This window comes from Pseudoflavitalea rhizosphaerae (assembly GCF_003991355.1).
GTDB lineage: Bacteria > Bacteroidota > Bacteroidia > Chitinophagales > Chitinophagaceae > Pseudobacter > Pseudobacter rhizosphaerae.
The window spans coordinates 173,015-230,685 of record NZ_RCSU01000004.1 but is presented as its reverse complement, the minus strand read 5'-3'; the positions used below and the strand labels follow the sequence as shown (position 1 = coordinate 230,685).

57 protein-coding genes and 1 tRNA gene (2 of these 58 running past the window's edge) are annotated in these 57,671 nt (G+C 46.6%); 21 read left to right on the top strand and 37 right to left on the bottom strand.

Going from position 1 to position 57,671, the window contains the following annotated elements:
- The 4 genes in view from D9Y29_RS08975 to D9Y29_RS08960 are tightly spaced (at most 38 nt apart) and all read right to left on the bottom strand, a layout consistent with a single transcriptional unit that may run on beyond the window.
- A protein-coding gene (locus D9Y29_RS08975) for an AAA family ATPase (RefSeq protein WP_127127196.1) crosses the window boundary here: on the bottom strand, positions 1-787 show its 5' portion. Its footprint begins 194 nt before the window's first position; only the first 787 of its 981 coding nucleotides appear in the window; it begins with the start codon at positions 785-787; the stop codon falls past the left edge of the window.
- Positions 788-825: 38 nt separating this feature from the next.
- Positions 826-2,001 (bottom strand): DUF4350 domain-containing protein, encoded by a 1,176-nt coding sequence (locus D9Y29_RS08970; protein ID WP_127127194.1) that lies wholly within the window; start codon positions 1,999-2,001, stop codon positions 826-828.
- A complete protein-coding gene (locus tag D9Y29_RS08965; RefSeq protein ID WP_127127192.1) occupies positions 1,998-2,831 on the bottom strand; it encodes a DUF4129 domain-containing protein in 834 nt (277 codons plus the stop codon). The genes D9Y29_RS08970 and D9Y29_RS08965 overlap by 4 nt, the downstream gene beginning before the upstream one ends.
- A 6-nt stretch (positions 2,832-2,837) precedes the next feature.
- Entirely contained in the window at positions 2,838-3,797 is a 960-nt protein-coding gene (locus D9Y29_RS08960) for a stage II sporulation protein M (RefSeq protein WP_127127190.1), read from the bottom strand.
- 99 nt (positions 3,798-3,896) lie between these two features.
- Between D9Y29_RS08960 and D9Y29_RS08955 the strand changes: the two genes are divergently transcribed.
- On the top strand, positions 3,897-4,643 hold the full coding sequence (locus tag D9Y29_RS08955; RefSeq protein WP_127127188.1) for an RDD family protein: 747 nt from the start codon (positions 3,897-3,899) through the stop codon (positions 4,641-4,643).
- Position 4,644: 1 nt separating this feature from the next.
- Here D9Y29_RS08955 and D9Y29_RS08950 read toward each other — a convergent pair whose 3' ends face one another.
- From D9Y29_RS08950 to proS, 4 genes are all read right to left on the bottom strand, one after another.
- On the bottom strand, positions 4,645-5,118 hold the full coding sequence (locus tag D9Y29_RS08950) for a hypothetical protein (protein ID WP_127127186.1): 474 nt from the start codon (positions 5,116-5,118) through the stop codon (positions 4,645-4,647).
- A 9-nt stretch (positions 5,119-5,127) separates the two neighbouring features.
- Positions 5,128-5,400, bottom strand: a complete 273-nt coding sequence (locus D9Y29_RS08945; protein ID WP_164735324.1) for a DUF2752 domain-containing protein — start codon at positions 5,398-5,400, stop codon at positions 5,128-5,130.
- Between the two features lie 115 nt (positions 5,401-5,515).
- A complete protein-coding gene (locus tag D9Y29_RS08940) occupies positions 5,516-5,848 on the bottom strand; it encodes a CCC motif membrane protein (protein WP_127127181.1) in 333 nt (110 codons plus the stop codon).
- Positions 5,849-5,962: 114 nt separating this feature from the next.
- The gene (gene proS / locus D9Y29_RS08935) at positions 5,963-7,441 is read right to left on the bottom strand and encodes a proline--tRNA ligase (RefSeq protein WP_127127179.1); all 1,479 of its coding nucleotides are present in this window, start codon (positions 7,439-7,441) and stop codon (positions 5,963-5,965) included.
- 129 nt (positions 7,442-7,570) lie between these two features.
- Here proS and D9Y29_RS08930 point away from each other — a divergent pair, with 129 nt between their 5' ends.
- Positions 7,571-8,455, top strand: a complete 885-nt coding sequence (locus D9Y29_RS08930; protein ID WP_127127177.1) for a hypothetical protein — start codon at positions 7,571-7,573, stop codon at positions 8,453-8,455.
- A 128-nt stretch (positions 8,456-8,583) separates the two neighbouring features.
- Positions 8,584-10,176: an OmpP1/FadL family transporter gene (locus D9Y29_RS08925; protein WP_127127175.1), complete on the top strand. Its 1,593-nt coding sequence runs from the start codon at positions 8,584-8,586 to the stop codon at positions 10,174-10,176.
- A gap of 321 nt (positions 10,177-10,497) precedes the next feature.
- Here the strand turns inward: D9Y29_RS08925 and miaA are convergent, their stop codons facing one another.
- From miaA to D9Y29_RS08900, 5 genes are read right to left on the bottom strand one after another with little or no spacing between them, the layout of a single operon-like run.
- Positions 10,498-11,409 carry a tRNA (adenosine(37)-N6)-dimethylallyltransferase MiaA gene (miaA, locus tag D9Y29_RS08920; RefSeq protein WP_127127173.1) on the bottom strand — a complete coding sequence of 304 codons (912 nt, stop codon included), beginning with the start codon at positions 11,407-11,409 and terminating at the stop codon, positions 10,498-10,500.
- Positions 11,410-11,411: 2 nt separating this feature from the next.
- Positions 11,412-11,978 (bottom strand): IS1096 element passenger TnpR family protein, encoded by a 567-nt coding sequence (locus D9Y29_RS08915; protein WP_127127171.1) that lies wholly within the window; start codon positions 11,976-11,978, stop codon positions 11,412-11,414.
- A gap of 45 nt (positions 11,979-12,023) precedes the next feature.
- Positions 12,024-13,439: a CCA tRNA nucleotidyltransferase gene (locus D9Y29_RS08910; protein ID WP_127127169.1), complete on the bottom strand. Its 1,416-nt coding sequence runs from the start codon at positions 13,437-13,439 to the stop codon at positions 12,024-12,026.
- A gap of 49 nt (positions 13,440-13,488) precedes the next feature.
- Positions 13,489-14,496 (bottom strand): glycosyltransferase family 9 protein, encoded by a 1,008-nt coding sequence (locus D9Y29_RS08905; RefSeq protein WP_127127167.1) that lies wholly within the window; start codon positions 14,494-14,496, stop codon positions 13,489-13,491.
- Positions 14,497-14,512: 16 nt separating this feature from the next.
- Positions 14,513-15,079: an L-threonylcarbamoyladenylate synthase gene (locus D9Y29_RS08900; RefSeq protein WP_127127165.1), complete on the bottom strand. Its 567-nt coding sequence runs from the start codon at positions 15,077-15,079 to the stop codon at positions 14,513-14,515.
- Positions 15,080-15,189: 110 nt separating this feature from the next.
- Here D9Y29_RS08900 and D9Y29_RS08895 point away from each other — a divergent pair, with 110 nt between their 5' ends.
- From D9Y29_RS08895 to D9Y29_RS08880, 4 genes are all read left to right on the top strand, one after another.
- Positions 15,190-16,002 (top strand): 2,3,4,5-tetrahydropyridine-2,6-dicarboxylate N-succinyltransferase, encoded by an 813-nt coding sequence (locus D9Y29_RS08895; protein ID WP_127127163.1) that lies wholly within the window; start codon positions 15,190-15,192, stop codon positions 16,000-16,002.
- A 31-nt stretch (positions 16,003-16,033) separates the two neighbouring features.
- A complete protein-coding gene (locus D9Y29_RS08890; protein WP_127127161.1) occupies positions 16,034-16,966 on the top strand; it encodes a DMT family transporter in 933 nt (310 codons plus the stop codon).
- A gap of 96 nt (positions 16,967-17,062) precedes the next feature.
- A tRNA-Leu gene (locus D9Y29_RS08885) sits at positions 17,063-17,146 on the top strand.
- Between the two features lie 175 nt (positions 17,147-17,321).
- Entirely contained in the window at positions 17,322-18,161 is an 840-nt protein-coding gene (locus D9Y29_RS08880) for a tyrosine-type recombinase/integrase (RefSeq protein WP_164735323.1), read from the top strand.
- A 292-nt stretch (positions 18,162-18,453) separates the two neighbouring features.
- On the opposite strand, the gene D9Y29_RS08875 is transcribed toward D9Y29_RS08880, so the two are convergent.
- The gene (locus tag D9Y29_RS08875; protein ID WP_127127157.1) at positions 18,454-18,819 is read right to left on the bottom strand and encodes a hypothetical protein; all 366 of its coding nucleotides are present in this window, start codon (positions 18,817-18,819) and stop codon (positions 18,454-18,456) included.
- 39 nt (positions 18,820-18,858) lie between these two features.
- Here D9Y29_RS08875 and D9Y29_RS26855 point away from each other — a divergent pair, with 39 nt between their 5' ends.
- The 3 genes from D9Y29_RS26855 (at position 18,859) to D9Y29_RS08865 (ending at position 21,369) form a co-directional block, all read left to right on the top strand.
- The gene (locus D9Y29_RS26855) at positions 18,859-18,981 is read left to right on the top strand and encodes a hypothetical protein (RefSeq protein ID WP_277601116.1); all 123 of its coding nucleotides are present in this window, start codon (positions 18,859-18,861) and stop codon (positions 18,979-18,981) included.
- A gap of 774 nt (positions 18,982-19,755) precedes the next feature.
- Positions 19,756-20,778, top strand: a complete 1,023-nt coding sequence (locus D9Y29_RS08870) for an LLM class flavin-dependent oxidoreductase (RefSeq protein ID WP_127127155.1) — start codon at positions 19,756-19,758, stop codon at positions 20,776-20,778.
- A gap of 72 nt (positions 20,779-20,850) precedes the next feature.
- Positions 20,851-21,369, top strand: coding sequence for an OmpA family protein (locus tag D9Y29_RS08865; protein WP_127127153.1), 519 nt, complete (start codon positions 20,851-20,853; stop codon positions 21,367-21,369).
- Positions 21,370-21,389: 20 nt separating this feature from the next.
- Here the strand turns inward: D9Y29_RS08865 and D9Y29_RS08860 are convergent, their stop codons facing one another.
- The 3 genes from D9Y29_RS08860 to D9Y29_RS08850 are packed head-to-tail and all read right to left on the bottom strand — an operon-like array spanning position 21,390 to position 22,641.
- Entirely contained in the window at positions 21,390-21,809 is a 420-nt protein-coding gene (locus tag D9Y29_RS08860; RefSeq protein ID WP_127127151.1) for a DoxX family protein, read from the bottom strand.
- Between the two features lie 15 nt (positions 21,810-21,824).
- Complete coding sequence (locus D9Y29_RS08855) at positions 21,825-22,223, bottom strand: VOC family protein (protein WP_127127149.1); 399 nt, start codon at positions 22,221-22,223, stop codon at positions 21,825-21,827.
- A gap of 13 nt (positions 22,224-22,236) precedes the next feature.
- The gene (locus D9Y29_RS08850; protein ID WP_127127147.1) at positions 22,237-22,641 is read right to left on the bottom strand and encodes a VOC family protein; all 405 of its coding nucleotides are present in this window, start codon (positions 22,639-22,641) and stop codon (positions 22,237-22,239) included.
- Positions 22,642-22,777: 136 nt separating this feature from the next.
- Here D9Y29_RS08850 and D9Y29_RS08845 point away from each other — a divergent pair, with 136 nt between their 5' ends.
- On the top strand, positions 22,778-23,755 hold the full coding sequence (locus tag D9Y29_RS08845; RefSeq protein ID WP_127127145.1) for a GlxA family transcriptional regulator: 978 nt from the start codon (positions 22,778-22,780) through the stop codon (positions 23,753-23,755).
- Positions 23,756-24,001: 246 nt separating this feature from the next.
- Here D9Y29_RS08845 and D9Y29_RS08840 read toward each other — a convergent pair whose 3' ends face one another.
- The 4 genes from D9Y29_RS08840 to D9Y29_RS08825 all read right to left on the bottom strand — a co-directional run bounded on the left by D9Y29_RS08840 (position 24,002) and on the right by D9Y29_RS08825 (position 28,169).
- Positions 24,002-24,715 carry a DUF4625 domain-containing protein gene (locus D9Y29_RS08840; protein ID WP_164735322.1) on the bottom strand — a complete coding sequence of 238 codons (714 nt, stop codon included), beginning with the start codon at positions 24,713-24,715 and terminating at the stop codon, positions 24,002-24,004.
- A gap of 50 nt (positions 24,716-24,765) precedes the next feature.
- Positions 24,766-25,242, bottom strand: a complete 477-nt coding sequence (locus D9Y29_RS08835; RefSeq protein ID WP_127127141.1) for a DUF4625 domain-containing protein — start codon at positions 25,240-25,242, stop codon at positions 24,766-24,768.
- Between the two features lie 15 nt (positions 25,243-25,257).
- Entirely contained in the window at positions 25,258-27,660 is a 2,403-nt protein-coding gene (locus D9Y29_RS08830) for a TonB-dependent receptor (protein ID WP_127127139.1), read from the bottom strand.
- Between the two features lie 206 nt (positions 27,661-27,866).
- Positions 27,867-28,169: a hypothetical protein gene (locus D9Y29_RS08825; protein WP_127127137.1), complete on the bottom strand. Its 303-nt coding sequence runs from the start codon at positions 28,167-28,169 to the stop codon at positions 27,867-27,869.
- 179 nt (positions 28,170-28,348) lie between these two features.
- On the opposite strand from D9Y29_RS08825, the gene D9Y29_RS08820 reads away from it, so the two are divergent.
- From D9Y29_RS08820 to D9Y29_RS08795, 6 genes are all read left to right on the top strand, one after another.
- Entirely contained in the window at positions 28,349-28,678 is a 330-nt protein-coding gene (locus tag D9Y29_RS08820; RefSeq protein WP_127127135.1) for a hypothetical protein, read from the top strand.
- A gap of 176 nt (positions 28,679-28,854) precedes the next feature.
- Positions 28,855-30,057: a GTP-binding protein gene (locus D9Y29_RS08815; protein WP_127127134.1), complete on the top strand. Its 1,203-nt coding sequence runs from the start codon at positions 28,855-28,857 to the stop codon at positions 30,055-30,057.
- 21 nt (positions 30,058-30,078) lie between these two features.
- Complete coding sequence (locus D9Y29_RS08810) at positions 30,079-31,482, top strand: alkaline phosphatase (protein ID WP_127127132.1); 1,404 nt, start codon at positions 30,079-30,081, stop codon at positions 31,480-31,482.
- A gap of 4 nt (positions 31,483-31,486) precedes the next feature.
- Entirely contained in the window at positions 31,487-32,113 is a 627-nt protein-coding gene (locus D9Y29_RS08805) for an ABC transporter ATP-binding protein (protein WP_127127130.1), read from the top strand.
- Complete coding sequence (locus D9Y29_RS08800) at positions 32,114-33,388, top strand: ABC transporter permease (protein WP_127127128.1); 1,275 nt, start codon at positions 32,114-32,116, stop codon at positions 33,386-33,388.
- Positions 33,381-33,938, top strand: coding sequence for a DUF3299 domain-containing protein (locus D9Y29_RS08795; protein WP_127127126.1), 558 nt, complete (start codon positions 33,381-33,383; stop codon positions 33,936-33,938). Before D9Y29_RS08800 ends, D9Y29_RS08795 begins: the two co-directional genes overlap by 8 nt.
- On the opposite strand, the gene D9Y29_RS08790 is transcribed toward D9Y29_RS08795, so the two are convergent.
- From D9Y29_RS08790 to D9Y29_RS08755, 8 genes are all read right to left on the bottom strand, one after another.
- On the bottom strand, positions 33,931-34,311 hold the full coding sequence (locus D9Y29_RS08790) for a MerC domain-containing protein (RefSeq protein WP_127127124.1): 381 nt from the start codon (positions 34,309-34,311) through the stop codon (positions 33,931-33,933). The genes D9Y29_RS08795 and D9Y29_RS08790 overlap by 8 nt on opposite strands.
- Before the next feature lie 76 nt (positions 34,312-34,387).
- On the bottom strand, positions 34,388-34,672 hold the full coding sequence (locus D9Y29_RS08785) for a hypothetical protein (protein ID WP_127127122.1): 285 nt from the start codon (positions 34,670-34,672) through the stop codon (positions 34,388-34,390).
- Positions 34,673-34,740: 68 nt separating this feature from the next.
- Complete coding sequence (locus D9Y29_RS08780) at positions 34,741-35,376, bottom strand: SCO family protein (RefSeq protein ID WP_127127120.1); 636 nt, start codon at positions 35,374-35,376, stop codon at positions 34,741-34,743.
- On the bottom strand, positions 35,373-36,293 hold the full coding sequence (locus tag D9Y29_RS08775; protein WP_127127118.1) for a transporter: 921 nt from the start codon (positions 36,291-36,293) through the stop codon (positions 35,373-35,375). Before D9Y29_RS08775 ends, D9Y29_RS08780 begins: the two co-directional genes overlap by 4 nt.
- Before the next feature lie 2 nt (positions 36,294-36,295).
- Positions 36,296-36,928 (bottom strand): DUF2911 domain-containing protein, encoded by a 633-nt coding sequence (locus tag D9Y29_RS08770; RefSeq protein WP_127127116.1) that lies wholly within the window; start codon positions 36,926-36,928, stop codon positions 36,296-36,298.
- Positions 36,929-36,940: 12 nt separating this feature from the next.
- Complete coding sequence (locus tag D9Y29_RS08765) at positions 36,941-37,966, bottom strand: cytochrome-c peroxidase (RefSeq protein ID WP_127127114.1); 1,026 nt, start codon at positions 37,964-37,966, stop codon at positions 36,941-36,943.
- A gap of 7 nt (positions 37,967-37,973) precedes the next feature.
- Positions 37,974-38,789 (bottom strand): MbnP family protein, encoded by an 816-nt coding sequence (locus D9Y29_RS08760; RefSeq protein WP_127127112.1) that lies wholly within the window; start codon positions 38,787-38,789, stop codon positions 37,974-37,976.
- A 304-nt stretch (positions 38,790-39,093) separates the two neighbouring features.
- Complete coding sequence (locus D9Y29_RS08755; RefSeq protein WP_127127110.1) at positions 39,094-39,528, bottom strand: hypothetical protein; 435 nt, start codon at positions 39,526-39,528, stop codon at positions 39,094-39,096.
- A gap of 191 nt (positions 39,529-39,719) precedes the next feature.
- Between D9Y29_RS08755 and D9Y29_RS08750 the strand changes: the two genes are divergently transcribed.
- Positions 39,720-44,468, top strand: a complete 4,749-nt coding sequence (locus D9Y29_RS08750; protein WP_127127108.1) for a PKD domain-containing protein — start codon at positions 39,720-39,722, stop codon at positions 44,466-44,468.
- 54 nt (positions 44,469-44,522) lie between these two features.
- Positions 44,523-45,173 (top strand): hypothetical protein, encoded by a 651-nt coding sequence (locus D9Y29_RS08745; RefSeq protein ID WP_127127106.1) that lies wholly within the window; start codon positions 44,523-44,525, stop codon positions 45,171-45,173.
- Positions 45,174-45,228: 55 nt separating this feature from the next.
- Here the strand turns inward: D9Y29_RS08745 and D9Y29_RS08740 are convergent, their stop codons facing one another.
- Positions 45,229-46,146, bottom strand: coding sequence for an NAD-dependent epimerase/dehydratase family protein (locus tag D9Y29_RS08740; RefSeq protein ID WP_127127104.1), 918 nt, complete (start codon positions 46,144-46,146; stop codon positions 45,229-45,231).
- Between the two features lie 98 nt (positions 46,147-46,244).
- Between D9Y29_RS08740 and D9Y29_RS08735 the strand changes: the two genes are divergently transcribed.
- Both D9Y29_RS08735 and D9Y29_RS08730 read left to right on the top strand, forming a co-directional pair.
- Complete coding sequence (locus tag D9Y29_RS08735) at positions 46,245-46,901, top strand: alpha/beta hydrolase family protein (RefSeq protein ID WP_127127102.1); 657 nt, start codon at positions 46,245-46,247, stop codon at positions 46,899-46,901.
- Positions 46,902-47,053: 152 nt separating this feature from the next.
- Entirely contained in the window at positions 47,054-47,458 is a 405-nt protein-coding gene (locus D9Y29_RS08730) for an iron chaperone (RefSeq protein ID WP_127127100.1), read from the top strand.
- 18 nt (positions 47,459-47,476) lie between these two features.
- On the opposite strand, the gene D9Y29_RS08725 is transcribed toward D9Y29_RS08730, so the two are convergent.
- The 7 genes from D9Y29_RS08725 to D9Y29_RS08695 all read right to left on the bottom strand — a co-directional run.
- Positions 47,477-48,226 (bottom strand): DUF481 domain-containing protein, encoded by a 750-nt coding sequence (locus D9Y29_RS08725; protein WP_127127098.1) that lies wholly within the window; start codon positions 48,224-48,226, stop codon positions 47,477-47,479.
- Between the two features lie 127 nt (positions 48,227-48,353).
- Positions 48,354-49,607, bottom strand: a complete 1,254-nt coding sequence (locus tag D9Y29_RS08720; protein WP_127127096.1) for a thioredoxin family protein — start codon at positions 49,605-49,607, stop codon at positions 48,354-48,356.
- 31 nt (positions 49,608-49,638) lie between these two features.
- Positions 49,639-50,952 carry a MutS-related protein gene (locus tag D9Y29_RS08715; protein WP_127127094.1) on the bottom strand — a complete coding sequence of 438 codons (1,314 nt, stop codon included), beginning with the start codon at positions 50,950-50,952 and terminating at the stop codon, positions 49,639-49,641.
- Positions 50,953-51,059: 107 nt separating this feature from the next.
- On the bottom strand, positions 51,060-52,388 hold the full coding sequence (locus D9Y29_RS08710) for a MutS-related protein (RefSeq protein WP_127127092.1): 1,329 nt from the start codon (positions 52,386-52,388) through the stop codon (positions 51,060-51,062).
- A 3-nt stretch (positions 52,389-52,391) separates the two neighbouring features.
- Positions 52,392-54,749: a Gldg family protein gene (locus D9Y29_RS08705; protein ID WP_164735321.1), complete on the bottom strand. Its 2,358-nt coding sequence runs from the start codon at positions 54,747-54,749 to the stop codon at positions 52,392-52,394.
- Between the two features lie 39 nt (positions 54,750-54,788).
- A complete protein-coding gene (locus D9Y29_RS08700; RefSeq protein ID WP_127127088.1) occupies positions 54,789-57,146 on the bottom strand; it encodes an ABC transporter permease subunit in 2,358 nt (785 codons plus the stop codon).
- A gap of 58 nt (positions 57,147-57,204) precedes the next feature.
- Positions 57,205-57,671, bottom strand: partial view of an ABC transporter ATP-binding protein gene (locus D9Y29_RS08695; protein WP_206513746.1) — the 3' portion only. Its footprint extends 460 nt past the window's final position; the window shows 467 of its 927 coding nt (coding positions 461-927); its start codon lies off the right edge, out of view; it ends in the stop codon at positions 57,205-57,207.

Sequence of the window (57,671 nt, the reverse complement as noted above, 5' to 3'; positions counted from 1 at the left end):
TACTTGCGCGGGGCGATGCACCCAGGTAGATGGCTTTGTGATTGCGTGTGCTGGCTACGATGGCCGTGATGAAGCCGATCAGTTTGGGCTCAACATGCAGGGTGCGCACCTGCTGACGCAGGCTCTCGATCTGCGCGCCGGTCAACACTTCATTCACCTGGCCCACCATATCCTTCAGGTTACTCTGGTGATGTTGCATCACTACCTGGTATTCCTGCTCCTGCGTTGGATAGGAAACGATGATCTTGAACAGGAAACGGTCCAGCTGCGCTTCTGGCAGGTGATAGGTCCCCTCCTGCTCTATCGGGTTCTGCGTGGCCACCACCATAAAGGGGGATTCCAGCGCATAACTGTGACCATCAACCGTAACCTGCTTCTCTTCCATCACCTCAAAGAGGGCCGACTGTGTTTTTGCCGGCGCACGGTTGATCTCATCGATCAGTACGATATTACTGAAGATGGGGCCACGCTTGAACTGGAAATTGCTTTCCTTCGGATTGAAAACGGAAGTACCGATCACATCGCTGGGCATCATATCCGGCGTGAACTGGATCCTGGAAAAATCAACAGAGATACATTTGCTCAGCAGCTTTGCCGTAAGGGTTTTGGCAACACCTGGAACACCTTCAATGAGCACATGACCGTCTGCAAGAATGGCGGCCAGCAACAGCTCCACCATTTCTTCCTGGCCTACGATCACTTTCCCGATCTCCTGCTTCAGGGTGTGTACGCTCTGGTGCAGGATGCCTAAATCAGTGCGGCTCTGAAAAATTTCGTTCGTTTCCATGTATAAGTATGCGTTTGTATTAGTGATTGTTTGGTTGATCAGGTATGCTGATAGAAATGGTCAAGCTTCTGCTGTAATTCCAGTAATTCCATATCGCTCACGCCTTTGTGGGCCTGCGCGTATTTCAACTGGTACAGCAGATTGGCGAGCGCTTCTTTATCATATCCTGATTTATGTGATAATTTTTCTACGAATTCATCATCCATGGTGGTTCGCACATTGAACTTCCGCCGCACATGGTCCATAAAGATAGCAGCCATTTTGTAAGCAAGGTTGTTATTGTCCTTTCGCTGCAGGTAAAGGCGGCCCACTGTTCTGGCAAACTCCACGGTGGCATTCTTCAATGGCGGACGCGCAGGCACCACGCGCTGTTTGCGTTTGGACTCGAACAGGTACACCAGCAAAGCCAGCAGGAGCAACAGCCACATGGCGGCCGCGAGAGAAGGCTGGTCCCTGAGCCAGCCAAGGGCAGAGAATTTCTCATCATCGTTCTTACGGTGTGTGCGGAAATATTCGTTCCATTGAAGATCTGTGATGGTGGATGGTAAATGACTCATCACAGCATCATAATATTTTTTGTTGTCTTTATGTAACAGGAAGAAATTGCTCAGGGCTTGTGGCGCACAATGAAGGTATAGAACGCCGCCATTATTGTAGGTGAATTTCAAAAAGTTCGGTCTGCCATCTGCGTTATGTCCCAGTACTGTGGTGATGCTGGAATCAATTTTTGAGAAATAGTCTTCAAAGGGCATTCCGGGATAAGAGAAAGTATCGGTCTTTCCGGTTACAGGGTCATCGATTGTTACGGCCCGTTCCTGTGAAAAGAAATCCGACGACATTTCAAGATGCAATGAATCCAGGATATGCTTATTGAAGCGCCAGGCAGAGAGGAAGATATGTCCGCCTTCGGCGATAAAATTTCCCAGCGTGACCGATTCTTCTTCCGTGGGCAGCACATTCCTGTAAATGATAATGTATGCAGCGTTCTTGTCTCCCTTATGCATCAACCCGCTTTTGTCCACATCCACTGTAGCGTCCGGAAAAATATGCTGCAGGTTTTCATAAGCAAACCAGGCGCCATAAGGGATCTTGTCTGTGCGCAGCAGCGTTACACGCTTATCCAGCACTTTCTTTTTCTTCGGCCCACAGGATGCGATGAGAACAGTGGACAGCAGCGCCAGCAGCAACCATTGATATGTCAGTAGTTTTTTCAATGGCTGTAAGTATTTAAGAAATTCTGGAAATCTTTGTACACGAGAGCGAACTGCTCTTTGTTCAGTTCAAATTCGCCATACCATACATAATCATAGACATTGGTGAGATAAGCGAATGTGCCCTGCGGGTCGTGGTCTTTCATCTGTTGCACATAGTCGTGGTTGGTGGATCTGGCATCGAGATGTATCCATCCTTTTTCGTCCATCCTGCGAAGCGTAAAGAGATAGCTGTAACGAATGGCCATCCTGAATTTTTGCTGATCGATGGATTCACGGATCTTTTGCTGCAGTTCATCCACATTCAGTTCCTCTTCCGGCGTAGCCTGTTGATCTTCTTTCAGTCTGGCCGGTTGCTGCCAGGGCCAGCGGTCGCCCATCAGTTTGTATACCAGGAAGGCAAGCAGGGCAATCAACAGGGCAATGAATATTACTTTCACAACGCCAAACACACCGGAGAAATCCAGCATGGAAAAATCGCGCTCCTCTCTTTCCCTTTTGGATTTGCTATTATCGTTTTTTTTCTTTTGCTCCGGTTTCTCCCAATATTCAGGATCATTCGCGTAAGCAAAATCGGGATCTGCTTTGTACCGCTTCACTATGGAATCAGGCACTTTGCGCAGCTCAGGTTCCGCAGGTGCGGCGATGGCGCCGGTTCCTTCAGTTTCTTCTACGTCCTCCACTTCTTCATCTTCCACGGAATACTTAGCCTGTGGCGGCGCCGTATCCACGATAACCTCCTGTGCATTGGCCAGCGAGCAATAAAAGACCGCTATCACTACCATCAGTAAACGCCATTTTGCAAAGGAGCGATATGAGTTCTGTAAAACCATGAGTGATTATGACAATTCGGGGGATTGCGATCTTCTGTTCACAATCATAGGATAGATCACAAAATACCAGATGATAAATATAAAGGAGATGGCCAGGATGGATATGCTCAGGGCTTTGGGCATATGCGTAAGCCTGGTAACGAAACCTTCCAGGAAAGCGGCTGCAATGAAGATCGGCACCAGCCCGATGATGAGCATGGCGCCATGTTTGGCGCCCACTTTCAGCGAATCGAGCCGTTTCCTCGTTCCGGGGAACAGGATACTGTTACCCAGTATGAAGCCCGCAGCACCGGAGATCACGATGGCGGATATTTCCAGTGAACCGTGTATCCAGATCACCAGCACGGAATCCCAGCCCAGTCCTTTTGCAAAGAACATATACTGGAATGCCCCTACCATCACGCCGTTGATGAATAACAGCCATACGGAACCGAGCGATAAAAAAATTCCTCCTACAAATACCAGGAACGACACCTGTATATTATTGAGCGCAATACGAAGGAACATTTCCATCCGGTTCTCATCTTTATACACTCCAAACGGGTCGCCCTGGGCGATATTGTCTTCCGTCATTTCCACATACCCGTTACCGAGGATGCCCCTTACGAAGCTGTCGTCATGCGCCGCAGAGAATGCGGCCATAATGGCCATAGTAGTGAAAATGATGAATGCCCAGAAAAGTTCGCGGCGATGTTTGTAATTGACGAGCGGGAGATCGGTTTTCCAGAACCGCAGGATCCGGGAACCTGGCTCTCTTTTGTTGCGGTAGATATCGAGATAGATGCGGGAAGCCATCCCGTTCAGGTAACGGGTGACCCTGCTTTCTGGATAAAAAGTTTTTGCGTATCCCAGATCATCCACCAGTTCAGTGAAACGTTTGGCAGTTTCATCGGGGTCTGCCTGCTGGTTGAATTGGTATTGCTTCCACTTCTCAACATTCTTTTTTAAGAAAAGGCCTTCTCTCACGGATCAGAAGTTTATAAATTTATGCCGGAATAAATATAATAGTTAAATCTTAGAACGTTACTATCGGGGTATTCATTTTATCTTTTTATTTGTTTATCAATGGCATTGCTCAAATTAGATACAGGTTTCAATCTTGAAGTGGAAATTCCGGTGGCCTCTTTTGGCAAACGTCTTTTGGCCTGGTTGATCGACGGGGCCGTGTGTATCGTATACCTGATCATCGTGAATGTGGCGCTGATAACGGCAGATGCCTCCTGGCTGGGATATATTTTCGTTCTTCCATATCTTCTATACCACCTGCTGAGCGAGATCATGCTGAATGGCACCAGTCTCGGCAAATACGCCATGGGACTGCGTGTGATTGCTGAAGATGGCGGCACGCCCACCATCAACCAGTACCTGATCCGCTGGCTTTTCAGGCTGATCGACTCCCCTTTCGGGTTCATGGCCCTGGTAACTTCACAAGCCCTCCCCCGGTGGAGCTTTCCGCTGATCTTCACGGGCATTGCCGTAACGCTGTTCACGCCCAAAAGTCAGCGCGTAGGCGATATCCTCGCAGGCACCATCCTGATCGACTTCCGCACCAATCCCAATATTTACGATACTATTTTCACGGAAGTGGAATCCACCTACCAGCCACGTTACCCGGAAGTAATGAGGTTGAGCGATAAGGACATCAATACACTTAAAGGCATCCTCCAAAGCATCACCAGCCGTGGGGATATGGGCATGGCCATGCGCATAGCAGATCGCATCAAAGCCAAGCTGAACCTGCAAAGCGATGAAGATTCCTTCCAGTTCCTGCACACACTGATGAAGGATTACAACTATTACACTACACGATAGATCAACGGCCCATCATCAGCGCTCCACCAATGAGCGAGAAAACAAAAATAAGCGCATAGAATGCAATGATGATGATGGTGAGAATCCCCCAGTATTTGGAGTACTTGCGGAAATTGTTCAGGCTCAGGTTGAGCTGCACCTGGTCATTGCTCCTGACGGCAGCGATGGCCTGAACGGAGAATTTGTATCTCCAGAAATTAGGAATGAGATAGATGGCAGTGATCAGTAAATAAAATAGCGTGATCATGATGCCGCCGCCGGTTCCGAGCATACTCATAGTGTCACTCATACCCGGCATGGAGCCATACATGGTAGCGATGATGCTCCCGGCAAACAGGGAGAAGACCGCCATCAATCCACAGAGTACAAACCAAACGATGGAAATGAATTTGTTCCATTTGGCTGCTTCCAGCAAATAGTTGGCACAGGGCTGGTCTATCGAAAGGTCCAGCAGGCTTGTTGAATTTTGTTCCATGTCTAATTTTTAAGTGGTGATCGAATGTGGATGAATAATCAGTTTCACGATATAACTGATCATCACCAGGGCCAGCACAATCCAGGCATAAGTAACCAGGAACTTTTTGCTGACAATTCGTTTACTACAGAGCCAGAGCAGGGATAGCACAATCAGAACGAGAACCGGAACAAGTGGAGGGTAGAGGGAAAAGCTTTCGGCAAAATCACCTTTGAGGGCAGCGGCCAGGGAGCGCTGCGCTCCGCAAATCGGACAGTCAATGCCGAACAACTGCTTATACATGCAGGGCAACATATGATTTTCCAGCCAGGAGAACATCGGAATATTTCTTGAAAATGAAAAGGGTGATTGAAAAATGAAAGCTTCTATTTTTCAATCACCCTTTTCATTGTATGACTTAAAGATGGTTCATATTCCAGAAACCGGCTGTTGCTGCTCCAAGGATCGCTACCCAGATAATCCAGTAAATGGTATAGAGTGCGCCAAGGGCCAATCCGATGATAGACATGATCCAGCCTGCGTTCAGCTGGCCGTAACCATCCCATATAGCGGGGTTCTCTTTGTACAGTTTCCTGCTTTTGTTACCTAATACCAGGCCAATGATGCCAAGTACCAGACCTACAAAAAAGCATGAACAAACAATTGAAAGGATTCCCAGTACCAGAACTGCCGTTGCATTGGGCAGCATGGCCTTGGGTTGATTGCTTTGGGGTTGACTTAAATTTTCCATGAAATAGGCGGTTTTTTGAATATTGGGATACAAGAAAAAGAAAAAAAATGAATTCTTAAAATTAATTAATTCACAAGACCTTAATAATCATTCTCATGAAATCATTAATGCGTATCAGTATGCCTGTGCAAACAATACCCTTTGTTTGCTGGGGTTGCCCGTAAGCACACATTTGCCTTCTTCCTGTTCATTGTCAAGGGGAATACAGCGGATAGTGGCCTTAGTCATCTCTTTGATCTTCTCTTCAGTTTCAGGCGTACCATCCCAGTGGGCGGAAATAAACCCGGCTTTGCTGTTCAGGGTTTCCACAAACTGGTCCCAGGTATCCACTTTGGTGATATGGCTGTTGCGGTACGCGAGGGCTTTGTTGTAAATGCCTTGCTGGATCTCAGTCAACAGATTGATTACTCTTTCGGTTAGACCATCCAGTGATACGGTTGTCTTTTCTTTGGTATCCCTTCTGGCCAGTTCCACTACATTGTTCTCCAGGTCACGGGCGCCGATGGCGATACGAACAGGAACGCCTTTCATTTCATATTCGGCGAATTTCCAGCCGGGCCTTGAATTATCATTATCATCAAATTTCACACGGATGCCTGCAGCTTTGAAACTGTTGACCAATTCATGGCCTTTCGCGTTGATCTGCGCACGGCTATCTTCCCCCTTGTAAATAGGAACGATCACCACCTGCATCGGCGCGATCCTCGGAGGAAGGATCAGGCCATCATCATCGCTATGTGCCATTACCAGCGCACCAATCAGTCGGGTACTCACACCCCAGCTGGTAGCCCAGACATAATCGAGCTTGTTTTCCTTATCAGAGAACTTCACATCGAATGCTTTGGCAAAGTTCTGCCCGAGGAAATGCGAAGTACCGGCCTGGAGCGCTTTACCATCCTGCATCAGCGCTTCGATGCAATAGGTATCAACGGCGCCGGCAAATCTTTCACTTTCGCTCTTCACTCCTTTTATAACGGGAACGGCCATCCAGTTTTCCACGAAGTCCGCATACACGTTCAGCATTTTCACAGTTTCTTCCACGGCTTCCTGAGCAGAAGAGTGGGCAGTATGACCTTCCTGCCAGAGGAATTCGGCAGTACGAAGGAACAAACGGGTACGCATCTCCCAGCGAACCACATTGGCCCATTGGTTGATGAGAATGGGGAGGTCGCGGTAACTCTGGATCCAGTTCTTGTAAGTATTCCAGATGATGGCTTCACTGGTAGGGCGGACCACCAGTTCTTCTTCCAGCTTCGCTTCCGGGTCAACCATCAGCGTGCCTTTTTTATCGGGATTTGATTTGAGACGATAGTGAGTAACCACTGCGCACTCTTTGGCGAAACCTTCTGCATTCTTTTCTTCGGCTTCGAAGAGGCTTTTGGGAACGAACAGCGGGAAATAAGCATTCACGTGACCAGTGTCTTTAAACATCTTGTCCAGCGCATCGCGCATGTTCTCCCAGAGCGCGAACCCATATGGTTTAATTACCATACAACCGCGTACCGCGGAATAATCTGCCAGGCTTCCTTTTATTACCAGGTCATTGTACCATTGCGAGTAATCCTCGCTTCTGCTGGTGATCTCTTTGCTCATAGTTTCTTGATAATTTTTAACACTCCCCCCGCAACATTTTAATCGCTGTCACGGTCAATTTATTGTAATTTTAAATTGTGAAGTAAGCAAAAGTAGTACTTCGCATTGTAAATCGTTAAAATCGCAACCATGAAGTCCCGGTTAATCCTCATAGCAGTACTTATAGCCACTGGTTTTACCAGTTGTTCAGTATACAAGTCTGGGCAAACTCCGGATGACGTTTATTATTCCCCTGAACGGACCGTTGTAGCCGGTGGCGGCGGAGATGAATATGTGAATGTAAGAGACAGACAGAGCTCCCGCTACCAGTCATCTTCCAGATACAATAATTACAACGATGATTATTATTACGATGATGATGCATATCTCCGCATGAGGGTACGCAATCCATACGCATACTCACGCTGGAACATGTTCGATAATTACTGGAACGACTGGGGAATGTACGGTGGCTATGGCCCCGGAATGAGCCTTGGTCTCGGATTCGGTAATTACTATTCTCCCTGGTACAGCGGCTTCTACAATCCTATGTACGGCTATGGCGGCTGGAACCACGGTTGGAACAGCTATTACTACTGGAACAGTTTTTATAATCCCTATTGTGGCGGCGGCATAGTGGTGAATCCAAAGGACAATCCCGCGATGTACACCAAGGTGCGCAACTTCAATATGAGCAGCTATAACGGTACCTACAACAACCGTAATACTTCTCTGAACAGCAGGAGCAGCCGCAGTTCTTACAGACTGCCATCCGGCATCGGGGTTTATAACAATACCAACCGTACCACAACCAACTCTTACCGCTCCGGTAACAGAAGCGGTAACGGCCGTTACTACAACACCCGTGGAAACAGCGACCGTCCGAACAGGACTTACACGCCGCCTTCCAACAATAATACCCGCACCTATGAACGAAGCAGCGGCGGTAATTATGGTGGCGGCCGCTCCAGTGGCGGCAGCAGCGGCGGAAGCAGTGGTGGTGGTGGTGGCGTAAGCAGGCCAGGCCGCAACTAATTTTTACTGGTTGAGTACATTATCAACAAATTATACCGGAGGAACCAGGATTTGAGATCCCTTGAATTTTGATTCCTCCTTTTTATTGTATTACCTCAAGGATTGCAACACAGGCAATAGCTACGATTATGAAAAAACAAGTTTATACCGCCCTTTTTCTGGCTTGCAGTATCCCCGCCCTGTCCCAGGTTCCGGAAGACGCTCTGAGAATGGGTTATACCGTACCCGGAGGAACAGCCCGTTCACAAGCTATCGGGGGCGCCAATGGCGCGCTGGGCGGAGATATCAGCACACTCTTCACCAACCCGGCGGGGCTCGGCTTTTACAAGACCAGTGAGATCGTGCTCAGCCCCATGTTCGGTTTTTATAATGGTAAAGGCAGTTTCCGCGGCACCGATGCACAGGGCAATGCCTTCAACCGATTCAGCATGGGAACCTCCGGATTTGTTACCGGCTGGTCTGACCGCTATAGTAAATGGGGAAGCAAAGCTTTTGCCATTGGCATCAACCAGACCGCCAATTTCAATGGCATGACGCATTATAAAGGCGTGAATGATTATAGTTCCTACAGCACAAATATGGCCGATGAGTTCATTGGCTATTATTCAGAGCAGCGCGACAGATACCCTGATTATACCGATGCACAGATCATCGATAATGCACTGGACGATAATTCGCTCTCCCTGCTCACCAAGATGGGATTGTACACTTATCTCATCGATGCAGCAAGAGACGATAATGGCGTAGGCACTGTGTTCTCCCGCGCGGAAGAGTCAGGTATCCTTAACCAGGAAAAGACCATCAAAACTACCGGGGGCATCACAGAGATCTCACTGGGTATGGGAGCGAGCATGAATGATAAGTTCTATCTCGGCGGCAGCATCGGCATCCCCATCGTAAACTATAACAAAACCTCCATATACAGGGAATCCGATGTGAATGGAACAGGGAACGATGAATTCGATTTCAGTGAATACAAAGAAGAATACAGTTCCAAAGGCGTTGGCTTCAATGCAAAGTTCGGTATGATCTTCAAACCTGTGAGCCCGCTGCGCATCGGCCTGGCAGTTCACTCTCCCACTTTCTATGGACTGCGCGATAAATTCAGCAGCACCATGACCACCAATATTGATACCGCCACCGGCAGCGTGAAAGAATTCACAGTTGACTCCAGGACTTTTTACAACGGCAGTAATCCCAACTTCAAATACAATAACACTTCACCCTGGCGCTTCATCGCCAGTGGTGCCTGGTTGTTCAGTGCTGTAGAAGATGTTACCAAACAACAAGGCTTCATCTCAGCCGATATTGAGTATGTTACCTATGGTTCATCCAGAATGCATTCAGCAGATGAATACGATAATGAAGGAGATGATCAATACTTCAAGGACCTGAACAACGTGATCAAAGGAGAGTACAAAGGCACATTCAATTTCCGTGTAGGTGGCGAGCTCAAGTTCAATACACTGATGACAAGACTCGGGTTTGCACATTACGGCAATCCCTACAAAGATGGAGCACTGAATGCCAGCAGGACCAATCTCAGTGGTGGCCTCGGTTACAGAGACAAAGGCATATTTGTTGATGTAACCTATGTGCACAGTATTTACAAGGACGTTGACTTCCCTTACCGGCTCAATGATCCGGAACGCGCCAATACATTTGCAGAAACCACACAGAACAACGGGCAGGTGATCCTCACCGTTGGATTTAAATTATAAAGTTCGCGTAGTACATTAATATCAAAAGCCCCCTATGGCAAGGGGGCTTTTTGATTTGTAAGGTTTACTAAAACCTTAACCCTTCACTTTTGTCTCGTAACGCGATAATTTCGTGAATTCGGATAACTGAAATTACCTGAGACTTGCGTAGTACAAAGTTCGGCTAAAACATTAAAATATTTCAGCATTTAACTTTTTATTGCAATTTTTTGTAATAACTTCTGATAAGCTTCAAAACGCATTTCAATACAGCAGATTACATTCCGGGTTACAAGGTAAAAAATCATTTTCCCGGTAAGAAATAACCCCTGAATATTTTTTTCACATTTTATTTAGCTTCTCCATGCAGCATTTCAGAATCTCTTCTTCCTGGCCAGACGAAAACCAATGGAAGGCCTTATCTTTTTTGAACCAGGTCATCTGCCTTTTGGCATAATACCTTGTGTTGCTTTTGATGGCTTCCACTGCATTTTCAAGGGTACAGTTACCTTCGATATAATCAAAAAGTTCTGTGTATCCAACTGTTCGCAGGGCATTGAGATCTTTAAAAGGATGAAGTGATTGAACTTCAGCCAGCAGCCCCTGTTCCATCATCTGGTCTACCCGGAAATGGATGCGCTGGTGAAGGATTTCCCTGGGTAATTCGAGGGCCAGTTTGATGATATTGAAATCCCTGGCAATATTCTTCTTATGCTGGAATTCGCGGATGGAGCGACCTGTATGCAGTTTCACTTCAAGTGCGCGGATCAGGCGCTGGGGATTGAGGATCTCCCCGTTACTGTAATAGATGGGATCAAGTTCAGCAACCTGCTGCTGCAGCCAGGCAAGGCCATGCTGCGCATAGTCTGCATTGATCTGCTCGCGGACTGCGGGATCGATAGCAGGAATATCATCCAGTCCTTCGCAAAAAACTTTGATGTAGAGGCCGGTGCCTCCTACCATGATGGCAATATCCTTTTGACTGAAAATTTCCTTTGCAGCTTCCAGGGCGTATTGTTCAAAAGATGCAGCAGTAACATTCTGATGAATGGAATGTGAATTGATGAAATAATGTTTCACCAGTTGCAATTCCTCTTCAGAAGGTTTTGCCACCCCAATGGTCATTTCCCGGTAACATTGCCGGGAATCCGCAGATATGATATTTGTATTGAAATATTGCGCCAGCCGGATAGCGAGCGCCGTTTTGCCGGAGGCAGTGGGCCCACCGATAATGACGACAGATTTATTGGCCATGATTATTGCTCTTCCTCACCACTGGCTTCACCGCTTTCATCGGAAGCCATATCTTCCCCATCCTGGTCTTTTTCTCCAAATCCTGAAGTTCCGCTGAGGAGATCATATTTCTCTTCCACTTCGGAGAGTTTATCCTGCCCCATCAGTCCTTTTGTTCCATTCTGAGAGGGCGCAATGCCTTCTGTTCTGATCACAGCAGGATATTCAAGCCTGGAATTTTCCTCCTTGGTTACACCGATCAGCTCAATCAGGAAGCTCCAGTTCTTTACAAAGTCGTAGATGTAGATGAACTTCTGGCTCGGGTTCTTGATCTCAGACCCGATCAGCGTTTCCTGCATGAGCAACGGAGGAGCTTCATACTTTTTATCGTATTTGTCCAGCGTAATCTCTCGGCCGCGCTGCCAGTTATCATTACTCCTGTAAAAAGTTGCCTGGTGTTTACTATCGAATTCATACGATTTAAGAATCACCTGGTGCAATTGAAAAAATGATTGCGTATGCTTGATCGCAACATCCCGGTAGATGCTATCGTCTTCTTCTAAATAAACCCTGAATTTAAGTACAGCCATAATTACGAATATAATGATCGTTCGTTTCAAAAATAAGACAATATTCTAACTTTTCAGAAGTCCCATTTCGGCGGCTTTTTCCATCATGAAGCGGTAAGCAGCATCATAATTATTTTCTATTTCACCGTCCAGAATAGCTTCCCTGATGGCATTCTTCAGATCTCCAACTGGTTTGGATGGTGGTAGCTTGAAAACTTCCATGATCATTTCGCCCGTGATGGGTGGTTGCCAGTTACGGATCTTATCTTTTTCTTCCACTTCTTTCATTCTCTCACGCACCATCTCGAAGTTTTCGAGAAAGCGTTTCACTTTCTGCCTGTTCTTCGATGTAATATCCGCTTCACAAAGCAACATGAGGCTCTCCACATCTTCGCCAGCATCGAACAGCAATCTGCGAATAGCCGAGTCCGTTATATTCTCCTTTGTAAGAGAGATAGGCCTGAGATGCAGTTCCACCAGCTTGCGCACGAGACGCATCTTTTCATTTTGAGGTAGTTTCAGTTTGGCAAAGATCTTCGGCACCATCCTTCCTCCCACCACTTCATGGCCATGGAAGGTCCAGCCATGCCCCTGCTCAAATTTCTTGGTGGCCGGCTTTGCTATATCATGCAATAAAGCTGCCCAGCGTAACCAGAGATCATTGGTATGGCGCGAGATATTATCAACCACCTGCAGGGTGTGGTAGAAATTGTCCTTATGTCCGTATCCATCCACATACTCCGCTCCTGCCAGGTCCACGAGTTGCGGGAAGATGATATGCAGCAATCCGCTTTGATAGAGTAGATCAAGACCGATGCTGGGTTTGCTGCTGCAAAGTATCTTATTGAATTCATCGGTGATGCGTTCCTGCGATACGATGCGGATACGCTCCATATTGTCTTTGATACTCTGGAACACCGGCGGATGAATGGTAAAATCCAGCTGGCTGGCAAACCGGATGGCGCGCATCATGCGCAGGGGATCATCACTGAAAGTTTGTGATGGGTCCAGTGGTGTGCGGATGAGCTTATTTTCGAGATCAGTAATTCCATTGAATGGATCGATGAGCTTCCCGAAATCCTCTTCATTTAGGCTGATGGCAAGTGCATTGATGGTAAAATCCCGGCGGTCCTGGTCGTCTTTCAAAGTGCCGGGCTCCACTTCCGGATTGCGGCTATGGTAACGATAGCTTTCTTTTCTGGCGCCCACGAATTCGATCTCCCAGTCGTCCACTTTAATCTGTGCTGTGCCAAATGTTTTGAAGAATGCCACGGAAGGTTTGGGTTGAAACCGCTCTGCCACTTTATGTGCCAGGGCAATGCCATCTCCCACGCAAACGATGTCTGCGTCTTTCGTTTTCCTTCCGAGGATCTTATCGCGCACAAAACCTCCGATCACATAACAGGGAACCCCCAGTTCAGTAGCTGCATGCGCGATCTTATTAAAAACGAACAATTCCTTTTCCGAGCATTGAATATCCATAAGCAGTGCAAATGTAAAACAAGTGTAGCATAAGCGGGGAAGCCTGTGGCTAGGCCCTTAAACTGTTGAGCAGTTGATCATCCTGTATATTTTTGGCGCATTTGAAATGACCGAGCGGACAGGCTTTCTTTCCATGGAGGCCGCATGGCCTGCAGGGCAGTGGCTCCATCACTTCCGCGATGAACTGTTTATCAGACAATGGCCCGAATCCGAAGGAAGGCAATGTAGAACAGTAAACAGCTGTCACCGGTGCATTCACGGCAGAAGCGAAATGCATGGGTGCAGAATCGTTCACATAATTCATCACGGCATCCCGCATCAATGCAGCAGATTGCAGGAAGCTCAGCCTGCCGCAGAGATTCACCACACCCGGATGATGCACATTGGTACGGATCTTTTCCGCCAGTGTTTTATCACCAGGTCCCCCGAGCAGGAAAATAGTGTAGTACCGGGAAACCTTGTTCACGAAACTGGCCCATTGCTCAGCAGGGTATTGCTTGGTGAACCAAACCGATGCAGGAGAAATAGTGATATAAGGACTCCCTTTATAATGCGCCACAATCTCTTCGTCTGTGCCTGAGGGATAGAGACGCGGTTTTTCCGGCGTATCATCGCCTGTGATGTCTTTGATCAGTTCATTGCATCGCTCGATCTCGTGTTTGGTAACGCCATCGCTCGCAATCACATGCTTCACACGTTTGGTGAAGAAGCGGCTGAGCGGATTCTTATCGTACCCAACAGAATATTTGGCGCCGGAGAAAGCAGTGAGGACCCCGGTGGCCGCAAAGCGCTGCACATTGAAGACCATATCATACCTGGTGGCGCGGATCTTTTTCAGGAGCTGAAAAAGATTTTTCATTTTTCCATCTTTCTTATTCCATGTTATCACTTCATGCAGGAAGGGATGATCTTTCAGCAATCCTTCATTCCCTTTTCTCACCATCATATCGATATCAGCCGAAGGATAATGCCGGTGCAACTTTTCCAGGATGCCGGTGGCCAGCACCACATCGCCGATAAAAGCAGTTTGAATAACAAGGATCTTTTCTTTTGCCATAGATATTGAATATAGATCAGGGTCTGATTACGGTAACTTCGCCATTCTCCCATCGCACAACGGCGGAAGGGGCGGCAATGGAATGATCGTTCTGCCGGTACTCCACCACGTAATCGACTGCATTCCTGATATGCACCGGTATCTCTGCATAATTGCGTGGCGTGGGCTCTCCGCTGAGATTAGCTGAAGTGCTGACGATGGGTTTCCTGAACCGCTTGAGCAGGTGGCGGCAAAAATCTTCCTTCACGATCCTGATGGCAATGGAACCATCTTCGTTCACCAGGTTATCGGCCAGGCCTATGGCCCCATTATAGATCACCGTTGTTGGCTTGCTGACCCTGTCGAGAAAATCGAATACGGCCAGATCGATACCGGCCACATATTGCAGGATATCCCGATCATCCGCCAGGAGCACGATCATGCTTTTGGAAGCAGCCCTCTGCTTCAGGTCATAGATCTTCTTTACAGCCTCTGCATTGGTAGCGTCACAACCAATCCCCCACACAGTATCCGTTGGGTACAGCAGCAGGCCGCCCTGGTCCAGCACTTCCAGGGATCTTTCCACATCGTGGTTGAATTCCATGCTGCAAATGTAATCTATCGGAAACAAGCTTCAAAAGGTGGTACTATTCCGGGCTTATTTCCCCACGTTTTATTGGCGCTCAATTGTTAAGTTTGCAAAAAATATCTCGCATGGAACTTCAACAACTGATAGCTGAAGCCTGGAACAACAGGGAACTTGTAAAAGAAAACAAATATACAGATGCAGTAAGGGCAGTGATTGAGGAAGTTGATAAAGGAAGGCTGCGCGTAGCTTCACCAGAAGGCGATAACTGGGTAGTGAACGAATGGGTTAAGCAAGCCATCCTGCTGTATTTCGCCACACAGACCATGCAGACCTACAGTCTGGAACCATTCGAGTTCTACGATAAAATGACCTTGAAGAAAAATTATAAGGACCTCGGTGTAAGGGCCGTTCCGCATGCCGTGGCCCGCTATGGCGCTTACCTGGCCAAGAACGTGGTGCTGATGCCTTCCTATGTGAATATCGGCGCATACGTAGATGAAGGAACGATGGTAGACACCTGGGCAACTGTGGGCAGCTGCGCACAGATCGGTAAAGGCGTTCACCTGAGCGGCGGCGTTGGTATCGGAGGAGTGCTGGAACCATTGCAGGCTTCTCCTGTGATTGTGGAAGATGGCGCATTCATCGGCAGTCGTTGTATTGTGGTAGAGGGAGTACGTGTTGGAAAAGAAGCCGTACTCGGAGCCAATGTAGTGCTCACACAAAGCACCAGGATCATCGATGTGAGCGGATCAGAGCCAGTTGAAATGAAAGGCTATGTTCCTGAACGCAGCGTGGTGATCCCCGGTAATTATACAAAGAAATTCCCGGCAGGTGAGTACGGCGTAAGCTGCGCACTGATCATCGGTCAACGCAAGCCCAGCACAGATCTCAAAACAAGCCTGAACGACGCACTGCGCGATTTCAACGTATCAGTGTAATGCAGCAGGTGACCCACAGGGTTATACATGGATGGAGCAATTGAAAAAAAATAACCGGATCACACTGGCAGGTTTTGTAATCACTTTCCTGGGAGCCGTGTTATTTTCCACCAAGGCCATCATCATCAAAGTGGCCTTTGCGCATACAGCCGTCAATGCGCTCACATTGCTCACATTGAGAATGATATTTTCCCTCCCTTTTTATAGTGTGGCCGCTATTGTGGCCGCAAAGAAACAAGAGAATAAACCACTTACCCGGAGTCAATGGACCTGGGTAGTGGTTTTAGGCGTCTTTGGTTATTACCTGAGCAGCCTTTTCGATTTCATGGGACTGCAGTATGTGTCTGCCGGACTTGAAAGATTGATCCTCTTCCTCTACCCTACATTTGCGGTGCTGATCAATGGTTATTATTTCAAACAGAAGATCAACCGGCTGCAGTGGATTGCCCTGCTGCTGACTTATCTCGGCATTGGCCTTGCCTTTGCAGGCGAATTACAGCTGGATACAAGCAATCCAAACTTCTACTGGGGCTGTTTCCTGATTTTCCTCTGCGCTATCACTTATTCAATTTATATCGCAGGTAGTGGTCATATCATTCCATCTGTTGGAGCGGGCAGGTTCACTGCTTATGCGATGCTGGCTGCAACAGCCGGTATCTTTTTACATTTTTTGTTTGCAGGGAATTTTGAAATGCTGCGCAATGCAGCAGGTAACGCGTGGATCTATGGATTGATGCTGGCAATTTTCGCAACTGTGATCCCGAGCTTCCTGATCTCACTTGGGATGAAACGGATCGGTTCGAACAATGTGGCGATCATTTCCGGTATTGGACCTGTGTCCACCATTTTACAGGCATATTGGATACTGGGAGAAGAAATTTTTTTCGAGCAGATCGTGGGCACAATGTTAGTGGTAGCGGGAGTTTTGCTAATTGGCTGGAAGACGGCGCAACAAAAAACCTGACATATTTTTGGCAGGATGAATTTAAGTTTTATATTTGCAACCCCGAACACGATTACCGGAACGTTCAAGTAACTTTGAATCAACGGTTTAACACCTGCCCAGGTGGCGAAATTGGTAGACGCACTGTGTTCAGGTCGCAGCGCTCGCAAGGGTGTGCTGGTTCGAATCCAGTCCTGGGCACTTTATAAAACGCTGATAATCAATGAATTATCAGCGTTTTTGCTTTTCTCTCTATTTGTATCTTTTTCATTATTAATGGCTTCCATATTTTTATTTCCTTCATAATTCAGCACACAACTGGCACACACTTGGCTCACATTTTTAAAAAATGAAAGTCAAGATAACGTCGCGCCTTATGCGCAATAAACAGAAGATTTACTACACCCTCGAATGGGGTAAGATGATCGGTCAACGAGTGGCTACCGGAATATTTACCTATGCAAATCCCATTAATGTTATTCAGCGTCGCCATAACAAGGAAGCACTTCACTTCTTAGAGATTAAGAAAGCACAGATGACCCTGGACGCCCATGCAATAGGTACAGGTTGCATGCCTGCGTACAGACTAGAGCCCAACTTTTTGGATTTCTATAAATCTTACTTATCAGAAAACAGGCAGTTCGGTAACCGTCATTTAGAAGGCAGTTTTAATTATTTCAGTGCATTTTTAAAAAAGAAATTCCTCTCTCCCATTGATGTTACACCCGACTTATCAAGGAGTTTCAGGAAATATTTATTAGATCACCTTAATGGAGAAACTCCCGCCAACTATTTTGCCCGATTCAAAAAAGTGATAAAAGCAGCCACGCACGCAGGATATTTCAAGGTCAATCCTACCTCTGATATTCTCGCTAAAGCAAATAAAAATAAGCGGCGAAAAGAGAACCTGGAGGCTGAAGAATACCTCCAATTAATCAACGCCCCTGCCTTTAATGAAGAAGTGAGAGAAGCTTTTCTATTTTGTTGTTATACCGGCCTTAGGTGGTGTGATATAAAATCGCTGACGTGGCAACAAATAAATGATGAAAGCAGTCGAATTACAATAATTCAGCAGAAAACCTTCGTGGAGCACCATATAACACTTCACCCAATTGCGAAGGTGATTCTGGATAAGCATAGACTAGTAGCCATCAATCAGCCTGTTTACGACAGAATTTTCAGATTGCCAACAGCTGATGGGCAAACAAAGTATTAAATGACTGGTGCGAAAAGGCAGGACTAGAAAAGCATATAACCTGGAGCTGTGCTCGGTTAAGCTTCAGCATATTGTTACAGGACGCTAATGTAGATGCAGCGACCGTTGCTTTGCTCTTAGGCCATTGCTCCACGAAGTACATCAACGGAGTATATAAAAGATACAGGCCCAAAAATCAGTTTGAGGCTATTCGAAAACTACCAGATCCGTTTTCTAAAGGTGAGGATCCACAGTTATTCGTCTATTAGTTTCTTATGAATGACTGTCTGAAAACAATCTGCTTATACAAGGCTTATAGTATATCGAGGTATTGATGGATACGCTTCAGGAGCTCTTCAAACGTAGGCTGTCCTTTGTAATAGAGAGCTTTTGTACTCTCATATCGCTTTTGAAATTCGTGACGAAGATTCTTATCCTTAAACAGGAAAGCTTCATTTTCTCTGATCGGCAAATCGAAATCTTCAACAGGGAAACGCTTCTCCTTATGATCCAGGTATTTCTGCGTTCCGATGAATGTTACGACATCCGGAACACCCAGCAAGGAATAAACATCGTAATGAAAATTGATGTGATTCACCGTGGAGGCCGGAAAAAGGATTTCTGGGACCTCGATGAAATCCTGGAAACATACAGCGTAAATAAGCTGTTGGCTTTGCATGAACAGCAACATCCCTTTTCACGCAATACCCAAGAAATTTTGCAGCAACTTGTAAACTTTGATAAAGCTGACAATGACTTCGATCCCATCTGCCTGAAAGAAAAAAGATGGGAACTCATCAGGTATGGGCTTGTGGAAGCTGTCAATACCCGTAAACCCTGATACACCTGATTAGAAATTACAAAAGAAGAATTTTATCTATACAAAAGAACAACCTTATGCCAACGAATAAATACAAACGCATTTTTATCAGTCACGCTACCAAAGACAAATTCATCACAGACGCATTTATTGACCGGCATCCGGTAATACATCCAATATTTATTCGATATATCCGATGAGGATTTTACCATCAGCACAACGCTCCCGGTAACATGGCTCTCTTTTGAAGCGCAGTTAAACCATTAAAAACAGGCTATATTAAAGGCGCAGGCAACTCGGCTAAGCATCAGGAATATCAGTACCTGGTCAGCAACCTGGAGAATGGCAACTATTTTTTCCGTCTTAAACAACTGGATTCCGACAGTAAACACAGCTATTCCAAAGTAGTGAAGGTTGTTATCCGGAGCGCAAAACAATCAGCCTTTGCTTATCCCAACCCCGCCCAGGGCCAGGCAAAAATCAATCCGGGTCAATTTACGGATAAGGTATTCAGTGTGAGAATTGTTGATCAGACCGGCAGGAATGTATTGATGATTCCTGTTAAAAAACACCCTTTTTCTATTTTCAGGTTGGGGCAGGTGCATATTGACTGTTAGCTAAACTGTCTTCGGGATCGGACTGAGGAAGAACATTAAACAGCAACGTAACACAAATTTCCACTCTCTTTTACCAACAATCCTTTGCTTCTGATTGTATAGGAAAAACGCTTGTAGCGAGTATGCATTTGACCGGTCACCGGCGAATTCCCTGATTATTTCATTTGAAAGTGAACACATGAAAAAGATAGGATTTCTTTCCTTCGGGCATTGGGCCAAACACCCAGCCTATCAAACCCGCTCTGCCAGCGACACCTTGCTGCAATCCATTGACCTGGCCGTAGCTGCTGAAGCAATTGGCCTGGACGGAGCTTATTTCCGGGTACATCATTTTGCAGCCCAGCTGGCATCACCGTTCCCATTGCTTTCGGCAATCGGCGCCAAAACCAGTACGATAGAGATCGGAACCGGTGTGATTGATATGCGCTATGAAAATCCATTGTACATGGTGGAGGATGCAGGAGCTGCAGACCTGATCTCGCAGGGAAGATTGCAGTTGGGGATCAGCAGGGGATCGCCCGAACAGGTAACTGACGGCTGGCGATATTTTGGGTACGAACCGGCAGAAGGCGAATCCGATTCGGATATGGGTAGACGTAAGGCACTGGAGTTCCTTGATAAACTCCGTGGTATCGGGTTCGCACAACCGAATCCCAATCCGATGTTTCCCAATCCTCCCGGATTACTCCGGCTGGAACCTTTTTCAGAAGGATTGCGCGAACGCATCTGGTGGGGAGCAGCTTCCAATGCAACCGCGGTGTGGGCAGCGGAAAATGGCATGCACCTGCAAAGTTCCACGCTGAAGTTTGACGAAAGCGGTAAGCCATTCCATATACAACAGGCCGAGCAGATCAGGCTCTATAAAGAAGCCTGGAAAAAAGCAGGCCATCAGCGTGAACCGAGGGTTTCAGTGAGCCGTTCCATTTTCGCGATCATCAATGAACAGGATCGCCGATACTTTGGGCAGGAAGCAAACCGGAGGGATCAGATAGGAATGATCGAGCCTGGCAGGAACGCCATTTTCGGAAGAAGCTATGCTGCCGAGCCGGATCAGCTTATCAAGGAACTGGCAGCAGATGAAGCTATCCAGGAAGCAGATACTTTGCTTCTGACAATTCCAAATACATTAGGCGTTGACTATAATGTTCATGTGCTGTCTTCCATCCTGGAGCATGTTGCCCCGGAATTGGGATGGAGATGACCGGTAAAAGCTAGTTTCATTATCTTGCACACATACCAGTTTTACCAATTTCCTTAATTAAAAACTTTCCCTATGATGCGATTCATGCATGTTCTCATACAGGCGGCAGTAGTGGCAGGCCTGCTTTTTTTGCAACCGGCCTGTAAAACAAACCAACGAGCCCAATCGAACTCAGACCTCAAAAAACAAGAAAAAGAGATCCGGCAGGAAGTCCCGGACATGATAGCGGAGGAGAAAGAAGAAGGGCTTGAAGTATACTTCAAACCCACGGTGCTGTTCGCCTTCGACAAAGCTGAGATACCAGAACAGATCAGGGATAACCTGAACAAATTTGCTGCCATCCTGAAACGCTATCCCAATTCGAGCATCCTGGTGCGCGGACATACCGATGATGTAGGTACAGAAGCATACAACCAAACCTTGTCTGAAAACAGGGCAAAGACCGTGAAAGATTACCTGGTCTTACAGGGAGTACCTGATTCCCGGTTGAAAGTGAAAGGATATGGCAATACGGTTCCCAGGTACTCCAATGACAATGAAGCTGGCCGCTCCAGGAACCGCCGGGTGGAATTCCTGATATTCGAGAAATAAGATAGCATGCGCTCCATCTATCATGCCATTTGATTGAGCACAGAAATATCGACCTGCTTTCTTCTGTTGTCAGCCCTTTGTATTCCACTTTTCGAAAAATAAGACAATGCGAGAATGGCCATAATTCCTGCAGGCAGTAATATGAACCCTATATTACCATCCACCGCAGCATGGCTGATCATAGCGAACAGGAGGTTGAAAGTAAGTCCTGCATAAGCCCATTCCTTCAACCGGTCAGGTATGGCAGGCAGCAGTATGGCCAACGCCCCGGTAAATTTAAAGAGGGCCAGTGCTACCGCAAAGTAATCAGGATAGCCGAGAGGACTGGTGCCGGCATTGATATATTGCGGTGCAAACAACAAAGTAATGAGGGGCATAATGCCTTCGAACAGGAATATAAAAATTGTTGATGCCCAGAAAATGATTTTTGTCTTTTTCATTTTTGTATGATTTTATCAATGAACACTTAATAGCCAGCTGATATGGTAGATGTCAACAATGTTGACCAGCGGGTTGGAAGATTCCATTGAACAGAAGTTCCTGCCGGTGAGTTTATTGATCAGTCTCGTTCGTTCGGTAAAAGAGGAGCATTCAATCAAGATGCTTACACTGTTGCCAGTAACAATATTGCTTTCGCCCGGCAAATCCGATCCAACCAAATTAAAATACTCATTTCGCAAGGTGGCCCACAACACCGCTCTTCGCATTGCTTTGCTCATCCCGGTACCATGTGGTGTGTCTGCCAACGTTTGCACCGTCAATTCTCCACCAAAACATATTTGGTAATAATTGAAAGCCTGTCTGCAATTTCCATTGAAGGAAAGGTGCACAGCAAATGCTAATTCATCTTTCAAAACTCAATGATTGTTAGCCAGGGAATTTGCTCATGTCCATATACAGTACTTCCCAATGGTTGCCATCCAGATCGCTAAAGCTTCTTTGTTGCATGAAGCCATAGTCCTTTGGTGAACTGGGTTCACTTCCACCAGCTTTCAGTGCAGTATCCGCCATTGTATTTACTTCCCCGGCACTATCCACAGAAATGGAGTTGATCACACCGATCTCTGTTCTGGCATCAATTATTTTCTTGCTGCTGAACTGCGAGAACTTATCGTGGGTCAGGAGCATTACATAAATTTCTTCGCTCAATACCATACAGGCCGCAGTTTCGTCCGTGAAAGCAGGATTATTGGTGAAACCGATCTTTGTATAGAATTCCATTGACTTTTTCAAGTCGGCTACCGGCAGATTGATAAAGATTTTCTTTGCCATGTTGAATATTTTTTGGTTATTGGTTTGATAACACAAAAATGACAAGAAAGCACGAAACCGGTGATATGGGAATGCGACAACTTAGGTGGGCAAAAATGACAGTGATGCACTATTTTTACCATAAAGCTTACATCTTATGAAGGTAACAGTTTTTGCCCCTGAGAAAGGCGTTATAGAAGCGGTAACACCACCATACCGCGCATTCAAGGCCGCCAATGACTTTCTTGAAGCGCTTGGCAAAAAACCCATTTTTGAAGTGGAATACGCGGGCCTGACAAACCTTGTTTCGGCAAACGATGGCGAATACACCATCAAAACGGATCGCCTGATCAGGGATGTGAGCAAGACCGACCTGTTGATCATACCGCCTGTTTATGGCGATATTGAGGAAGGAATAAGAATAAATAGTGAGGTCATCCCCTATATCCAAAAGCTGTACAAAAAAGGCTGCAGCATCGCCAGTTTGTGTTTAGGCGCTTTCCTGCTGGCAGAGACCGGCCTGTTGAACGGAAAAAAATGTTCTACCCACTGGGCTTACATCGACGAGTTCAAAGCACGGCACCCCCAAATTGAAGTGGTGGATGGCGCAATTATTACTGAGGTAGGAAATATATACAGCAGCGGCGGCGCCAGCAGTCTTTGGAACCTGGTCTTATACCTGGTTGAAAAGTTCTCCGACCGTGAAACGGCTATATTGATCTCGAAGAATTTCGCGCTGGATATTGGCCGCAACAGCCAGGCGCCCTTCACGATATTCAAAGGACAAAAAAAACATGCGGATGATGAGATCATGAAGGTGCAGGAGTACATCGAGAAAAATTACACTAACAAGATCACGATCGATGAACTGGCAGCCATCGTCAATTCCGGCCGCCGCACCTTCGAACGCAGGTTCCGTCAGGCTACCAACAACACTCCGTTGGAATACATACAAAGAGTACGAATGGAAGCTGCCAAGAGGTTCTTTGAAGCATCACGGAAAAACGTAAGCGAAGTAATGCTTGACGTGGGATATACTGATACCAAAACTTTCCGCGATACTTTTAGAAAAGTCACAGGACTGACGCCAATAGAATACAGAAACAAATATGCAAAGGTGGCTGTAGAAATGTAACCTGTCAAAACTCTCATCTATGGATTTTTTGTCCGGACCACATTTCCATATTGTCGCCCTTTGGGTCTATCTGCTACCCTCTTAGAATTTCGGGGAGCCCACTCGCTCGCCTCCCGGCGAGTGAACTTTATTCAGTCGCCTCTGGCGACGCGGTGTTCGCCAGAGGCGAACAAATACAAGTCACTCGCCGGGAGGCGAGCGACTGCCAGCTCTCTGATCTTTTAGTCAGCCCCCAATCATTGAAGCTTATGGTTTGTCGAAATGATCTTCAAACTCTTTTTCCTTTCCTGCCCGGTCTATCACTTTGAGGTGAACATGATAATGTCCTTTCGGAGCAGCGCTGATGTCGAGATGTTTATGGAAATGATAAGTGGTTTTGTCCACCATTTCTGCATCCGTGAAGGAAAACTCTTTTTCCCAGGGACCGTGTATTTCCACTTCCACTGAAGCGATCTTATTGGGCGCTGTTATATCGGTTTCCAGGTGCAGCTCCGCACCACCATCTTCCAGTTCCAGGTCAAGGGTGGTAATGGAAGGCAAACTGGGATCATTTTTGATCACGATCTCTTCTTCAAATTCTTTTTTCTGACCACGCTGATCAGTAACCGTAAAATGAAGATGGTAAGCACCTGTAACCGCATCCTCCGGGATATCGATATGTTTGTGGAACCCGGCAGATTTCAGTCCAACAAAACCTGTGGTATACACGGAATCGAACTTCCAGCCCTCTCCCGCTTCCGGATGGATCTCAACCCTTACGCTGGCGATATTTCCCTGAGCCGTTATTTGCGCTTCAATGTGAATATCAGAACCAACATAAGCAACCTTGCTGTTATCGGACCCTACTTCAATACCTGTGATATCGGGGATGGGTACTGCATCATCATCATCCTTGGAACAGGCAGTGAACAAAACAGAAAGCAATAGAACAGGAAGAGCCCAATTGAAAATTTGTCTCATAGATTTGCATTTAAATTTTGAATAAATATTTGATGGCGGGCTACGCCGCATTACTTGATCTTGATGCTTAATCCTTTGATGGTTTGCCAGCCTTCAGCATCCGTCAGCAGCACCATGAAATGGTAATCGCCGGGGTCTATATCTGCAGGAATGGCAATATCCACATCGGCCTCAAAACGCCTGCTGTCTTCAGGAATGGGATAGGACTTGATATACAACATGGGATTTACAGGCGCTTTCACAGGGTCCATGGTGCAGCTGTTCACTTCAGTGCTGTGAGAATGATGATCGAAGTTGTGGTGGATATCCAGGGAAAAAGACCCCAGCTTCGCATTGTCTGTCAGCAGGGCTGTAAAAGTGAAAGTCTCTCCCCGCTTCAGTTCACTGCATTGTTTCGGGAAGGAGTTCGACGCAGACAGGTCTATCACCGGATATTCGGTATCCACATTCTTTTCATCTTTGCTGCAACCAGCTAGAGTCGTTGCACAAACCAGGCTTAGTACGCCCACATAATTGATCAGCTTCATAAAGAGATATTTTGTTCATTTTATCGTAAAAGGAACCTTCAGCATCAGCACGATATTCCTTCCCTGCTCAGGAAGTTCTATCAGCCTGTAAAAGCTGGTATGGTTCATATATTTCGTGTTGAAAATATTCTGTACCTGGAGGCTCAGTTGCAAAACATGCTTTGCAAATGAGATCCGGCTGCCTGCCTGGAAATTGAATACACTGTATCCAGGCGTTTTCTTCTCGGGAGGCACAATATTGTTCTGGTCCCCTGTGATGCGGTAATCCAGGGAGAAATAAGTTTTCTTCATATGACCATCCCATTGTGGCGACCAGCTGAGGTTGATCAGTCCTGAAGGCGGCGGAGAAAAAGGAAGGGTATATCCTTTTTTGTTTCCGGACAATTGTTCCGCATACAGGTATTCGCCGGTGAACTCCACAGCCAGGTTCTTCACAAACCGGTAACTGGCCCGTAACTCCCCGCCATAGCGGAACACACGGCTTTGCGCATATTGGAATACCTGGTTGCCAGCGCCATAATCATAATCGTGCGAAGCAGTTGGATTCAGATAAATGTAATTCGGGAAATAATTATAGAACGGGCTCAGGATAACAGACCAATTACCGGCATCCCAGCCAACACTGAGATCAACCTGGTAAGATTGTTCGGGTGAAAGTGTTGGATCGCCTTTCTCATAGCTGAAATAATGATAGTTCACGCCATTGGCGGAAAGCTCTTTCGCGATCGGCATCCTGAAACTTTTTCCCAGGTTGAGCTTAGCCGTTAGATTCCCCTTGTTGTAATTCATACCCAGCGACCATACCCAGCTTTGAAAGTTCCTGCTGAATACTTCTGCTCTCACAAGATGCTTATTGACTGTATTCCCTTCTTCGTTCACCGTTGAAGGAAACCAGTCAGTATACCGGAATGTTTTCAAATGTCCGTGATCGAAGCGGATAGCCCCATGCAACAGGAGATGGTCATTCACACTGTACTTATCATACAGGAAAGCGCCAGCGGTGAACTGGCGGAAACCCGGCGCCAGGAAACTCCAGCCGCTGATCTTGTTATCCTGGAACTCACCGCTGATGCCAGCTGTGATGGTATGCTTTCCCAATTCCATCTTATTCCGCAGGTTCATGGAATACACATGCTTGTCAAATTCGCGTTCCAGGCTTGAAGGGATGGCCATCGTATCGGGATATAACGGTGGCATATAGCCGTGATTCACATACTGGTTGAATTCCTGCCGGAAATTGTGCTGGTATCCCAGATCCAGCTCCAGCAGGTGGATACCTGCTTCAACAGCGCTACGGTTGATCACTTTGAAATGGTTCACTTCCTGGCTGGGCTGAAGGATGTCTCTTGCAGAATGATCATGCTGGGCTGTATTCACCCTGCGCGGCTCCAGCCCATGCGCATTCGCAAAGAAGCCACTCCTGCTGAAAACATTACTGACATGGAAAACAGACCGGAACCGGTCGCCGGAATATCCTCCGGAAAAATGGAATCCGGATTCGCGGCCTGCCGTATTCCTCAGGTAATTCTTATGAAGTCCAACGGCATAGCTGTATACAAAAACGGTATCGGCCGGCACACGGTAATCTGCATAATCCTGCCAGGTGGCCCTTGCATTCGCAAACCAATGCTTACTTCTTCCATAGAAGTTCACAGATCCGCCATAAAGATGATTATTGGTTTTACCCACCAGGTCTATCGAACCACCGATCCGGTCCTCCTGCGGTACTGGCGCCGGCTTTACATCGATAGCGCCGCCAATGGCATCCGATCCATATAAGAATGAAGCAGCACCTTTGACCAGCTCCACTTCGCTGGCAGCAAACTGGTCCAGCTCAAGGCCATGATCAGCGCCCCATTGCTGTCCTTCATGCTTGATGCCATTTTCCACCACCACCACGCGGTTGAAGCCAAGCCCTCTTATCAGCGGCTTCGATTGACCGGAACCGATACCAATGGTTTTGATACCTGGCAACCGTTCCAGGGTTTTCATCAGGCTACCTCCCAGGTGCCTTTGAATGAAATCCGCTTTCACTACTTCCAGGTTCAATGATTCTTCAGCCTTCCGCACCTGCACCTGGTTATCGCGCACCACCACTTCTTCCAGTTCAGTCACCAATGAGCGCATAACGATCACTAAAGTTTGGGAATGCCCGCTGATGTTCACCGGCAATCTTTGATCTCTGTATCCGGGCAACTGTGCAGTCAGTAAGTAATCGCCATTACTGAGTTGCCGGAAAGCAAAATGCCCGGCAGTATCAGTAACGCCTCGCATTCCTGCCGGAGAGAGATGGAGCTTCACTCCTGGCAGTGAAACGCTCCGGCTGGCAGTCACCTTCACTGAAAGACTGTGCGATTGTGCATGCACGTTAGTTTGCCAGCATATGCAGGCAATGAGTATAATGTATATCCTGAACATACAACGTGAGCTCTACAAGCCCAAAGCCAGTAAAATGAGTGAGATAATAATGCAGCGTTCCGAATAGCCGGAGAGCTGGCAGTCGCTCGCCTCTGGCGAGTGACTTGTACTTGCTCGCCTCTGGCGAGTTCAATGTTCGCCGGAGGCGAACCAATAGCGCTCACTCGCCAGAGGCGAGCGAGTGGGCTCTCCGATAAAAGTTGGGGCTATGCCAATGCAGGCGGGCCTTTGTTGGTAAAGGCATTAAGGGTCATCTCATATATTCCCGCACATACAACACCGTTATGTTCGATCGGTGCAGGAAGTACAGGAATGATCCTGGGTGGATAGGTAAGGAAGAATTCCTTTCCATTTTGTTGCGCAATTTGATCGCACAATTTACAAACAGGCGTAACCGTGCCGGAATCATCGTCGGCAACATTTTCTATATGACCATTGCAGAAATGGGAATGGGCCAGCGGCAGAAAAGTGATAAACGCAAAGCAAGCCAGCAAGAAGATGGCGATCATCTTGCCGGCTTTCTCAGATCGATATTTACATTGCATTTTCACGAATGCAACAAAGTTGCAAAATTTCAGTGAAACTTTCGAATTAATTCGGGATTTAAATTTGGGAGAACCGTCTGCTAGCTGATTATTAAAAAATACAACATTGTTGCAAAAATAAGAATTCCCCTATCTTTGCCCTCATGCACCGCGGAACTGCATACCACAGTAAACTGATCGCATCGCTGCTATTGGCAGTGATGTGCTGGGTGCATATCATCAAAATCATTCACTCGCACGAGTTACATCAACATCACCAGGAATGGCGCCTGGAGAAAACATTTGTTGAGCACGAAAGCCATCAGGCCTGTAATATTTGTGATTACCAGCTTGCCAAAGACGCACTTACTACCGGTGATATTCACTTGCAGTTTTATCCCGTATACTTCCCTTCTTTGCTTTGTCGCTTACTCACCAGTCTGAATGCAGACCATCTCCTTCATGTAGATAGCAGGGGCCCTCCGCAGGTATAAGAAAATACTTCGCGTGCTGCCAGTCGCTCGCCTCCGGCGAGTGACTTGTATTTAGTCGCCTCCGGCGACGCTGTGTTCGCCGGAGGCGAACAATTAGAAGTCACTCGCCGGAGGCGAGCGACTGGCTACACCGAAAGAATCCATTTATTCCTGTACGCAACATCAAAAGTATAATCATGCCTCAACATAAATTACCTGTAACCGTATTGAGCGGTTTTCTCGGCGCTGGCAAAACCACCCTTCTGAACCATGTGATCAACAATCGCGAAGGCCTGAAAGTGGCAGTGATCGTAAACGATATGAGTGAAGTGAATATCGATGCACAACTGGTGCAACAACAAACCACTCTTAGCAGAACGGAAGAACAACTGGTGGAAATGAGCAATGGCTGTATCTGCTGCACCCTGCGCGATGATCTCCTGAAAGAAGTGGAGAAACTGGCCAGGGAAGAACGTTTCGATTACCTCCTTATCGAATCCACCGGCATCAGTGAGCCACTGCCTGTTGCGCAAACCTTTTGCTACCAGGACCAGGCCAATGGCATCGATCTGAGAGCCATCAGTAAACTTGATACAATGGTAACCGTAGTGGATGCTTTCAATTTCATCAGGGACTACAGCACCATGGATACCCTGCAAAACCGGCAACTCACCGATATGCAGGATGATCATCGCACCATTGTGAACCTGCTTACAGACCAGGTAGAATTTGCAAATGTGATCATCCTCAACAAAACAGATTTGGTGACCGATGAACAGATCGGGATCCTCAGATCAGTGTTAAGAAAACTGAATGCTTCCGCCAGGATCATTGAAACAGCATTCGGCAAATTACCTTTGAAAGATATACTACATACCGGCCTCTTCGATTTTGAAAAGACTTCCCAAAGCGCCGGTTGGATCGAAGAAATGAACAAAGGCCATCACAAACCGGAAACAGAAGAATACGGGATCAGCAGCTTTGTTTTCAAAAGCCGCCGCCCCTTTCATCCGCAACGCTGGTGGAATTACCTCAACACAGAATGGCATAGTAATATCATCCGGAGCAAAGGATTGTTCTGGATAGCATCCCGCCCCAATGACGCGCTCAACTGGAGCCAGGCCGGAAGCAGCCTGCGCGCAGATAAAGCAGGCGTATGGTGGAGCAGCATGCCGTTCAGCGAACGGATCCGCTACGCAGCGTTCGTTGACAACCAGCTGAGCATAGAACGTAACTGGGACAAGCGTTTCGGCGACAGGCATATCGAGATAGTGATCATTGGTCAGGACCTCAACAAAGGCGCCATTTACAATGAACTTGAAAGCTGCTTGTGCGATTCACAGGAACTGGAGCAAATGCAGCAATACATTTCCTTCAGCGACCCTTTTCCGGCATTCTAAACAAACTGTAAAATAAGCAACATGCAAAGAAGGGATTTTTTCAGGAATGGTTCTCTCGCCCTGTTGGGAACAACGTTGACAGGCCATCCTATTTTGGGCAATACCATTGACAGCAAGCCCGGGAAACAGCAGGCCCACAATATCATCTTCCTTGTCAGCGATGGTATGAGTACCGGCACACTGAACATGGCCAGTCTCTTAAAGCAACGGAAAGAAGGATCACAAAGCCACTGGATGAAACTGTATGAAGAAAAGAAAGTGGTGAAGGCGCTGATGGACACTGCATCCGCCAGTTCGATGGTCACGGATTCCGCCGCAGGAAGTTCCTCCTGGGGAGGCGGCGTGCGTGTGAACAATGGCTCGCTGAATGTAAGCCCGGATGGAACGAAGCACACGCCCATCCTGCAAAAATTCAAAGCCGCCGGAAAATCCGTGGGCTGCGTTACCACCGTTCCCATCACGCACGCCACGCCCGCAGGATTCTGCATCAACAACAACAAGCGTGGAGACCAGGCGGAAATCGCCACACAATACCTGCCCCTCCGATTCGACGTAATGATGGGCGGCGGACTGGAATATTTCACCGCCGACAAACGAAAAGACAAACAGGATCTGTTGTCTGTCTACCGTCAACAATCATACGAAGTAGCGCTGACCAGGGAAGAGATGATGAAGGCCGATGGAAAAAAACCTTTACTGGGCGTATTCCATGAAGACGGACTGCCCTATGCATTAGACAGGTTGCAAAACAAAGACCACATCAACACCATCCCTACCCTCGCTGAAATGACTGCCAAAGCCATCGAAGTGATGAGCAGCAATAAAAAGGGATTCGTATTGCAGGTAGAAAGTGGAAAAGTAGACTGGGCAGCCCATGCCAATGATGTGGGGGCGCTGCTCTATGACCAATTGCAATTTGATGATGCTGTTAAAGTGGCTATCGATTTTGCAGAAAAAGACAGGAACACACTCGTCATCATCACAACAGATCACGGCAATGCCAACCCCGGCCTCTTTTATGGCGATAAAGCCAACAGCAATTTCGATCATATCCAGCATTTCAAACACACCAACGATTGGATCTTGAATGGCATCAATAAAAACTTCACCACCCAACAAGTGATCGAAAGGATCGAATATGCACAGGGCATAGTATTGCAACAACAGGAAGCCGGGGAACTTCTGAAACACTATTCTGCATTGGATGAAAGTGGATTGTACAATCCGAGAAAACTGCCATTCAAATACCTGGCGCAATTGCAGCAATCCTTTACTTCCGTAGGATGGGGATCGATGGACCATTCCGCCGATTATGTGGAACTGGCTGCCTATGGACCAGGCAGTGAACTGCTGAAGCCTTTCTTAAAAAATACAGACCTGCATTACCTCATGCTGAACGCCACCGGGGTGAAGCATAATAACTGATGATATGTTACAAACAAGATCCGTCACCTTCTCCTACAAAAATGGAAATCATTTCCATTTTCCCGACCTGTATTGCAGGGCGGGAGAAGCTTTATTGATCACCGGAAATTCCGGCCATGGCAAAACAACCCTGTTGCATTTACTGGCCGGCATTCTCCGGCCCTCCTCCGGTGAGATCCATATTCATGGAAAAAATATCACTACCCTTTCCGAAAAAAAACTGGACAGTTTTCGCGGCCAAAAGATCGGCATCGTTTTCCAGCAATCCCATTTTGTTCAAAGCCTCACGGTACTGGACAATATACTGCTGGCCGCGAAGCTCTCCGGGAAAATAACGGATCCGGAAAAAGCAAAATGCTTACTCGATCGCCTCAACCTGGCAGAGAAGATCCACAAGAAACCGGCAGAACTGAGCCAGGGCCAGCAGCAGCGTGTGTCTATCGCAAGAGCATTGATCAATGATCAATCGATCATCCTCGCAGATGAACCAACTTCCAGCCTCGATGACGAGCATTGCGCTATCGTGGCTGCAATATTGAAGGAACAGGCAGCCATCGCAGATGCGGCGCTTGTAATAGTAACTCATGATCAGCGCCTGAAAAACATTTTTGGGAATACAATTGGAATTTAGATGTTATTAAAGATCGCCTGGAAAAACCTCTGGCAAAAACCGCTCAATACCTTACTCAGTTGGCTGCTGCTTGCAGTCAGCGTGGCTATTATTTCAGTACTGCTGCTTTTTCAGCAACGCTTTGAACAACAGTTCAGCAGGAGTATCAGTAATGTTGATATGGTGATCGGCGCAAAAGGAAGCCCATTACAACTGGTCCTTTCCGCCGTATTCCATATTGATGCGCCAACCGGAAACATCAAATATGCAGAAGTGGAAAAATGGATGCAGCATCCTTATGTAGCCACTGCCATACCGCTGGCATATGGAGATGCATACAAAGGCTACAGCATTGTTGGAACCACACAGGAATTTGTGAAGCAGCCAGGCATAGGGCTCATCAGGGGAAAATTCAATGCCGCAGACTTTGAAGTAGTGGCAGGTCATGGCATCGCACAAAAGCTCGGCCTGAAACCAGGCAGCAAATTCTACAGCACCCACGGCAATGATGAACACGCAGAAGCACATAACGACCATCCTTACACGATAACCGGAATACTGAAGCCTACCGGTCAGATCACAGACAACCTGCTGATCACTAATCTTGAAAGCGTATGGAAGATCCATGAACATGGAGAACAGGGAGATCATGAAGCTGAAAATGATGAAGAACATCACGCAGAACATACAGGAGAACACCATGCGGAACACGATGAACAACACCAGCACCAAAATGCTGATTCAACAAGCAGGGAACTCACAGCCGTTCTCCTGAAATTCCGTAACCCTGTTGCCAGTATCCAGTTACCCCGCACCATCAATGAGCAGACGGGCCTGATGGCGGCAGTGCCTGCCATCGAGATCAATCGCCTCTTCTCTCTTTTCGGCATCGGTATCGATGTACTTACAGCCGTGGGCATTGGCATTATGATCCTTTCAGGTCTGAGCATTTTCGTGGCGCTGTTCAATTCACTCAAAGAAAGGAAATATGAACTGGCGCTCATGCGCACGATGGGGGCATCCAGGAGTAGATTATTATTCCTCTTGCTGCTGGAAGCCGGCATACTCTGTATGGCTGCACTGGTAACAGGACTTACAGCCAGCCGGCTGGTGATCGGGGCCATGGCAGACAAACTGGAAAGCGATTATCGCCTGTCCGTTTCCCCTTTTACATTCCATGTGCCGGAAGAATTGAACTTATGTCTGCTAACAATTTTTCTTTCACTGGCAGCCGCGCTGATACCCGCCATTGGCGCCTGGTTCATCAATATCTCTAAAACATTGTCGCATGAATAAGATCAGACAATATATCATCTACACCTGCCTGTTACTGGTGGTAGCCTGTAGCAATATTTCTTCCCTGTGCAGTCACAACAGTTTTAATGATACAAGCTTTTCGTACAGGAAAAACAAATCATCGAAACAACAGGACGCAATAGACATTCGATACACTTCAAGCGATCTTCAGAACAAAATAATCAGTTGGCAGACGCTGAAAGATGTTACTTACAAATCAAAATGGAATGAGGAAATGCAGCTGGATTTCATGTATCCTGTTTTCGGTAATAATGTAAAAAAACTGAAAGGTCAGCAACTTACGATCTCAGGATACATGGTGCCGTTAAATATCGCAGAGGGATTGTATGCGGTTTCCAGGTACACTTATGCCGCCTGTTACTTCTGTGGCAAGAGCGGCCCGGAATCAGTGGTCTCTCTCAAATTCCAGAAAAAGCCACGCCGCTTCAAACTGGATGAATACGTAACGGTATCAGGCACGATGGACCTGAACGATACCGATGTGAACGATTTCATTTACATCTTCCGGAACGCAGCAGAAATCAGGTAACCTTCAGTTTGGCGGTTGTTCTCCGGGTAAAAACGATATTGGTTACATGTGCTGTTATAATGAGCACCGCTGCCGCCGGAATACAAAACATCAGGTATGCTTCTTCTGTTAACTGGTTAACGATCAATAACAGGAACCCGGAACAGAACAACAATGAAGGCAATACCCTGTGATGATGGCGGCGATAGCCATGATTGAGCGAGAAGTATCCAAAAACAAATGCCAGCGCTATCATCCCCCATTCAACAGCAGCGCTCTCCATGATATCGATCCCCAAAAAAGGAAGACTGCTTACAAGCAATGGCAATACAGTGCAGTGAATAGCGCAAAGTACAGAAGTAAAGATCCCCAGGTGGTCGTAACTGATTTTCATAACTGCGAGAATTGATTAGATAAACAAAGCTAACAATTATTGCAACATTGTTGCATTTTATAATCACTAATTTTTTTTAGAACCTCATGCGTCCATTTTTCAAATGCAATGCATCAAATCTTACAAACTTTATAATTACAAAGCGAGGAGCTTTCCACTGGCAAAGACCGGAACCAGGTTCGGAAATGAGGAAGGAAACGGCCTTGTATTTTTCGATAGGGATGCTCAACCGAATACTTTTCGAATCCGGCAGATTTTCATCAACCAAAAAATAACTGTCAGGAACATGAAAGTATATTGTTGTTCCCTGCTGATGAAACACAAGGTTACTTCCACTTTCCTGCGCAGGAAAAAATGCCATTACATTACAGTTCGAGATTATTTACATCCACCCAATCGTATTCAAGTTACTTCATTTATCCTTCGTTTCTATTCCTCCAATAATTTCCTGATATCATCGATGAGTTTCCTGACCATCTTCAGATCCGTTGCATTATAGAACCCCCGGATCCTTCTTTCCTTATCCAGTAACGCTACATATTCCGTGTGAATGAAATCATTTTCGATCTCAGTTGGCGGATCTTCCACAGCCAGCAGATAGTCTATCCGAGCAGCCTTATAGAGCTTTTCCTTATCGCCGGTAAGGAACTGCCATACCGGGGACTGTACTTGCAATCGTTCACTATATTCATGAAGCACATTTACTGAATCATGAAGCGGATCTACAGTATGAGACAATATGCAAACCTCCCGGCTGTTCTTAAAAGCAGTATAGACCAGTTCGAGGTTCTTGTTCATCACTTTGCAGATACCAGGACAGGTGGTGAAAAAATATTCCACCACCGTTACTTTTCCTTCCACGCTTTTTTCCGTGACCAGTTCCCCGTTTTGATTCAGGAAGGAAAACGGCCCGGGTGCATGTTCAGGCGGACCTGGGAAAGGGAGCGGGTCTGGCTTCGAAAGAGAAATGGCCAGGAAAACGATTCCCGCTACACTTATTGCTGTAACAAAGAGAAGGCCCATCAGCTGTGTGCGTGATATGCCTTCTTTTTTTCCTTTACTCATAACATAAAAGATATATGGACCATAGCCCGGTTATTGGTTTTCACAAATCCGTTTGCCAGATCCTGTGACAATGGCCGTCGAAAACTGGCGCCGATGGCGAATTTGCTGAAGCTCGCTTCCAGTCCTGCTATTCCCATCAGCACATTGCCACCCGACACATCTGCTTTAAAACCTTCATCCAAATCCTTCTCAGCAGATTCATACAATATACCCGCATTGGGAGCCAGGGTAAAAGAATTGAGTATCCTGAATTTATAATACGCCTGTGCACTTACACTCATCTTATTGCCATACTGGTAATCATCCCTGTTGCTGGTATTGAACTTGTAACTGGCAGCCGTATTGATGCCGGCATCCTGCAACCTGATATCGTACATTGCGTTCAGGGTAAAATCAACGCTGCCGGTTCCCAACTGGAAAAGATTGGCAGAAGGGGCCGCCGGGGCCTTATCCGGAGTTTCATATTTACCGGTAGGTAATTTCACACCCCCTCCTATCCAAAGCGATTGCACCAGCATTTTTGACCCGATGGTCCTGCGTTTATCCAGCAGTTGATAAAATCCCTGTACCCCGATATCGCCCAGCCCAGATTTCTCGTCTTTATTGCCCTGGTTCTTTTTGGTATTGTAGTTGAATGGAACATAGCCCATCACACGGAAACGTTTCCCGATGGTCCAGCCACCCCAGAGCTCGGCCGTATGAAAGGCTTCATCTGTTGTAAGATAAGAGGTTTGCCCATTTGCACCAATATGCGTTTTCAAAGTATTGTACCGGTAGCGAAGACCAATGATCTTCTTCCTGAACTCCGGCAGAATACCGATATAATAGCTACCAACACCGCATCCGCAGATATCGCAGGCAAAGAGGGCTGGCCCGAAGGCCAGCATTAGAAATAGTATGATGATTCTTTTCTTCATTATTATTTGGTTGAGGAAGTGATGGCAACCGGCAAATCGATCTTAACCTTTTCCCATTGAACGCTGATCAAACCGTTGGTGGGACTGATTTCTGTAACCGAGTACATCAATCTTGGTGTGAAATCGACTGCCTGAGGTACGAGATCTACTCTTACGAGATCCAGTGAAGGATCATAATCATCGGTTAGGTGCTGTTGGTAATTTTTGTTCACGATCACCACCCATTTTTCTCTCCCGGGAATAGTAAAGAATGCATAAGTACCGGCAGGAATGGTTTTACCACCAATGATGAAATCATGGTTCACATTTATGGAGGTAGCGGAATGTGCACCCGTCACCCACACCTGATCAAATGGTACCAGTCCACCCCAGATCTGCCGGTTCTTTACGCCGGGCGAATTATAGGTGATATGGATTTGTGCATCTCCCACATTGGCCATAGCCACCATTTTGGGGCTTCCTTTGAGTGTATCTTCTTTCAGTTCTCCACTGTTGATCTTTTTCACATAGGCGGAAGAACCACCCGATGGCAGCACATGTCCGTGATGGTTAGTATCTGCTTTTTTTTCTGCATTTTCCTGTTGTCCGCATGAAGCGATCAGCAGTAAACAACAGATCCGGAAAGTCCATTTCATTGCAAATAATTTTTACTGTTCCGCAAATCGTTTATCATTGATAAACTCGTAATCATTGAGTGTTTTCAGGAAGGCAATGATCTTTGCCTGTTCTTCATTGGTGAGTGGTATCCCAATATTTCCTTCCTTTTTCAACAAGGGGTCCAGGTTCTGGTAATCCTTTACGCGTTTGGCATAATGCTCCAACACGGCGGGAAGGTTGAGAAAACGGCCATCATGCATATAGGGAGCGGTAAAGGAAAGATTGCGCAGGCTCGGTACTTTGAACTTGTATTTATCCGGCTCATTCAGCGTAACGGTGTACCTTCCGGAATCATTGTTGAAACCGATGCCGATGCCATTGTTCCTGAAACTTTCGTCGGTAAAGAGAGGTTCCGTGTGGCAGGAACTGCAGTTGGCTTTGAACAGTTCATACCCTGCCTGTTCTTCAGCAGTGAAAGTTTCTCCTTCTTTCCGCATCACTTTATCGTACTTAGAATTGGAGCTTACCAGCATTACCATGAACTGGGAAAGTGCTTTCATCACTCGTTCTGTATTGATCTCTTCCGTACCGAATGCCTTTTTGAAGAGACCGGGATATTCCGGACGGTTCCGGAGTTTTTCCATTACGTTGAGAATAGTCTCATCCATTTCTACAGGATTGGTGATGGGCACAACGGGTTGAAGGTCCAAATCTGTAACGCCTCCGTCCCAGAAGAAGCTTTTGCTCCAGGCCATGTTCATGATGGCCTGCGAGTTCCGCTTTCCAAGCCTGTCTTCTATACCGTGGCTCACATCATGCCCATGATGCGTGAAACCTGCAGACTGGATATGACAGCTACCACAGCTCACGGTATTATCGCGGGAAAAGCGGGGCTCGTAGAACAGTTTTTTCCCCAGTTCAAATTTAGCCTGTGCAATTTCGTTTGTACTGAACCGGTAGGTAGTTTCCGGCCAGCCTTCCGGCTTCCTGAAACCGGAAAACGAATCGATCACTTTTTTGGAACAGGCGCATAGCGAGATCATGCACGCTATGATGATCCAGTGTTTCGAATGCATAGCGGCATTAATTTTCAGTATGATCATGCGTGAACATACCCATGAAATTATTGGCGATCCCTAAACTAAAAGTGCTGAACATCACGGCTGGGTGTGAGGCTATGCTGAGTTTATTGGGGCCATCAAATACTTTTGCGATATCAACAAAAAGGTGCACATTGGCTTCGCGACCCTTCCTCACTTTGGCCACACCTCCGGCAGTGAGGTCCATCGTGATGGTTTTGATATTGTTGATGGGAGAAGCCTCTGTATTGCCGAATCCGCCGATATGATAACGGAATTTCCTGGTGTTTAAAGGATCGAGCGGCGCTGATGGTGATGTTCCTTCAAGTTTGAGGAAGATATAGCCCATGGTCCATCCCCAGAACATACCGTCTTCCATGCCGCCGGCCACATCCAGTACTCCTTTCCTTTTGCTCAGGTCCATGGTAGCACGGAGACTGTCTACTCCCAGTGTAAAAGTGAGTTGCGAATATTCTCCTTCCGGTACTTTCACTTTGCAGAAGCGGGTTGACTGATCATCTTCCCTGATCAGGAAATAACTGCTGTCCTGCGGCACTACATATTCTGTTCCATCGGCCTTCTTTACTTTGATGTTACTGATATAGTATTGCAGCCTGTCTATATTGAATTCTTCGCCCTGAGCATTGTAATAAGTGCCTGCATTGAGCTGTAGATTTTGTCCGCCAACAATATTATCGAATTCCACAGAGAGCGGCGCCAGGTTTTCATCATTGAAACTGTCATTGTTTTTTTTGCAGGATGAAGCCAGGCAAAGGTTGATGCCCAGCGCTATCATGATAAATCTGAATATTTTGTTCATACTAATAGTCTTTGGACCTGCACGAAAATTATTTCGGTGCAGATAGATGTGCATTTTGAATGAATTGCTGATCAGTTAAATAGAAATTGGAGCAGACGCATAATATTCTGATGCTGGAGGAACAGGATCAACCCACCTATTACAATCAATAGCATGAGGATATACATCCTTGTTCTTCTCAGCACATTACGGTCATGCCAATTTTGTTGGCTTACCATATGCGGGAAGTTTAAAATGTTCTGAAATAAGCTATTGATCACCGGGAGATTACCCAATGATAAAGCAACTGTTACCTTCAGAAGAATTAAGCAGAAAATGCAGGAGGATGGAAGATGCTTGGGTAGTAATTAGTGGAATAAGGCGGGTTCCTGAAATGATCGAATTGCCTTACAAACTGTTGCTGATCATCAAGGTCGATAGCTTCAATCTGTTCTGTAAAATCGAGGGGAGCCAGCTTAATATTATTCTTTTCACTGGTGGCTGGTTTTTCCGCGGCTTTTGCCAGTTGTTTGCTGAGATGGCATTTGCCATTACAATGCATGGCCGGACGTGCCTTGTTTTCGCAGAAATTGGCAGTGATAAAGTCTTTGTTGAATTCGTAATGGAGAAAGACCAACGGCACCGCCAACAGCTTGACCAGCATGAGGGCAAGAAGATAAGCTGCCGCGGTATTACGAATCAGTTTTTCCATTTGCGGCACAAAGGTAAGTGATTCAACATAAACGTGCGGAAATCTCATACAGTTCATTAACGGCACTAATAAAGAACAGCAAACCAACTCCCGGTTTTCCGTGATTTTTAGCGCCAGGTCAAAAGGAAGCTTCAACGAACGCAAAGATTATTTACTTTCGCAAAGATTTTTTCAGATGCTTTATTCCCTTATTGCGCATCCCCCTGCAATCCCCAAATTCAAATAATCCCGAACCCGAGATGAGAGCAGCCAGGCAGTCATATACTTTTAAGCATACACACATCCACAGTTGTCTGACCATTTTGATGCTCTGGCTTTCCTTAAATTCGAACGCCCAAACCACTCCTGACTTTTCCATCAATAAGAAAGAAGGTTGTATTCCTTTAAGCGGCGTCAATTTTACGGACCAGTCTTCGGGCGGTACGGTTACACGCCGCGACTGGAACCTCGGTAATGGAACCATCATCAATGCAGGCGCAGCCACTGTAGGCACCAACTATCTCACTGACGGAAAATATTATGTAACACTTACTGTTACCTTCTCCAATGGAGATACCAGAACAAAAAAGGATTCTGTAATTGTACACCCCAGGCCGATTGCGGATTTTGATGCCGACGAGGAAACCGGCTGTTCTCCGCATCGTGTCAATTTTACCAGTCTAGCCACAACCAAAACCGGAACCATCACAGAATGGCTTTGGGACTTTGGCGCAGGCGGAAGCACACAAACCGATCCATCTTTCACCTACAATGTAAATGGAGAATACAATGTATCCCTCATTGTAAAAAACAACTGGAATTGCGAAAGTGAAGCGGCTATCAGGATGCGGTATATAAAAGTGTATCCAAAAGTCAATGCATCCTTCACCATTCCCGATAATGCAGATTGCGAAGCGCCCTTCACCACAACCTTTGTAAATACCAGTACCGGTGGTGGCGTCATCACTTATGAATGGGACTTTGGCGATGGCAGCCCAAAATCAACCGACGTCAATCCCACACATACTTATTCCAGTACCGGCGCATTTACCGTTACACTCACGGCGCGCAACGGCTCCAATTGTGTGAGCACATATACCACGGCCTTCAATAACAGGGTATTCGTTGGCAAACCACAACCCGCTATTACAGCACCCACCACTGTTTGCGCCAATACATCCGTTAATTTTTCAGGCTCGGTAACACCGGCGGATTTTCTATATTCCGTAAAATGGCTCTTCCCGGACAATGGAGCCGTTCAATATGGCCAGAATACTTCGCACATATTCACTACACCCGGCACATACAACATTGCAATGGTGGCATACAATTATCCCCAATGCAATGATACTGCCTGGCATACTGTTTCCGTAAAGCCCGGTCCTGTAGCTAATTTTAGCGCTGACAAACCAACAGGATGCTCCATCCCTTTCGCTGTTCAGTTCACAGACCAAAGCAGTCCTGCATCAGAACTTACCTACGATTGGAACTTTGGCGACGGAAGTCCCCATGAAGCCAATGCCAGTCCATCGCATACTTATTCCAGTTTCGGCGCTTATACAGTATCCCTTACCGTTACCGACCCCGCTACCGGTTGTGCAGCAACAAAACAGTTATCCAATGCCGTTAGAATAGTGAAGCCACGCGTCGATTTCACCTATACCCCACCGGAAGGTTGTAAACCTTTGCCCGTAAAAGCTACTGCCCGCCTGTCTGATATTGTTGACCCGGTAGCGGATTATACCTGGGATTTCGGAGATGGTACCATCATCACCGCCCCGGTGGACAATGCCACCCATACCTACACTGCAGCCGGCACTTTCGATATCAAACTGACCATTGTTACACAGCAGGGATGCACCGTGAGCTCCGATGCCAAACCCGTAACTGTTGCCGATATCTGCGATGATGATGGGTCCGGCGGCGGCGGAGGCGGTGGTGGTGGAGCCGGAGTAATGCTGGGAAAAACCTGCGCGGATAAATTCACAGTAACCTTTACTGACACCGTTCAGGATTCTCAACCCATCAGTTGGGATTTTGGCGATGGCTCGCCCCTGTACACCACAGCGCCGCTTAATCCGGTTACACATACATTTCCTGCCTCCGCAAAAAAATACCTGGTCACGCTTACACGTCGTAACACGATCACCAATTTAGTTTCTACTGCACAATTCCGTGCAGTGATCATCGATGAAAAAGCAAATTTCAAACCCGATATCTTCAATATCTGCATCAACAAAACCGTCAATTTCGCCACCATTGATATCGACTCTTCCAATATCAACAAATACACCTGGGATTTTGGAGATGGTACAACGCCTTTAGTGATCGACAACAAGAACTATTTCCGGAATTACGGGAAGTACCTGAATGGAAACACTTCGCACACCTATATCAACAATGGGGTATTCTATATTACACTCACCATTGAAGACAAACTGGGATGCACACATTCCTTTCAGTATCCTGTGCCTGTTACGGTAGAAGGACCGGTGGTGGGCTTTGAAGCATCGCCCCTGACCAGCTGCCTCAAAGATTTTACCGTAGCTTTCCAGGACACATCCAAACCCAACGGATCTACACCTATTGTGGAATGGACATGGAGCTTTGGAGATGGCAGTCCTGCTTTTGTTACCACACAAGACACCTTGCTGCATCATGCTTATTCCAATGATACCTACTATCGGTTCTATAACATTACACTCAAAATAAAAGACGCCGCCGGATGTGAAGCCCAGGTGACCCGTAACAACCATGTAAAGAGTTACCGGCCCAAAGCTTCTTTCTACAGCAATGATGTGCTGAAATGCGGTAATCATAATGTAACCCTGTATAACAATTCATCCGCCCGGAACGGCTCGTACACCTGGTATTACGGAGATGGCGCCACCTCTGCCGGTTATAATGGCTCACGTACATATACAGCCGATGGTGAGTATGATATTTCGCTGGTGGTGACCGATGAAAACGGATGCCGCGACAGCATCGCCAAAGAAGAGTATATCAAACTGGTCAAACCTAAAGCAGATTTTATGATTGGAGACGATAGCAAATGCGCTCCCATCGCCCTTCAATTCTTCGACAACTCTGCTTACGCCAATACCTTCGAATGGGATTTTGGAGATGGCGGTACAGGATCCACCGATAAAGACCCTGCTGCACACATATACGCAGCGCCCGGATTTTACCAGGTAAAATTGAAAATTACAGGAGTGAGTGGTTGCACACACGACACAACAAAAACCATCCGGGTAAAAGGCCCTATCGGGAACCTTACAGTGGGAAATGCAACCGGCTGCATTCCCTTCACACTTCCCATGAAAGTAACTGGCAGCAATATCAGCACCTATGCCTGGGATTTTGGAGATGGTACTCCTGTGCAGCCTTCTTCTGAAAGTGAAGTGGCGCATATTTATCCGCTGGCAGGCACCTATCGCCCCAATGTAATACTAACGAGCCCCGAAGGTTGTCCCTTCACTTTGAAAGCGCCTGATCCGGTGATCGTGGATTCAGCTTTTGCAGCGTATTCCATTGACCGGCCGGTCCGTTGCAACCTGGACCGTACCGTGCAATTCACCAATCTGTCCACCTCCGCTTTTGCACCCCGCAGCTATAAATGGTTGTTTGGAGACAATCAGGAATCTACAGATGAAACTCCTGTTCACACCTATAATGCGCCAGGAAAATATGATGTAACCCTGATCGTGTTCAGCCGGTATGGATGTTCCGATACCATCAGCTCACAACCAGTTGTCATTTACAAACAGCCCGAAGTAAGAATTTTGGGCGATAAGGAAAAATGCGCCAAAGCGCAGGTGGATTACCAGGCAGATGTGATCTCGGAAGATGCGATCACCAATTATACCTGGAAGATCGATCAATCCATTGTAAGCCGGCAGGACCATTTCGACCATCGTTTCAATACAGCCGGAACCTACCGCCTATCACTAACCGTAAATACAAAATACGGTTGTGAAGAAACAGTAGAAGAACCAATTACCATCCGCCCGCTACCGGTACCGGCAGCCACACCGAAGAATACCACCATTTGCATTGGAAGCCCTGTTTCCCTGCAGGCGCATGACGGTGATCATTTCAGTTGGTGGCCCAACCAGTGGATGAGCGGCGCCAATACAGACCATCCCCAGGTTTCACCGCAACAGGACATGCGCTATTATGTAAAGGTCATTAACCAATATGGTTGCGAAGAACTGGACAGTATGGATGTGCATGTTGATGAAAAAGTAAACCTGCAACACAGTAAAGATGTTATTATTTGCAAGGGTGAACGAACACGCTTATCGGCCAGTGGCAATACTCCTGATTTCGTGTGGACACCATCGTTAGGACTGAACAATCCGAATATCGCTTCGCCGGTTGCTTCCCCTCAACAAACTACCACGTATGAAGTCACTGGTATCAGTCACAATACATGCCCCAGTGAAACAGGCCGTATCAAAGTAACTGTAGGCGAGATCCCCACCGTGGACCTTGGTCCGGATCTCACAGTGGAAGCCGGAAAGTCTGTGACCCTGCAACCTGTTCTGAGCAGCGATGTGGTATCTTACAACTGGCAGCCGGGTACCGGCCTGAATTGCATCAATTGCCCTACGCCGCGCTTCATTGCCGATAAAGATATTACCTACCGCCTCACAGTAAGAACACAATACCAGTGTGAAGCAACCGATGCAATAAACATACATGTTGCCTGTGGAAAAGGGGCGGTTTATATTCCCAATGCTTTTACTCCCAATCACGATGGTAAAAATGACCGATTCAATATCCGTGGATTTGGTATTCAAAAAGTAAAAAGTTTCCGGATCTATAATCGCTGGGGGCAGCTGGTATTCAACAGGGATAACTTCCTGCCCAATGACACCAATGCCGGATGGGATGGCCGGTTCAATGGACAGATTGCCGAAGGCGGCACCTATGTGTACATCACAGAAGTGATTTGTAATGAAGGAAAGCCGTTGGTGTTAAAAGGTACGGTTATCCTGGTGCGTTGATTTGAGAACGGCTAAACCTTCAATCGGTTGTATATTTATATAAAATCATTCATCATGATTACAACCTTTCCTCATACCACAGAAAAACTATTCTTCACCTGCCTGTTCGCAATTTTATTGATCCTTGCATGCAGTGGTACGGATAAAGATGATCCAACTTTCCTGAAAACTTATGGAGGCAATCCTTACATGGGATCCTTACAGGTTGATATAATCCTTCCAGACGGGAAATACGCTCATACTAATTATGGCAAAGGCAGCGCTCAGTTCATTGGCGTGGAAAACAACAAGGCCCGGATGATCCTGTTCGGCGCCATCAGCAATGAGAAAGGCGACGCAGGGTTTACAGTGGATGGGAATTGCAATAAACTTAACTGGCAATGCAAATCAGATAGTGTACAACTAAATATCTCCGACAAGGGAATGATCAGCGGAACAGCCAGACGCTTTCCCCAGCAATTTAATTTTTCAGGAAAAATATCCGATGTAAGACTGGAGTTCACGACGGAATTGAAAACATTACAAAAAGCTTCCGGCGGGCTGCCTGCGGGAACAAGATACGTTTTCAAATATGTGCTTCGCAGGGAGGTATCCGGCAAAGGAACAACGAAGAGCAGTTGTAAAAAGATTGTCTGGAAACCGCAATATATCGGGAATTTCGATGGCAGCGGCACTACGGTAATGGTACCGCATTGTGCGGATTGAAAAAGCCCCGGCATTTTTTTATTTACAGGGGTCTTATTTGTATTCACTTTCGATCCTAATCCAGTACCTCTTTCATTCCTTCTTCATAACTGGTTGGTGTAAATCCAAACTGTTTACAGAATTTCTGGCTATCGAAAAAGTAGTCCTGATTATTCTGGTATTGCATTTCTACCAGTTCGTGGATCGTTCTGTTGAACAGTCCTGCCAATCTGAGCAGAAAAGGACTGAGTAAAGAGAATGAAGCCTTCACCCCTTTGATGGATGCTGCTTTCTCAACAAACTCCCTGCCTGTAAATCGTTGCGATGAAGTGGGAAGATGCCATACCTGGCTATACGCACTGTTCGTATTTCCTAATTTAGCTGTAGCTTTTGCTGCATCGGGGGTATAAGTAAAAGAATGTACTTTATCTGCATTCGATTGCCAGTTCAGTTTCCTACCTTTCAGAATTGGATCCAATACCATGATGTTCAGAATTCCATTTTTGGCGCCGGGCCCATAGAAATCAGCGCTTCTGGCGATTAATGCCTTCAATCCTTTCTGTGAGATGGCATTGTGGATCTTCTCAACTATTGCCAGTCGAACTTTTCCTTTTTTAGAAGGAGGATTCAACGGGCTTTCTTCCGTCATATGCGGGATCGCCTGCTTATCGTATGAATACACATTATCGAAGAATACGAGTTTAACGCCATGTTTCAGACAGGCATTGATCACATTGTCCATGATCAGTGGCCAGTCTCTTTGCCAGATCCTCAGATCGTATTTCAATCCCACTACCAGGTAGGCAATACTTGTACCTGCAACGGCGGCATCTACCTGCTCTGCAGATAACAGATTGGCGGATAAAAGTTCATCGTCGCCGTTCACTTGCTGAGGATTGCGCGCTACCAGTCTTACCCGATCAGTATATTGTTTAAGTTCTCTCGCCAATAGTTTGCCAATGTCTCCGCCAGCGCCGAGGATCACTTGTGTCATGATTGATCAATTTGATTTCGATACAAAACTACCGTATCCTAAGTAAATTGCACTCCGGTACTAAAGCCGGCTCAGAAGAACCTGAAAAAATAAGCCTCATGCCTACCAAATCTCTTAAGATCCCTGTTTCACCTGCAATCGGAAAAGTTTCCGCAATCAGCTCCATTCCAGAAAAAGTAAAAGCTGTGATTACCCTGGCGCATGGAGCAGGCGCCGGAATGGAACATATTTTCATGGAAACGCTGGCTGCCGGTCTTGCCGGAGCAGGCATTGCTGTACTTCGTTTCAATTTTCAATTTTCTGAACAAAAGAAAAAAAGACCGGACTCACCGGCAGTTGCGCATCAAACCATTGAAGCGGCTATCAACAAAGCGCTTGCATTGTTTCCCGGGCTCCCGCTTTTTGCAACAGGCAAATCATTTGGAGGAAGGATGTCTTCACAGTATTTGTCGGCCAATCCGCGCAAGGATGTAAAAGGACTTATCTTCTACGGCTTCCCTCTGCACCAGCCCGGCAAACCTTCCATCGAAAGGGCGGAGCATTTGAAAGACGTAAAACAGCCAATGCTGTTTTTACAGGGAACGAAGGATACATTGGCTGATATCGTTATGATGGAAGCTGTATGTAAAACACTCAGGAAAACTACACTCATAAAATTCGAAGGAGCAGACCATTCCTTCAAGGCAGGGAAAAAGGAGATGATCCCCTTACTGGTGGAAGCCACTCAAAAATGGGTGGAGAAAAATTCCAAATAACCAGATCGAACCGGCAACTGAATTGTTTCCGAAGGGAGCCCTGAGCAGTTAAGCCTGTTTTGATCCGCAATTCGCCGCAATTGACCTTTTTATTGTCTCAACCACACCTGTTATGTTTTAGTTCCCACCACTAATTTTGGAAAAAAAAGATTATGGCAAAAACTGATTTCAAAAACGTAGATGAATATCAAAAAGGGTTTCCTGCTGAAATAAAGGAAAGACTTGAATCTGTCAGGCAGCTTATCAGGGAAACCGCTCCCGGCGCTGAAGAGATCATCAGTTATCAGATCCCCGCATATAAATACCATGGATACCTGATCTATTACTCAGGATACAAAGGTCATATTTCCCTGTCATCTCCCTGGAGCAAAGCATTCCTGGAAACTTTCATGACCGATCTGGCCAAATACAAGGTCAGCACCTCCGCCATCCAGCTTCCAAACGATCAACCTTTACCTGTGGCCCTCATCAAGAAAATAGTGAAATTCAGGATGAAAGAGAACAAGGAAAACGAAAGCCTGAAAGCTGTGGCAAAAAAGAAGAAAACTAAAAAATAGAAAGACGGGCGGGAGCGCCTAAAAATATTTCTCGAACATCAGCCCGTAAGTCAGCAGCAAATTCTCTGTTGAAGTAATATTCTGCCGGTTATAATTGAACGCAGTAGTGAGGTTGAGCCATTTGTACAGGTTAAATGAAATTGTTGTGTTCAATTTCAAAATATAATCCCTGGCATCGGACAAGGAAGGCTGAAAGAAATTGGAGCCTTCCACACGGATCATTTCTCTAATAACGAACCGGTATTTTAGCCGAAGGGAGTTACGGACAGCCTGGTAGCTGCTTCGTCCATATTTGTCGGGAACACTGAGGTCCGTGGTTTCAACCAGGAATCCATCGCTTAGCTCCAGATTGGATTTACTGTTTTTCACAAAGACGTATCCTACACCGGCGCCTGCCTGTAATCGACTGTCCACTTTTAGCGAATAACTTTTTTCAAAGCCTGCCAGTCCCCAGTAATAGAACTTTTGAACGTTCTTTAAAAAATCGGCATTCAGAATACCCAGCAGATCATCATTGGTTTTGATGGTTGGATTGCGGCCATACACATAACTTACCAAACTATTCAGAGACAGTTTTTTCTTATCCACCTGGAAACGAAAAGCATTATTGAACAGATAAGTGGTGCCGGTACTGGTTTTGTTCATATTTCCGGTTCCTGAAAAATTGATATAGTGATCAACCGAATCACTGAACTGCGCATAACCTGTTAATTGTATTGTGCACAGGCAAACGGACATGAGAAATACACTCTTCACAATCTGGATCATGGCCAAATATAAAGCAAGTTCTGAATTTGGAACAAGCCCGGAAGATTCTGTCAGTATCAGAAACGAACACAGGGCCCGTTGTTATGAGCCCTGTGCAGGTTTAACGGTTATGTTTGCAACCACTTGTTTACAATTCCCCTTTCTCCATTTGCGCTAAAGTTTGCGACCAGGCATCTATCACCTGTTCCATGCCTTTTTCTTTTTCCACTCCTGTGATAGCTTTTTTCATAGTAGTAATAGCATCGGCTTTCTTACCGGCTTTCAGGAGCGCTCCACTATGGATCGACAGGTTTTGCGGAGATCCATTTTCAGCAAGTGCCACTGTACTCCAGTTCAGTGCTGCCTGGTGCATTTCCGGGTTGTTCATGAACAATGTCATTTGAACATAGCCGAAAATTTCTACGGGATATAGTTGTTTTTCATATTTCTTCAGGTAGGAATCCATGAGATGGCGGAACTCGTCATAATCCTGAATTTGAAAATGGTAATGCAGCTTCAGCATATCCATCATCCGTTCTGCCCTGTCTGGCATCACGGATCTGATCCTTTGTTCGATGGCAGCATAATCGGGTTTTGAATTATCCGCCATAAAATTGAATGCACCCGCTTCCATCAGAATGATCTTTGCCACTTTCAATTCAGCCACTCCTTTGCCCACCACAGCGTCCACTTTTTCAGCATTGTCCCTGAAAATAGCAAAACCTTTATCGGCACTCCTGCCCGTAATTTCATCCACAAACATCAGGTGATCTTTTGTGAACAGATCTTTGGTGGCATCGAGATAAGCATTGGTGAGTATTGGAGCATTCACGCCGTCATTATTCTTTGTTGCTTTTTTTACCAGCTTTCTCAATGAACCGGGATGATTGCCTGCCGCTTTGATCTCAGCTTCCATTTGTGTAAAATATTGGGTGGAAGGATCGAATGCCTTTCGGGATATTTCGATGAACTGCTTCGGATCGGATGTGGTGCCAACAAACAAATGCACCAGCCTTCCTTCAGGTGAGAAATAAAAGAAATTGGGAACAGCCATCACACCGTATTCTTTGGCAATGGCAGCTGCGTCTTCGTACCAGCTCTTTACTTCTTCATTGTCTTTGGCAGTTTTGTCCATTTGCACTTTTACGTTGATGAATTTCTGATTGAAAACATCTCCCACTTCTTTCTTTGTAAAAATGCTATCGCTCATCAATTTGCAGGGAGCGCACCAGGTGGCGTAGCAGTCCATGAAGATGTACCTGTTTTCCTTTTTCGCTTTTTCCTTTATTTGTTGCCAGCTGAGGCCTTTCTCGAATTTTATCCCATCTCCCTGCGCCCAGATTATGCCAGGCAGGACCACTGCCAGCAGGCAGGTTATTGTCAGTTTGTTCCTGAATTTCATTTTTGTTGTTTTGAATGTTTAAAAAGGGGGATCAGTCTTCCATCATTTCCAGGATGCCCTCATTCCTGATGATCATCATACCCTGTCTGTCTTCCGTGATGCCTTCCTTAAGGCGGTAAGTATATCTTGGTATCGCGCCTTCCATGATGGTGGGCATGAATACGAAGCGGATATTGCTTCTGTCTTTCAACGACTCACCCACTTCGATGATATGGGTACTTACGATGAACAGGCAGTCAGTATAATCAGCAAAAGACCTGGTGATGGCGAGTGTGCCATCGAAAGCATCTTTCACATTGGTGCCTTTGAAAAGCTCATCAAACATCAACAGCAGTCGTTTACCGCTGGCCGCCGCTTCCGCCGCCTGCTTCACGCGCACCACTTCTGCATAGAAATGACTATAACCGAGCCCGATATTATCGCTCACATTGATACTTGAATACAATCCCTGCCTGACGGAGAACTGCATATGATCCGCAGCCACAGGGAATCCCATATGCGCGAGATAGAGACCGATGCCGATAGATTTCATCAGGGTGGATTTACCAGCCATATTGGCGCCGGTCAGGAACAATACATTGCTCTGCCGGTCCATTTGCAGCTTGTTGCCGATGGCTTTTTCGATACAGGGATGGCGAAGGTTCTCTGCCTGCAGCATATTCTTCTCCGGGGTAAGCGCCTGCGCATAACTAAACCCTTTGCCCCTGGCCACGCCGCTAACGGCAATGTATACATCCAGTTCATCGATGAAAGCCAGCACAGCTGCCATGCCTGCATTCAATTCCGTTTTCAGCAGATGCTCGTAGTATGCGAGCGTTTTCAGGGGAAGCGACTGATAGATATCCATCTCCCGGAGCCGCTGTATTTTCTTATCCTCCAGTATCTTCCTGATCTGATCCACTTTTGTCTCATACACAAATGGAGGTTTTATGGTATCGATGAAATGGTGGCATTTCTGCAATACGCCGATAGTTGCCTGAAGTCCATGAATACTTTTCCTGTATCGTTCGTCGCGCGTGAGGCCGGATAAGATCTTTTTCATGAAGGTCTGCGCCAGTACCAGTGCGGCACTGCCGGCGCCTGCTGCATCCACATACTCCCGCATCTGTGTCAGCTGCTGCGGATCGAAGGGAAAAGCGAAGCCTGCTCTTTCGAAGTACTGAAATATACTGCTGCGTTCATTGATAGCGGAGGCATCCTCCAGCGGATTACGGAACATCTGGTCCAGCAGGCGCTCTCCGCCATTGGTCTTTACTTTATTGAAAAGCGCATATACGGAACCGGTACGGAACTTACCTGTCAGGTTCAGTTCTTCCAGCGTTTGTTTATCTATCGCAAAATTCATGGTGTTCAAAATTTGTTATGCTGTGGCCAGTCGCTCGCCTCTGGCGAGTGACTTTTATTTAGTCGCCTCCGGCGACGCAGTGTTCGCCGGAGGCGAACAAATATTTCTCACCCGCCAGAGGCGAGCGAGTGCTCCCCGGGTAAATGCTTCTTTCCCTTTTCCAGGATTTCCAGAATACCCTCGTTGCGGATGATGATCATCCCATGACGATCATCTGTAATTCCTTTTTCCAGCCGGTAAGTGTATTCAGGCATATTTCCGTTCATGCGGGTAGGCAGGTAAAGGAAACCGATATTGGCCAGTTGTTTGAGCTGCTCGCCAGCTTCGATAATATGAGAAGAGATAATGAACAGGCTGTTCCTCTTTTTTGCATATGCCAATGCTACAGCCACAGATGCTTCATGGGCATCTTTCACATTGGTGCCGCGGAACAGTTCATCAAATACCACAAATATCGCTTTGCCCTTGCTGAGCTCGGCAGCCACTTGTTTCACCCGCAATACCTCCGCATAAAAATGACTGGCCCCGATTCCCAGGTTATCCGGCAGGTTGATGGTGGTATAAATGCCATCCATAACCGAAAACTCCATCCGTCTGGCTGCTACGGGAAATCCCATATGAGCCACATAGATGGCCACACTCACTGAGCGGAGGAAAGTTGATTTTCCGGCCATATTGGCGCCGGTAAGGAAGATCAGGTTCTGGCTTTCCTGCATTAGCACATCATTCGCTACGGGGGATTTCAATTCCGGATGATACACCCCTTCCAGTAAAAGTTCCACTCCTTTCCCGGCATGGGCTGCCGGGAATACGAACCCTCTTTCAACAGCAACCGCCGCAACGGAGAGTAACACATCCAGGTAATAGATATGCTGCAGCAACCTGTTCACTTTTGCATGTTCCCGGTTCCTGAACAATACATCATAAGCAGCTACTGCAGCATAAGCCAGACGTGATTTCCCGCTCTCCCTCAGTACGGGTTCAAATGCAGCATCATTGAGAATAGCGGCTATACTTTCCCTTTCGGCGGAATAAGCTGCAAGTCCCGTAACTGAAGAAGAATCGAGGAAAGACCGCGTCACCTGCATCAGCTCAATCAATGCAGCCACGCCGTTGGCGATCTCTTTTTCACTCAAAAGGGATTTATTGTTTCCCTGCCTGTTGGCTTCTTCCACACTCAGCATATATTTCTCAGCCATATCGAACATGGAGGCGCTGAATGGAAATGGGACCCTGTTCGCTGCAAAATGCTGCAGGATACTGCTCCTGGTATTGATCTTTTCCATATCGGACAAAGGAGCACGGAACATTTCTTTCAGTAATGATTCGCCCCCCCTTGTATGCACACGGTTATAGAGATCGAAAATGCCAGCGCTGTCGCGCTTTCCGAATATGCGGAGATCGTCAATCGTTTGATCGTCTGTTTGTAGATACATGGTTTATTTTCTTTTTCGTCTGATCAGCAATACAGTAGCGAAGAGCAGCAAAGCGCCGGGTAATATGTAGATATAAATGATACGGAATGCTTTTGCAGTATCAGGTCCGATCCTCATACGATTGTCAGGTGGCGGATTGCCGGGTAAATACACGGGGAATTCTCCATTGCTCAGCCAGCCATAGAGGTAACCGGCATACTTACTTACCTGCAGCGTTCTGATATTACTGATGAAATCAGCGTCCCCGGCTACCAATATGCGCTGATCTTTTTGGCCAACATTCCTGTGCATAGCCAGTAAGGTGATGAACCCGTCTCCTTCAAAACCCGCTTCACGATGCATGGAGCGCTGGTCGCCTTCAGCAGGATTGAATTGTAATTTGGCTGAATCCCGCACAAATACACCTTTCCTGATCCAGGTAATATTTTTGTCCGTTGCCAGCAGGGCTGTACGGGTAAAACTATTCGTATCCGCTAACTGAATAGCAGCTACGCCGGGCATCAGCATATGTGCATGTTTCGGTTTTACTTTTTTAAAGATGGCGCTGGAGGGGTCTGCCATCAAACTGAACATGGCTGTATTGATAGCAGGCATCACCATATCCTGCGCTTCCTGTTTGGTTTCAGTGAGGATGATCCCTTCCTGAAGCTGCACTCCTATTTGTTGCAGAACCGGATTCACTATTTGTTGCTTACCCGGTTCACCCATGATGAACATATTGCCACCCCTCGCGATATATTCACGGATCTTAGCCTGGCAATCATCACTCAATGCTGCTTTCGGATCGGCCAGCACCAGCAATTGCGTATTGGCAGGGACCTCATTGTGCTCAAGCGATAAAGAATCCATATTGTATCCCAGGTTCACCAGGGCAATCCGCGATTCCTTCATAGCTGTATGATCACCATATTCCCTTTCACCCAGCTTGTAAATATTCCTCTCATAGTGCCCCGTAATAAAAGTAACATGCGGTATTTTTTCAGGATGCAGTAATTTTTTGAAGACGGCGGCAAAATTGTTTTCTTCCGGCCACAACCTGGAGTCATTATAGGTTCGCAGGAATTCTGTTCTGCCTTTGTATTTCAGTTGCATCACCAGGGCAAGGCCTTCAGGGCGGAGATCTATCTTCTTACGCATCTCCTCCGGCTTTTGAAAATAGCTTATATCGGCATCCTGATATTCACCCATTTTTTGAATGATCTGGTCCAGGGATTTTCCGGGAAATCGTTTATAGAGATGATTGCCCATGATAGTACTATCATGATCATAATAATATTCGTATTTGAATTTGATATCCGGTTTGAAACGGGTGTATGGTTCCCAGATCCAGGAGAGATAGAAATTACGCGCCGCAGGCAATCCGGAAAACCCACCTCTTCCCATATAATTCACGTATAAGGTTACCTCCAGTGGTTCATCGCCCATCTCACGGACCAATGCCTGTGTATTCGGATGAATGGTATTCACGTTCTGAGCAGTGGTATCCCAATAACCTGTTAGTACAGGCCTGGACGTTATATAACCGATCAGCAGGCCCGCCATCAATACGCCCAGGTATCTGCCCGCCTTTACATACCAGGGTTTTGTTTCACGTGCACCACGCATTTTGAAAATAGTGAACAACAGGAACATGCCAATCACTACCATGAAGTAGATCACATCCTTGGTGGTGATCAGCCCCACCAGCATTTTTTCTGTACGTCCCGGGAGATGCAGGAAAAAGGTAAGGTCCCTTACAAAATCATATTGCTGCCAGACTCTGCCAATAAAGGTCAGCAACAGGATCACCAAAAAGGTGCTGAAGGCAGCTACAACCTGGTAAGTAGTGATACTGCTCATGAATGCGCCGATGGCTCCATAGGTACAGGCCAGCAGGTAAAAGCCGAGCAATGCAGACATCAGCATTCCATAATCCATGGACTTCACCTGAATGGCAGCCGACACACAGAAAATTCCCACAATCAATACCAGCAGCAGGTTAAAGATCATGAAAGCCAGGAACTTCCCTGTTACGATCTGCCGGATGGTTACAGGCGATGAATACAGCAGTTTGATAGTTCCATTCTGTACCTCTCTCCCAATCAGCCCCATGGTGAGAAGGGGCAGGAAGAGGTAGAGATTTTGCAGCACATTGGAGAAAAATCCATTGTCGCCCGAAAACAAAGCTCTTGTAAAACTCATTTTTTCAAAAAGTTCGGAATTCGGATTGTTCCTGAGTATTACATCCTGGTAGTTGGCATTGAACTCCAGTGAAGTGGAATAATACCAACTGCATTGCACCAGGAAGGCGACCAGCATGAACCAGGCGATGGGTGAATAAAAGAGGTTACGAAGCTCAGCTTTCGCAACTTGAATGACCATCCTCATTGATGTGAAATTTATGCAGTTACTTAATAAGTTCTATTTCCTCTTCCTTCTAACCAACACCACAATTGCCGTGATCAGCAGAATGGAAGGCAATATCCACACAGATACTATATGGAATATTTTAGCGGTGCGGGGTTTGATCAGGAAGAGGTTATCTTTAGGCCACACATACGGGAAGGCATATACGGGGTAAGCATTGTCTGCCATCCAGGAGTAGACCGCACGATTGATCACTTCTCCATTCTTCCATCTTATATTGCTGACAAAATCAGCATCTCCGTAAATAGCAGCTTTCTGTTGCCTGTTGCCTGCCTGCCTGGTCAATTGCAGCACGGTTGGGAATGAGCCTTTCACATCGCCATCCTCCTGGCTGTATTTTACTTCGGCGGAATCCACCACCAGTTTCCCTTTTTTGATCCAGGTACTGGTTCCAACGGTGAGGAACAGGGGCTTTTTGACGGAGCCATTACTATCTGTATAAGAAAGCGCCGCCACGCCGGGCATCAGCATTTTCATGGTATCCCTGAAATATTCCTCCTTCCATTTCTGGCTCACGCTCCAGAGACCCAGTTCATCTGCCAGCGCAGGAGCCGCACGGGTATAATAAGGCTTCACCATGTCCGGTGTTTCATGCCATGTAGGCTCCACCAGGTTACCATCCAGCATTTGTACGCCAAGATCCCTGATAAGGGGGTTAAGCAAATCCTGCTTGCCGGGCTCTCCCATAAACACGATATTGCCTCCTTCATCCATATATTTTTTGATCTTTCGGTAAACAGTTTCACTGAAAGCTGTTTTTGGATCAGCCACTACCAGCGCAGTAATATTGGAAGGGATATCTTCCTTCTCAAGTGAGATGGAATCAACATCAAAACCCAGGTTCTGCAAGCTGTTGCTGAATTGTTTGGAGATGAAATTATGATGTTCCCTTTCACCACTCCTCCAGAGACTCCTTTCAAGATTATCGGAAGTATACAATATCAGCGGGATACTTTCAGGATGCGCTAATCGTTTGAAAGCGGCAGCCATATTCTCTTCTGTAGGGAAAACAGATTCCACGCCGGACCCATTATAGGTGCGGAGAAATTCATTTCTTCCCTTGTAAGATAACTGCATCACCAGCCGCTGACCTTCCGGATCGAGGTCGATGCTGTCCCTGATCTCAGAATATGGCTTGAATTTCTTCACATTTACGTTGAAGAGCACGGCCATTTCACGCGCCATTTCCTCATTGTTCTTTCCGGGAAAAGCCTCCTGTAATGCGCCATTATCAACGCTCTTATCATAATGGTAGTAATACACGTATTTGAAACGGATATCGGTTTTGAAGCGGAGGATCCTCTCCCAGGTATAATTGAGGTATTCATTTCTCATTTCCGGTAAACCGAATAAGGCAGAGCCCCCGAGGAGGTTCACATACATGGTCACTTCAAGCGGTCCCTCATTCAGATCAGCCAGCACTTTTTGGGTATTGGAATGGATCGTATTCCGTTCGCCCGCAGTGAGGTCCCAGTACTTTGTGGTAACAGGAAGGGATAAAAAATAGCCGGTAGCAATGGTGATCATAACGATGATCACTACCCGCATTATTTTCACATACCAGGGTTTGGATTCGCGCAGGCTTTTCAATCTGATGAGCGTAAAGCCCAGGAACATGAACACCATCATGGCGTAATAGACTATATCCTTTGTTGCGATCAGCCCCTTCATCATCCTGTCGGTGCGGCCGGGCAGGTAGAAAAAGTAAGTGATGTCGCGCAGGATATCATACTTCTGCCAGAGCCCGTCGATCTTCGACAATACAAACACGATCAGGAAAGTGCCAAGTGCTGCCAGGATCTGGTAACTGGTAAGACTGCTCACAAATAATCCGATTGCGGTATAAGCACATGCCAGCAGGAAGAGACCGGCTACGGAGGAAATGAACAGACCGTAATCCGGCGACCTCATAAAGAAAAAGAAAGTGAACATGAACAAGCCTGCGATGGATACCAGCAGCATATTGTACACCATGATGCCGAGGAATTTCCCGCCAACGATCTGGCGAAGCTTTACAGGTGAGGAGTACAAAAGTTTAATGGTGCCCATCTGCGTTTCACGCCCCATCAACCCCATCGTGATCAATGGGATGAAAAGGTACAGGTTTTCCAGCACCAGTTTAAGTACGCCATTGGGTGGCATGAAAAAAGCCATCGTCATCGGAAACGGCCCCAGGTCTTTGAAATCGGGTTTTGTCTCCATATAGACATCCTGCATTTTAACCATCTCATACAGTTGCGTGGAATACATCCAGGCGAACAGTACCAGGAAGGAAATGGTCAGGAACCATGCTACAGGGGAATAGAAAAGGTTTCGCAACTCTGCCTTTGCGATTTGAATTACCATCTTCATAGATTGGTATTTATGCTTGTTAAGTAGGGAAATAGTAGGAAGGAAGCTATGCCATCAATTAATTGGCAGACTGGATGGAAAGTTGTTTGAATGTATCATCCAGTAAAATTTTATCTGCACTGATCTCCATCAGCCTCCAGTTGTTCTGTATACTTGCCTCCACGATCCTTTCATTGATCACCTGGCCGGGCTCGAAATAAATACGAACCTGTTTGCCGGTGAGCATCTCCACCCGGTTCACACCCTTGATGGCCAGCAGGGCTGATTCCGCCGGCATGTTCTCCAGTGTTACCAGCAGGCTGCTGGGCGACAAATAATTATCGAAAGCATCCATGGAATCGGAGAACACCATCCTGCCGGATTCGATCATGATCACATCCTTACAGAGTAAGCGGATCTCGGAGAGGATATGGGACGATAACAACACTGCATGTTCCTGTGCAATTTCCCGGATCATTTTCCTGGCTTCGATCAGTTGATTGGGATCGAGGCCATTGGTAGGCTCATCCAGCACCACCAGTTTGG

What these genes read in the sequence shown, in the direction of transcription:
- D9Y29_RS08965 (WP_127127192.1), bottom strand. Translation starts at nt 2,831, where the DNA reads ATGGTTTTACAGAACTCATATCGCTCCTTTGCAAAATGGCGTTTACTG.
- D9Y29_RS08955 (WP_127127188.1), top strand. Translation starts at nt 3,897, where the DNA reads ATGGCATTGCTCAAATTAGATACAGGTTTCAATCTTGAAGTGGAAATT.
- D9Y29_RS08950 (WP_127127186.1), bottom strand. Translation starts at nt 5,118, where the DNA reads ATGGAACAAAATTCAACAAGCCTGCTGGACCTTTCGATAGACCAGCCC.
- D9Y29_RS08945 (WP_164735324.1), bottom strand. Translation starts at nt 5,400, where the DNA reads ATGTATAAGCAGTTGTTCGGCATTGACTGTCCGATTTGCGGAGCGCAG.
- D9Y29_RS08940 (WP_127127181.1), bottom strand. Translation starts at nt 5,848, where the DNA reads ATGGAAAATTTAAGTCAACCCCAAAGCAATCAACCCAAGGCCATGCTG.
- proS (WP_127127179.1), bottom strand. Translation starts at nt 7,441, where the DNA reads ATGAGCAAAGAGATCACCAGCAGAAGCGAGGATTACTCGCAATGGTAC.
- D9Y29_RS08930 (WP_127127177.1), top strand. Translation starts at nt 7,571, where the DNA reads ATGAAGTCCCGGTTAATCCTCATAGCAGTACTTATAGCCACTGGTTTT.
- D9Y29_RS08925 (WP_127127175.1), top strand. Translation starts at nt 8,584, where the DNA reads ATGAAAAAACAAGTTTATACCGCCCTTTTTCTGGCTTGCAGTATCCCC.
- miaA (WP_127127173.1), bottom strand. Translation starts at nt 11,409, where the DNA reads ATGGCCAATAAATCTGTCGTCATTATCGGTGGGCCCACTGCCTCCGGC.
- D9Y29_RS08915 (WP_127127171.1), bottom strand. Translation starts at nt 11,978, where the DNA reads ATGGCTGTACTTAAATTCAGGGTTTATTTAGAAGAAGACGATAGCATC.
- D9Y29_RS08910 (WP_127127169.1), bottom strand. Translation starts at nt 13,439, where the DNA reads ATGGATATTCAATGCTCGGAAAAGGAATTGTTCGTTTTTAATAAGATC.
- D9Y29_RS08905 (WP_127127167.1), bottom strand. Translation starts at nt 14,496, where the DNA reads ATGGCAAAAGAAAAGATCCTTGTTATTCAAACTGCTTTTATCGGCGAT.
- D9Y29_RS08900 (WP_127127165.1), bottom strand. Translation starts at nt 15,079, where the DNA reads ATGGAATTCAACCACGATGTGGAAAGATCCCTGGAAGTGCTGGACCAG.
- D9Y29_RS08895 (WP_127127163.1), top strand. Translation starts at nt 15,190, where the DNA reads ATGGAACTTCAACAACTGATAGCTGAAGCCTGGAACAACAGGGAACTT.
- D9Y29_RS08890 (WP_127127161.1), top strand. Translation starts at nt 16,034, where the DNA reads ATGGAGCAATTGAAAAAAAATAACCGGATCACACTGGCAGGTTTTGTA.
- D9Y29_RS08880 (WP_164735323.1), top strand. Translation starts at nt 17,322, where the DNA reads ATGCGCAATAAACAGAAGATTTACTACACCCTCGAATGGGGTAAGATG.
- D9Y29_RS08875 (WP_127127157.1), bottom strand. Translation starts at nt 18,819, where the DNA reads ATGCAAAGCCAACAGCTTATTTACGCTGTATGTTTCCAGGATTTCATC.
- D9Y29_RS08870 (WP_127127155.1), top strand. Translation starts at nt 19,756, where the DNA reads ATGAAAAAGATAGGATTTCTTTCCTTCGGGCATTGGGCCAAACACCCA.
- D9Y29_RS08865 (WP_127127153.1), top strand. Translation starts at nt 20,851, where the DNA reads ATGATGCGATTCATGCATGTTCTCATACAGGCGGCAGTAGTGGCAGGC.
- D9Y29_RS08860 (WP_127127151.1), bottom strand. Translation starts at nt 21,809, where the DNA reads ATGAAAAAGACAAAAATCATTTTCTGGGCATCAACAATTTTTATATTC.
- D9Y29_RS08850 (WP_127127147.1), bottom strand. Translation starts at nt 22,641, where the DNA reads ATGGCAAAGAAAATCTTTATCAATCTGCCGGTAGCCGACTTGAAAAAG.
- D9Y29_RS08845 (WP_127127145.1), top strand. Translation starts at nt 22,778, where the DNA reads ATGAAGGTAACAGTTTTTGCCCCTGAGAAAGGCGTTATAGAAGCGGTA.
- D9Y29_RS08840 (WP_164735322.1), bottom strand. Translation starts at nt 24,715, where the DNA reads ATGAGACAAATTTTCAATTGGGCTCTTCCTGTTCTATTGCTTTCTGTT.
- D9Y29_RS08835 (WP_127127141.1), bottom strand. Translation starts at nt 25,242, where the DNA reads ATGAAGCTGATCAATTATGTGGGCGTACTAAGCCTGGTTTGTGCAACG.
- D9Y29_RS08830 (WP_127127139.1), bottom strand. Translation starts at nt 27,660, where the DNA reads ATGTTCAGGATATACATTATACTCATTGCCTGCATATGCTGGCAAACT.
- D9Y29_RS08825 (WP_127127137.1), bottom strand. Translation starts at nt 28,169, where the DNA reads ATGATCGCCATCTTCTTGCTGGCTTGCTTTGCGTTTATCACTTTTCTG.
- D9Y29_RS08820 (WP_127127135.1), top strand. Translation starts at nt 28,349, where the DNA reads ATGCACCGCGGAACTGCATACCACAGTAAACTGATCGCATCGCTGCTA.
- D9Y29_RS08815 (WP_127127134.1), top strand. Translation starts at nt 28,855, where the DNA reads ATGCCTCAACATAAATTACCTGTAACCGTATTGAGCGGTTTTCTCGGC.
- D9Y29_RS08810 (WP_127127132.1), top strand. Translation starts at nt 30,079, where the DNA reads ATGCAAAGAAGGGATTTTTTCAGGAATGGTTCTCTCGCCCTGTTGGGA.
- D9Y29_RS08805 (WP_127127130.1), top strand. Translation starts at nt 31,487, where the DNA reads ATGTTACAAACAAGATCCGTCACCTTCTCCTACAAAAATGGAAATCAT.
- D9Y29_RS08800 (WP_127127128.1), top strand. Translation starts at nt 32,114, where the DNA reads ATGTTATTAAAGATCGCCTGGAAAAACCTCTGGCAAAAACCGCTCAAT.
- D9Y29_RS08795 (WP_127127126.1), top strand. Translation starts at nt 33,381, where the DNA reads ATGAATAAGATCAGACAATATATCATCTACACCTGCCTGTTACTGGTG.
- D9Y29_RS08790 (WP_127127124.1), bottom strand. Translation starts at nt 34,311, where the DNA reads ATGAAAATCAGTTACGACCACCTGGGGATCTTTACTTCTGTACTTTGC.
- D9Y29_RS08785 (WP_127127122.1), bottom strand. Translation starts at nt 34,672, where the DNA reads ATGGCATTTTTTCCTGCGCAGGAAAGTGGAAGTAACCTTGTGTTTCAT.
- D9Y29_RS08780 (WP_127127120.1), bottom strand. Translation starts at nt 35,376, where the DNA reads ATGAGTAAAGGAAAAAAAGAAGGCATATCACGCACACAGCTGATGGGC.
- D9Y29_RS08775 (WP_127127118.1), bottom strand. Translation starts at nt 36,293, where the DNA reads ATGAAGAAAAGAATCATCATACTATTTCTAATGCTGGCCTTCGGGCCA.
- D9Y29_RS08770 (WP_127127116.1), bottom strand. Translation starts at nt 36,928, where the DNA reads ATGAAATGGACTTTCCGGATCTGTTGTTTACTGCTGATCGCTTCATGC.
- D9Y29_RS08765 (WP_127127114.1), bottom strand. Translation starts at nt 37,966, where the DNA reads ATGCATTCGAAACACTGGATCATCATAGCGTGCATGATCTCGCTATGC.
- D9Y29_RS08760 (WP_127127112.1), bottom strand. Translation starts at nt 38,789, where the DNA reads ATGAACAAAATATTCAGATTTATCATGATAGCGCTGGGCATCAACCTT.
- D9Y29_RS08755 (WP_127127110.1), bottom strand. Translation starts at nt 39,528, where the DNA reads ATGAGATTTCCGCACGTTTATGTTGAATCACTTACCTTTGTGCCGCAA.
- D9Y29_RS08750 (WP_127127108.1), top strand. Translation starts at nt 39,720, where the DNA reads ATGAGAGCAGCCAGGCAGTCATATACTTTTAAGCATACACACATCCAC.
- D9Y29_RS08745 (WP_127127106.1), top strand. Translation starts at nt 44,523, where the DNA reads ATGATTACAACCTTTCCTCATACCACAGAAAAACTATTCTTCACCTGC.
- D9Y29_RS08740 (WP_127127104.1), bottom strand. Translation starts at nt 46,146, where the DNA reads ATGACACAAGTGATCCTCGGCGCTGGCGGAGACATTGGCAAACTATTG.
- D9Y29_RS08735 (WP_127127102.1), top strand. Translation starts at nt 46,245, where the DNA reads ATGCCTACCAAATCTCTTAAGATCCCTGTTTCACCTGCAATCGGAAAA.
- D9Y29_RS08730 (WP_127127100.1), top strand. Translation starts at nt 47,054, where the DNA reads ATGGCAAAAACTGATTTCAAAAACGTAGATGAATATCAAAAAGGGTTT.
- D9Y29_RS08725 (WP_127127098.1), bottom strand. Translation starts at nt 48,226, where the DNA reads ATGATCCAGATTGTGAAGAGTGTATTTCTCATGTCCGTTTGCCTGTGC.
- D9Y29_RS08720 (WP_127127096.1), bottom strand. Translation starts at nt 49,607, where the DNA reads ATGAAATTCAGGAACAAACTGACAATAACCTGCCTGCTGGCAGTGGTC.
- D9Y29_RS08715 (WP_127127094.1), bottom strand. Translation starts at nt 50,952, where the DNA reads ATGAATTTTGCGATAGATAAACAAACGCTGGAAGAACTGAACCTGACA.
- D9Y29_RS08710 (WP_127127092.1), bottom strand. Translation starts at nt 52,388, where the DNA reads ATGTATCTACAAACAGACGATCAAACGATTGACGATCTCCGCATATTC.
- D9Y29_RS08705 (WP_164735321.1), bottom strand. Translation starts at nt 54,749, where the DNA reads ATGGTCATTCAAGTTGCGAAAGCTGAGCTTCGTAACCTCTTTTATTCA.
- D9Y29_RS08700 (WP_127127088.1), bottom strand. Translation starts at nt 57,146, where the DNA reads ATGAAGATGGTAATTCAAATCGCAAAGGCAGAGTTGCGAAACCTTTTC.